The sequence below is a fragment of the Humibacter sp. genome (assembly GCF_035547335.1).
Taxonomy (GTDB): Bacteria; Actinomycetota; Actinomycetes; order Actinomycetales; family Microbacteriaceae; genus Humibacter.
This window is the reverse complement of the sequence record NZ_DASZVF010000055.1, coordinates 55,547-113,217: the sequence shown is the minus strand read 5'-3', so window position 1 is coordinate 113,217 and position 57,671 is coordinate 55,547. Positions and strand designations below refer to the sequence as shown.

Annotated in this window: 51 protein-coding genes (2 of these 51 running past the window's edge); 10 read left to right on the top strand and 41 right to left on the bottom strand. The window is 68.3% G+C overall.

Going from position 1 to position 57,671, the window contains the following annotated elements; translation table 11 throughout:
* The 3 genes from coxB to VHB92_RS12040 form a co-directional block, all read right to left on the bottom strand.
* Positions 1–338 carry the 5' end (the start) of a cytochrome c oxidase subunit II gene (gene coxB / locus VHB92_RS12050; protein ID WP_325454000.1) on the bottom strand. The gene continues 556 nt to the left of window position 1, outside the view, so the window shows 338 of its 894 coding nt (coding positions 1–338); the start codon lies at positions 336–338; its stop codon lies beyond the left edge, outside the window.
* A 187-nt stretch (positions 339–525) separates the two neighbouring features.
* Positions 526–900: an iron-sulfur cluster assembly accessory protein gene (locus VHB92_RS12045; RefSeq protein ID WP_325453999.1), complete on the bottom strand. Its 375-nt coding sequence runs from the start codon at positions 898–900 to the stop codon at positions 526–528.
* Positions 901–981: 81 nt separating this feature from the next.
* Positions 982–2,388 (bottom strand): dipeptidase, encoded by a 1,407-nt coding sequence (locus tag VHB92_RS12040; protein ID WP_325453998.1) that lies wholly within the window; start codon positions 2,386–2,388, stop codon positions 982–984.
* Positions 2,389–2,425: 37 nt separating this feature from the next.
* Here VHB92_RS12040 and VHB92_RS12035 point away from each other — a divergent pair, with 37 nt between their 5' ends.
* Together VHB92_RS12035 and VHB92_RS12030 are read left to right on the top strand one after the other, a co-directional pair.
* Positions 2,426–2,995: a DUF3043 domain-containing protein gene (locus tag VHB92_RS12035; protein ID WP_325453997.1), complete on the top strand. Its 570-nt coding sequence runs from the start codon at positions 2,426–2,428 to the stop codon at positions 2,993–2,995.
* Between the two features lie 10 nt (positions 2,996–3,005).
* Positions 3,006–3,995 (top strand): ribonuclease HI family protein, encoded by a 990-nt coding sequence (locus tag VHB92_RS12030; RefSeq protein ID WP_325453996.1) that lies wholly within the window; start codon positions 3,006–3,008, stop codon positions 3,993–3,995.
* Between the two features lie 58 nt (positions 3,996–4,053).
* Here VHB92_RS12030 and VHB92_RS12025 read toward each other — a convergent pair whose 3' ends face one another.
* A complete protein-coding gene (locus VHB92_RS12025; RefSeq protein WP_325453995.1) occupies positions 4,054–4,722 on the bottom strand; it encodes a FadR/GntR family transcriptional regulator in 669 nt (222 codons plus the stop codon).
* A 184-nt stretch (positions 4,723–4,906) separates the two neighbouring features.
* Here VHB92_RS12025 and VHB92_RS12020 point away from each other — a divergent pair, with 184 nt between their 5' ends.
* Positions 4,907–6,676: a 2-isopropylmalate synthase gene (locus VHB92_RS12020; protein ID WP_325453994.1), complete on the top strand. Its 1,770-nt coding sequence runs from the start codon at positions 4,907–4,909 to the stop codon at positions 6,674–6,676.
* A gap of 108 nt (positions 6,677–6,784) precedes the next feature.
* On the opposite strand, the gene VHB92_RS12015 is transcribed toward VHB92_RS12020, so the two are convergent.
* The 24 genes from VHB92_RS12015 to VHB92_RS11900 form a co-directional block, all read right to left on the bottom strand.
* Positions 6,785–7,819, bottom strand: a complete 1,035-nt coding sequence (locus VHB92_RS12015) for a quinone-dependent dihydroorotate dehydrogenase (RefSeq protein ID WP_325453993.1) — start codon at positions 7,817–7,819, stop codon at positions 6,785–6,787.
* A gap of 150 nt (positions 7,820–7,969) precedes the next feature.
* A complete protein-coding gene (nrdR, locus tag VHB92_RS12010) occupies positions 7,970–8,440 on the bottom strand; it encodes a transcriptional regulator NrdR (protein WP_325453992.1) in 471 nt (156 codons plus the stop codon).
* A gap of 12 nt (positions 8,441–8,452) precedes the next feature.
* Positions 8,453–9,814: a histidinol dehydrogenase gene (hisD, locus tag VHB92_RS12005; protein ID WP_325453991.1), complete on the bottom strand. Its 1,362-nt coding sequence runs from the start codon at positions 9,812–9,814 to the stop codon at positions 8,453–8,455.
* Positions 9,815–9,880: 66 nt separating this feature from the next.
* Positions 9,881–13,363: a DNA polymerase III subunit alpha gene (gene dnaE / locus VHB92_RS12000; protein ID WP_414653108.1), complete on the bottom strand. Its 3,483-nt coding sequence runs from the start codon at positions 13,361–13,363 to the stop codon at positions 9,881–9,883.
* 167 nt (positions 13,364–13,530) lie between these two features.
* Entirely contained in the window at positions 13,531–14,454 is a 924-nt protein-coding gene (locus tag VHB92_RS11995) for an RluA family pseudouridine synthase (RefSeq protein WP_325453989.1), read from the bottom strand.
* 75 nt (positions 14,455–14,529) lie between these two features.
* Positions 14,530–15,339 (bottom strand): signal peptidase II, encoded by an 810-nt coding sequence (gene lspA / locus VHB92_RS11990; RefSeq protein WP_325453988.1) that lies wholly within the window; start codon positions 15,337–15,339, stop codon positions 14,530–14,532.
* Positions 15,329–16,021 carry a DivIVA domain-containing protein gene (locus VHB92_RS11985; RefSeq protein ID WP_325453987.1) on the bottom strand — a complete coding sequence of 231 codons (693 nt, stop codon included), beginning with the start codon at positions 16,019–16,021 and terminating at the stop codon, positions 15,329–15,331. Before VHB92_RS11985 ends, lspA begins: the two co-directional genes overlap by 11 nt.
* A gap of 100 nt (positions 16,022–16,121) precedes the next feature.
* The gene (locus tag VHB92_RS11980; protein WP_325453986.1) at positions 16,122–16,424 is read right to left on the bottom strand and encodes a YggT family protein; all 303 of its coding nucleotides are present in this window, start codon (positions 16,422–16,424) and stop codon (positions 16,122–16,124) included.
* Between the two features lie 44 nt (positions 16,425–16,468).
* Complete coding sequence (locus VHB92_RS11975; RefSeq protein ID WP_325453985.1) at positions 16,469–16,942, bottom strand: cell division protein SepF; 474 nt, start codon at positions 16,940–16,942, stop codon at positions 16,469–16,471.
* Positions 16,943–17,008: 66 nt separating this feature from the next.
* Positions 17,009–17,728: a YggS family pyridoxal phosphate-dependent enzyme gene (locus tag VHB92_RS11970; RefSeq protein ID WP_325453984.1), complete on the bottom strand. Its 720-nt coding sequence runs from the start codon at positions 17,726–17,728 to the stop codon at positions 17,009–17,011.
* Positions 17,725–18,897, bottom strand: coding sequence for a cell division protein FtsZ (gene ftsZ, locus VHB92_RS11965; RefSeq protein WP_325453983.1), 1,173 nt, complete (start codon positions 18,895–18,897; stop codon positions 17,725–17,727). The genes VHB92_RS11970 and ftsZ overlap by 4 nt, the downstream gene beginning before the upstream one ends.
* A gap of 416 nt (positions 18,898–19,313) precedes the next feature.
* Positions 19,314–20,360: an FtsQ-type POTRA domain-containing protein gene (locus VHB92_RS11960; protein ID WP_325453982.1), complete on the bottom strand. Its 1,047-nt coding sequence runs from the start codon at positions 20,358–20,360 to the stop codon at positions 19,314–19,316.
* Between the two features lie 210 nt (positions 20,361–20,570).
* Positions 20,571–21,968: a UDP-N-acetylmuramate--L-alanine ligase gene (murC, locus tag VHB92_RS11955; RefSeq protein ID WP_325453981.1), complete on the bottom strand. Its 1,398-nt coding sequence runs from the start codon at positions 21,966–21,968 to the stop codon at positions 20,571–20,573.
* A gap of 95 nt (positions 21,969–22,063) precedes the next feature.
* Entirely contained in the window at positions 22,064–23,170 is a 1,107-nt protein-coding gene (locus VHB92_RS11950; RefSeq protein ID WP_325453980.1) for a UDP-N-acetylglucosamine--N-acetylmuramyl-(pentapeptide) pyrophosphoryl-undecaprenol N-acetylglucosamine transferase, read from the bottom strand.
* Positions 23,167–24,432: a putative lipid II flippase FtsW gene (gene ftsW / locus VHB92_RS11945; protein ID WP_325453979.1), complete on the bottom strand. Its 1,266-nt coding sequence runs from the start codon at positions 24,430–24,432 to the stop codon at positions 23,167–23,169. The genes VHB92_RS11950 and ftsW overlap by 4 nt, the downstream gene beginning before the upstream one ends.
* A gap of 36 nt (positions 24,433–24,468) precedes the next feature.
* Positions 24,469–25,995 carry a UDP-N-acetylmuramoyl-L-alanine--D-glutamate ligase gene (murD, locus tag VHB92_RS11940; RefSeq protein ID WP_325453978.1) on the bottom strand — a complete coding sequence of 509 codons (1,527 nt, stop codon included), beginning with the start codon at positions 25,993–25,995 and terminating at the stop codon, positions 24,469–24,471.
* Positions 25,992–27,101, bottom strand: a complete 1,110-nt coding sequence (mraY, locus tag VHB92_RS11935; RefSeq protein ID WP_325453977.1) for a phospho-N-acetylmuramoyl-pentapeptide-transferase — start codon at positions 27,099–27,101, stop codon at positions 25,992–25,994. The genes murD and mraY overlap by 4 nt, the downstream gene beginning before the upstream one ends.
* On the bottom strand, positions 27,098–28,513 hold the full coding sequence (locus tag VHB92_RS11930; RefSeq protein ID WP_325454074.1) for a UDP-N-acetylmuramoyl-tripeptide--D-alanyl-D-alanine ligase: 1,416 nt from the start codon (positions 28,511–28,513) through the stop codon (positions 27,098–27,100). The genes mraY and VHB92_RS11930 overlap by 4 nt, the downstream gene beginning before the upstream one ends.
* Positions 28,510–30,057: a UDP-N-acetylmuramoyl-L-alanyl-D-glutamate--2,6-diaminopimelate ligase gene (locus VHB92_RS11925; protein ID WP_325453976.1), complete on the bottom strand. Its 1,548-nt coding sequence runs from the start codon at positions 30,055–30,057 to the stop codon at positions 28,510–28,512. The genes VHB92_RS11930 and VHB92_RS11925 overlap by 4 nt, the downstream gene beginning before the upstream one ends.
* 11 nt (positions 30,058–30,068) lie before the next feature.
* The gene (locus VHB92_RS11920; RefSeq protein ID WP_325453975.1) at positions 30,069–31,850 is read right to left on the bottom strand and encodes a penicillin-binding protein 2; all 1,782 of its coding nucleotides are present in this window, start codon (positions 31,848–31,850) and stop codon (positions 30,069–30,071) included.
* A 21-nt stretch (positions 31,851–31,871) separates the two neighbouring features.
* A complete protein-coding gene (locus tag VHB92_RS11915) occupies positions 31,872–32,513 on the bottom strand; it encodes a hypothetical protein (RefSeq protein ID WP_325453974.1) in 642 nt (213 codons plus the stop codon).
* Positions 32,510–33,475 (bottom strand): 16S rRNA (cytosine(1402)-N(4))-methyltransferase RsmH, encoded by a 966-nt coding sequence (gene rsmH, locus VHB92_RS11910; protein WP_325453973.1) that lies wholly within the window; start codon positions 33,473–33,475, stop codon positions 32,510–32,512. The genes VHB92_RS11915 and rsmH overlap by 4 nt, the downstream gene beginning before the upstream one ends.
* A gap of 105 nt (positions 33,476–33,580) precedes the next feature.
* Positions 33,581–34,012 (bottom strand): division/cell wall cluster transcriptional repressor MraZ, encoded by a 432-nt coding sequence (gene mraZ / locus VHB92_RS11905; protein ID WP_325453972.1) that lies wholly within the window; start codon positions 34,010–34,012, stop codon positions 33,581–33,583.
* A gap of 389 nt (positions 34,013–34,401) precedes the next feature.
* Positions 34,402–34,782: a DUF3040 domain-containing protein gene (locus VHB92_RS11900; RefSeq protein WP_325453971.1), complete on the bottom strand. Its 381-nt coding sequence runs from the start codon at positions 34,780–34,782 to the stop codon at positions 34,402–34,404.
* Positions 34,783–34,864: 82 nt separating this feature from the next.
* Here VHB92_RS11900 and VHB92_RS11895 point away from each other — a divergent pair, with 82 nt between their 5' ends.
* On the top strand, positions 34,865–35,965 hold the full coding sequence (locus VHB92_RS11895) for a polyprenyl synthetase family protein (RefSeq protein WP_325453970.1): 1,101 nt from the start codon (positions 34,865–34,867) through the stop codon (positions 35,963–35,965).
* A 106-nt stretch (positions 35,966–36,071) separates the two neighbouring features.
* On the opposite strand, the gene VHB92_RS11890 is transcribed toward VHB92_RS11895, so the two are convergent.
* The gene (locus VHB92_RS11890) at positions 36,072–36,434 is read right to left on the bottom strand and encodes an Rv2175c family DNA-binding protein (protein WP_325453969.1); all 363 of its coding nucleotides are present in this window, start codon (positions 36,432–36,434) and stop codon (positions 36,072–36,074) included.
* A gap of 105 nt (positions 36,435–36,539) precedes the next feature.
* Here VHB92_RS11890 and pknB point away from each other — a divergent pair, with 105 nt between their 5' ends.
* Positions 36,540–38,465, top strand: coding sequence for a Stk1 family PASTA domain-containing Ser/Thr kinase (gene pknB, locus VHB92_RS11885; protein WP_325453968.1), 1,926 nt, complete (start codon positions 36,540–36,542; stop codon positions 38,463–38,465).
* A gap of 78 nt (positions 38,466–38,543) precedes the next feature.
* On the opposite strand, the gene VHB92_RS11880 is transcribed toward pknB, so the two are convergent.
* The 3 genes from VHB92_RS11880 to VHB92_RS11870 all read right to left on the bottom strand — a co-directional run bounded on the left by VHB92_RS11880 (position 38,544) and on the right by VHB92_RS11870 (position 41,877).
* Positions 38,544–39,872, bottom strand: coding sequence for a class II 3-deoxy-7-phosphoheptulonate synthase (locus VHB92_RS11880; RefSeq protein WP_325454073.1), 1,329 nt, complete (start codon positions 39,870–39,872; stop codon positions 38,544–38,546).
* Between the two features lie 208 nt (positions 39,873–40,080).
* Entirely contained in the window at positions 40,081–40,770 is a 690-nt protein-coding gene (locus VHB92_RS11875; protein WP_325453967.1) for a lysophospholipid acyltransferase family protein, read from the bottom strand.
* Positions 40,771–40,935: 165 nt separating this feature from the next.
* Positions 40,936–41,877 (bottom strand): ROK family glucokinase, encoded by a 942-nt coding sequence (locus VHB92_RS11870; protein ID WP_325453966.1) that lies wholly within the window; start codon positions 41,875–41,877, stop codon positions 40,936–40,938.
* Positions 41,878–41,976: 99 nt separating this feature from the next.
* On the opposite strand from VHB92_RS11870, the gene VHB92_RS11865 reads away from it, so the two are divergent.
* Positions 41,977–43,806 (top strand): AMP-dependent synthetase/ligase, encoded by a 1,830-nt coding sequence (locus VHB92_RS11865; protein ID WP_325453965.1) that lies wholly within the window; start codon positions 41,977–41,979, stop codon positions 43,804–43,806.
* Positions 43,807–43,860: 54 nt separating this feature from the next.
* Here VHB92_RS11865 and VHB92_RS11860 read toward each other — a convergent pair whose 3' ends face one another.
* Both VHB92_RS11860 and VHB92_RS11855 read right to left on the bottom strand, forming a co-directional pair.
* Entirely contained in the window at positions 43,861–44,352 is a 492-nt protein-coding gene (locus tag VHB92_RS11860; protein WP_325453964.1) for a peptide deformylase, read from the bottom strand.
* Between the two features lie 86 nt (positions 44,353–44,438).
* A complete protein-coding gene (locus VHB92_RS11855; RefSeq protein ID WP_325453963.1) occupies positions 44,439–47,843 on the bottom strand; it encodes a pyruvate carboxylase in 3,405 nt (1,134 codons plus the stop codon).
* A gap of 79 nt (positions 47,844–47,922) precedes the next feature.
* Here VHB92_RS11855 and VHB92_RS11850 point away from each other — a divergent pair, with 79 nt between their 5' ends.
* Positions 47,923–48,732, top strand: a complete 810-nt coding sequence (locus tag VHB92_RS11850; RefSeq protein WP_414653107.1) for a ParA family protein — start codon at positions 47,923–47,925, stop codon at positions 48,730–48,732.
* Between the two features lie 173 nt (positions 48,733–48,905).
* Here VHB92_RS11850 and VHB92_RS11845 read toward each other — a convergent pair whose 3' ends face one another.
* The 4 genes from VHB92_RS11845 to VHB92_RS11830 all read right to left on the bottom strand — a co-directional run bounded on the left by VHB92_RS11845 (position 48,906) and on the right by VHB92_RS11830 (position 51,387).
* Positions 48,906–49,454, bottom strand: a complete 549-nt coding sequence (locus tag VHB92_RS11845; RefSeq protein ID WP_325453961.1) for a MerR family transcriptional regulator — start codon at positions 49,452–49,454, stop codon at positions 48,906–48,908.
* 124 nt (positions 49,455–49,578) lie between these two features.
* Complete coding sequence (locus VHB92_RS11840; protein WP_325453960.1) at positions 49,579–50,289, bottom strand: MerR family transcriptional regulator; 711 nt, start codon at positions 50,287–50,289, stop codon at positions 49,579–49,581.
* A complete protein-coding gene (locus tag VHB92_RS11835; protein ID WP_325453959.1) occupies positions 50,289–50,762 on the bottom strand; it encodes an FHA domain-containing protein in 474 nt (157 codons plus the stop codon). Before VHB92_RS11835 ends, VHB92_RS11840 begins: the two co-directional genes overlap by 1 nt.
* Positions 50,755–51,387: a CDP-alcohol phosphatidyltransferase family protein gene (locus VHB92_RS11830; RefSeq protein WP_325453958.1), complete on the bottom strand. Its 633-nt coding sequence runs from the start codon at positions 51,385–51,387 to the stop codon at positions 50,755–50,757. Before VHB92_RS11830 ends, VHB92_RS11835 begins: the two co-directional genes overlap by 8 nt.
* 119 nt (positions 51,388–51,506) lie before the next feature.
* Between VHB92_RS11830 and VHB92_RS11825 the strand changes: the two genes are divergently transcribed.
* Together VHB92_RS11825 and VHB92_RS11820 are read left to right on the top strand one after the other, a co-directional pair.
* The gene (locus tag VHB92_RS11825; protein ID WP_325453957.1) at positions 51,507–52,331 is read left to right on the top strand and encodes a DUF1295 domain-containing protein; all 825 of its coding nucleotides are present in this window, start codon (positions 51,507–51,509) and stop codon (positions 52,329–52,331) included.
* Positions 52,332–52,418: 87 nt separating this feature from the next.
* Positions 52,419–52,874 (top strand): hypothetical protein, encoded by a 456-nt coding sequence (locus tag VHB92_RS11820; RefSeq protein ID WP_325453956.1) that lies wholly within the window; start codon positions 52,419–52,421, stop codon positions 52,872–52,874.
* A 121-nt stretch (positions 52,875–52,995) separates the two neighbouring features.
* Here the strand turns inward: VHB92_RS11820 and VHB92_RS11815 are convergent, their stop codons facing one another.
* The 3 genes from VHB92_RS11815 to VHB92_RS11805 form a co-directional block, all read right to left on the bottom strand.
* A complete protein-coding gene (locus tag VHB92_RS11815) occupies positions 52,996–53,961 on the bottom strand; it encodes an NUDIX domain-containing protein (RefSeq protein WP_325453955.1) in 966 nt (321 codons plus the stop codon).
* Between the two features lie 2 nt (positions 53,962–53,963).
* Positions 53,964–54,296, bottom strand: a complete 333-nt coding sequence (locus VHB92_RS11810) for a hypothetical protein (protein ID WP_325453954.1) — start codon at positions 54,294–54,296, stop codon at positions 53,964–53,966.
* Positions 54,297–54,490: 194 nt separating this feature from the next.
* Positions 54,491–55,396 (bottom strand): Ku protein, encoded by a 906-nt coding sequence (locus VHB92_RS11805; protein ID WP_325453953.1) that lies wholly within the window; start codon positions 55,394–55,396, stop codon positions 54,491–54,493.
* A 162-nt stretch (positions 55,397–55,558) separates the two neighbouring features.
* Here VHB92_RS11805 and VHB92_RS11800 point away from each other — a divergent pair, with 162 nt between their 5' ends.
* On the top strand, positions 55,559–57,671 hold the 5' portion of the coding sequence (locus VHB92_RS11800; protein ID WP_325453952.1) for an ATP-dependent DNA ligase. It continues 431 nt past the right edge of the window; the window shows 2,113 of its 2,544 coding nt (coding positions 1–2,113); the start codon lies at positions 55,559–55,561; its stop codon lies off the right edge, out of view.

Sequence of the window (57,671 nt, the reverse complement as noted above, 5' to 3'; positions counted from 1 at the left end):
AAGCCGATGATGAGAACGAAGGGCACGATCGTGTAGAAGATCTCGATCGGCATGTTGTACCGCAGCTGCACCGGGAGTCCGGTCTGGCCCTTGCGACGGCGGTAGACGATGACGCACCAGATGATCAGTCCCCACACCACGAGACCGACCAGCAGGAGAACGATCCACGACGTGACCCAGAGCCCTGACACGCGCTCCGTGTGGTTCGTGACCGGCGTCTTGCCGTTGAATCCGGGAAGGAATCCGTTCAGCTGAGCCTGCGAGCAACCGGCCAGGACCAGCGCAACCATTGCTGCGACCGGAACTGCAGCCCATCGGAAACGGCGATTGTGACGCACCGGTGACCTTTCGAGTGAATCTGGGCGCAGCGGCATTCGCTGCTGCGATGACCGCTCCTAGCCTACTGCCATCCGCGGACCCTTCGCGTGCCGAACGCGCCTTCGGACGGCACAGGAAGCTGTGCCGGAGATGCGAAAAGGACCGGCTGATCGGCCGGTCCTTTTCGTCTATCCCTGTGCGGGGATGTCAGTGGAAGCTGTCTCCGCACGCGCAACTCCCCGTCGCATTGGGGTTGTCGATCGTGAAGCCCTGCTTCTGGATGGTGTCCTCGAAGTCGATCGTCGCGCCGTCGAGATAGGGCGCGCTCATCTTGTCGACGATGACCTCAACGCCGCCGAAGTCTACGGTGGCGTCGCCGTCCATGAACCGCTCGTCGAAGTAGAGCTGGTAGATCAGGCCGGAGCATCCACCCGGCTGCACGGCAAGACGCAGCCGCAGGTCGTCGCGGCCCTCCTGGTTCAGGAGGCTGCGTACCTTGTCGGCGGCGGCATCCGTCAGGAGCACGCCATGCGCCTTGGGCTCGGCGACCGTGCCGGCGCTGGTGAGAGTCGTCTCACTCATCGAGTGCCTCATTCCTTCGCTGAAGTCGTGACGAGCGCCAGTCTAAATCAGCGGCCTGAACGATGGGCGACAGCGGACAGGCTATTCGTGTCGCGTGTTCAGCCGCGCAAGAAGGAGCGCCTCCGTGAGGATGGCGCGCCGGAACACCCCGAGGTGCAGCGACTCGTTCGGGCTGTGCGCCCTCGTGTCCGGGTCTTCGACGCCTGTCACGAGGATCTGCGCCTGCGGGAACTCGCGAACGAGATCCGCGATGAACGGGATGCTGCCGCCGATGCCGGCCTCGACGGGCTCGTTGCCCCAGGCATCCCTCATCGCCTTCTTTGCCTCGATCGCGGCCCACCCGCTGGTGTCGACGAGGAACGGGTCGCCGAGGTCCACGTCGTCGATGTCGAGGTGGGCTCCGAACGGCACGTTGGCACGCAGGTGCGCCTCGATCGCCTCGAACGCCTCCTGCGCTCGCTGTCCCGGCGCCACCCTCGCGCTGATACGCGCGGCGGCGGACGGCAGGAGCGTGTTGGATGCGTTCGCCACGCTCGGGGCGTCGATGCCGGTCACCGTGATGGTCGGCTGGTTCCACAGCCGGGACAGGATCGGACCCTTGCCGATGAGCGACACCCCGTCGAGCACTGCTGCGTCTTCGCGCAGTTGCTCCTCGGAGAACTCCGGCACGTCGGCGTCGTGGCTCGTCATGCCCTCGACGGCGACGGACCCCGCGTCGTCATGAAGTGTGGCGAGCAGCTTGACCAGCGGGATCATCGCATCCGGCACTCCCCCGCCGTACATCCCCGAGTGCGATGCGTGCTCGAGCGTCGACACGGTGAGACGGAACGTCACATTGCCCCGCAGTCCGACGGTCAGCGACGGCACGTCGGTGCTCCAGTTGTCGGAATCGGCGACGACGATGGCATCCGCCGCGAGGGAGTCCTTGTTCTCCGCCAGGAAGTTCGCGAACGAACGGGAGCCGAACTCCTCTTCGCCCTCGATGAAGACGGCGATGCCCAGGTCGAACTCGGGGCCGACCGCTTCGACGAGCGCCCGGATGGCGGCGACGTGGGTCACGACACCCGCTTTGTCGTCCGCGGCACCGCGCGCGTACACGCGGTCTCCGCGCACCGTGGGCTCGAACGGCGGCGTCTGCCAGTCCTCGTCCTTGCCCGGCGGCTGCACGTCGTGGTGCGCATACAGCAGCACGGTAGGAGCTCCACCGCGTGCGGCACGACGGGCGATCACGGCCGGCTGGCCCTGGTCGGGCCCCGAACCGATGGGAGCGCGGGCGACCTCGACGGTCTCGAACACGCGCAGGTCGCGCAGCAGGGTTGCAACGGCATCCGCGCTGCGTTCCACGTTGCGCGGGTCGAACGCAGACCACGAGACGGACGGGATGCGCACCAGGTCGGTGAGGTCGGCGACAGCATGCGGCATGCCGGCCAGCACGGCCTCATCGAGTGCTGTCGTCAGATCGTCCCGTTGCGGATCGGCTTCGCTCATGCGGGTAATCTTAACCGGACGACAATCGAGGACTTCCGTGGCCAGACGAGCAGAATCCGCCGCCCCAGCGGCTCCCGAGACCGACGAGCACCTTCCTGCCGGGAAGGGGCGTGCGACGCCCAGCCGCGCCGAGCGCGAAGCCGCGCGCAAGCGACCGCTGGTTCCGGCCGACCGCAAGGCCGCCGCGAAGGATGCCAGAGCGAAGAACGCCGAGGCGCGCGAGCGTGCCCGGCTCGGCATGGCGGCGGGCGACGAGCGCTACCTCACGCAGCGCGACCGCGGCCCGCAACGGCGGTTCGTGCGGGAGTACGTCGACGCCCGGTTCACGGTCGCCGAGTTTCTGATGCCCGTGATGCTCGTGATCATCGTGTTCACCTTCGTGCCGGTCCCTGCGCTGCAGTACTACGGCATCATCGTGCTCTGGGCCTTCTTCGCCCTGGCGATCATCGACTCCGCGATCATGGTCTTCACCATGAAGCGACGTCTGCGCGCCAAATTCGGAGAGCTGGAGCGCGGCCTCACCTGGTACGCGGTCATGCGCGCCCTGCAGTTCAGGATGATCCGCATTCCGAAGCCGCAGAACAAGCGCGGCCAGTATCCCGCGTAGCCGGACCGCGATGACGATCACGGCAGCCGCCGACGGCTCCGCCCTGGGCAACCCGGGCCCCGCCGGCTGGGCATGGTACGTCGACGACGACACGTGGGCAGCAGGCGGATGGCCGCACGGCACCAACAACCAGGGCGAGCTGATGGCCGTCATCGACCTGCTCGAGTCGACGGCCGGCGAACCCGACGATCTGCGCATCCTGTGCGACAGCCAGTACGTGATCAACGCGGTCACGAAGTGGATGCCGGGCTGGAAACGCAAAGGCTGGCGCAAGGCCGACGGCTCCCCCGTGCAGAACCTCGACCTGCTGAAGCGACTGGATGCGGCGCTGACGGGTCGCAGCTACGCCTTCGAATGGGTGCGCGGCCACGCGGGCCACGAGCTCAACGAGGCCGCAGACACCAGAGCTCGCGCCGTCGCGACGGCGTTCCAGAATCACGCTCCCGTCGACAACGGTCCAGGCTGGCGAGGGCTCGCGTCCGCGGCGGCTCCGGCTGCCGAGCCGGCTACTCGTCTCACCGGGAGTCCGTCGAGCGCGGCTTCGTCCGCGCCCCTTTCATCCGCGTCCGCTCCGTCCGGCCCCGGCTCGTCCGCCGCCCCTGCTTCCGGCGCGGCGCCTTCCAGCGAGCCGCAGCTGGCGCTGTTCGACGAGCTCGCCATGGACGAGTCCGACGAGGAGATCGTCCTCCGACAGGAACGTGCGCTGCTGACCGATGCCGTGCGCGCGGATGTGGCCGAGCTCGGCGTGCTCCTCCACCCCGATTTCCTCGAGATCGGGCGCTCTGGCCGGGTGTGGAGCAGGGACGACACGGCGTTGTCCCCCTCCGGCGACCGATCGGCGATGGTCGAGCTCGTGTCGCTCGACCGGCTCTCGGCCGATGCGATGCTGCTCGTGTTCCGCGCGACGGATGCGCGTGGCAGCACGATCCGCAGCTCGCTCTGGCTGCGCGACGGCGGGCGCTGGCGGCTGCGGTTCCACCAGGGAACCCCGGCGGAATGAGGCACACGGTCACCCCTCCGACCGCAGCCTCGTGGCGGGGCGCGGCCATCGGCGACCGCTAGCCGAGCATGCTTCTGAGGGCGGTCAGGTGCGCCCTGGCGAGCGTGACCGCAGCCTGGGAGTCGCCCGAAGCGATGGCGTCGTAGATACGTTCGTGAACGGCCTGGTCGGCGTCGTCGCCGTGCTGCTCCCTCCCCCGCAGCATCTCGGTCATGGCCTGACGACTCCGGGGTTCGAACCCGTCGAAAAGCTCCAGCAGGATCGGGCTGTGCGCGGCGACGACGACGCTGCGATGGAACGCCGCGTCGGTCGCGACGTGCTCGTCGACGTCGGCCCGATGGCGTCCACGCTCGGCCAGCGCGTCCCGCATGCGGCTCAGCTCCGCCGACGTCCGGCGGTCGGCGGCGAGGGCAGCGGCCTCGACTTCGATCGCCGTGCGTGCCTCGATGACGGCCGCGATGTCGGCGCGCCGCAGGACGGATCCCCACGCCTCGGGTACATCCGTCGCCGTGACGAAGACTCCCGCTCCCTGTCGCGTGGAGAGCACGTCGCGTCCGGCGAGCAGACGGATCGCCTCGCGCATCGTCGACCTGCCGACACCGAGCTGAGACGCCAGCGTCGTCTCCCCCGGCAGCCTGCCTCCGATCTCCCATTCGCCGGCCCTGATGCGCGCGAGGAGGAGCCCAGCGGCCTGCTCGGCAAGGGACTCCCGGTGCACCGTCGTCATGCGGTCATTCTCGCATTCGGATACTTGTCTGCTTGTCTGATATGTCGTAGTGTTCCCTGCATGCCGGCATCCGGATTCCTTGTTCTTCGCCGCCACGGCGGGGCCTAGCCTGACCGGCTCCCCGACGTGGAGCCGCACTCGCGCCGGTCGATCGCATTCGAACGATCCGGACAGGAACCAGAACATGACCAGCGACGCTTTCCCCACCCTCTCGACGCCGGCAGGCCCGATCCCCGACCATGCGCCGGCATGGAACCGGCAACGACCGTCGCGGATGCCATCGCATCGCTACCGCGACGTCTACAGCCGTGTCGCCGTACCCCTCAGCACTCGTGACTGGCCCGGCAACGCGCTGACCCGGGCACCGCTGTGGGTGCCGGTCGATCTGCGCGATGGCAACCAGGCGCTGGCGGAACCGATGAGTCCCTCGCGCAAAAAGCGGTTCTTCCAGCTGCTCGTCGCCATGGGCTACAAGGAGATCGAGGTCGGCTATCCGTCCGCATCCCAGACCGACTACGACTTCGTCCGCCTCATCGCCGAGTCCGACCTCGCCCCCGAGGAGGTCACGATCGTGGTGTTCACGCCCGCGCGACGCGAGCTCATCCGTCGCACGGTCGAGTCGATCCGCGGAATCCGCAACCAGGTGGTCATCCACATGTACACCGCGACCGCTCCCACGTGGCGCGACGTCGTGCTCGGTCAGGACCGCTCCGGGGTCGAAGATCTCATCCTCACCGGCGGCAGGGACGTGCTCGAGTTCGCCGGGCACCTGGAGAATGTCAGGTTCGAGTTCTCACCCGAGGTGTTCAACCTCACCGAGCCCGACTACGCGCTCGAGGTCTGCAACGCGATGACCTCGCTCTGGGATGCCACGGCCGAGCGGCCCGTCATCCTGAACCTGCCGGCGACCGTGGAGATCGCGACGCCGAACGTCTATGCGGACCAGATCGAGTACATGCACAAGAACCTCGATCGCCGCGACGCCGTGATCCTCTCCGTGCATCCGCACAACGATCGCGGCACCGGGGTTGCCTGCGCGGAGCTGGCCGTTCTCGCCGGAGCGCAACGGGTCGAGGGCTGCCTCTTCGGCAACGGGGAGCGCACGGGGAACGTGGACCTCGTCACGCTTGCGCTGAACCTGCACGCTCAGGGCATCGATCCGATGATCGACTTCTCCGACATCGATGAGATCCGGCGCACGGTCGAGCACTGCAACGGCATCGAGGTGCATGCGCGGCACCCCTACGTCGGGGATCTCGTGCACACGGCGTTCAGCGGAACGCACCAGGATGCCATCAAAAAGGGCTTCGCGGAGCATCGCGCCCGCGCCATCGCAGAAGGGCGAGCCGAGCGCGACGTCGAGTGGAGGGTGCCGTACCTCCCCATCGATCCGGGGGACATCGGACGCAGCTATGACGCCGTCATCCGGGTGAACTCGCAGTCGGGCAAGGGCGGCATCGCTTACCTGCTCGAGAACGGCTACGACATCGAGCTGCCCCGGCGCCTCCAGATTGACTTCTCCCGCCATGTGCAGCGCCACGCGGACGAGACCGGCAGCGAGGTCACGGCGGAACAGCTCTGGGATCTCTTCCAGGATGCGTACGTCGCGACGGAGCACGCCGACATCGAGTTGCTCGACTTCGAGACGACGGAACGGGGCACGACGATCACCCTTCGTGCAGGCGGGACGGCGGAGACGACCAGCCACAGCGGTCTCGGCCCCGTCGACGCTCTCCGCGAGGCGCTCCGCGAGCGGGGATTCGGGATCGAGATCCTGAGCCTTCACGAGACCCGCGTGCGACAAGGCCGCGAACACCAGGCGCTGGCCTTGGTCGAATGCCGTGAGGGCGAGGTCGTCCGGTGGGCCGCCGGTAAGGACCGATCGGCGCTGAGGGCCACCATGCAGGCGGTGATGAACGCCGCAGCAGCGCCCGCGGCCATAGCCGCGCGGTGAGGAGTCGATCGCACACCCTGGAGAGCCGTTCGCCTCCGCGGTGAAGGGTGTCGTCGAGCTCGCATACCGTGCGCACCGACGACGCGTGCGCACCTCCGGCACCCCGGCCTAGACGAGAGGCGACATCCGGTCCAGGCCGCGATTGATGGATCTGGCCCACAGCGGCCCTCGGTAGATGAAGGCCGAGTAGCCCTGCACGAGCGTGGCTCCGGCGGCGAGCCTGGTGCGGACATCCGCTGCGGTCTCGACTCCGCCGACGGAGACGATGCACATGGTGCCGGGGACGTGCTCCCGCAGCAGTCGCAAGACCTCCAGTGACCGGTGCGCGAGCGGTGCGCCGGAGAGTCCCCCGGCACCGGCCGCCGCGACCACCTTCTCGTCGGTCACCAGTCCGTCCCGGGAGATGGTGGTGTTCGTGGCGATGATGCCGTCGAGTCCCAGCTCGACGGCGAGCCCGGCGACGGCCACGATGTCGTCGTCCGCCAGGTCGGGAGCGATCTTGACCAGCAGCGGCGTCGCCCCCGCCTCCTCCTTCACCGCGGCGAGCAGAGGACGGAGGGACTCGATCGCCTGCAGATCGCGCAGGCCGGGCGTGTTCGGAGAGCTGACGTTCACCGCCAGGTAGTCGGCGACGGATGCCGCCGCGCGGGCGGACACGCGGTAGTCGGCGACGGCATCCGCCACGTCGACCACCCGGGACTTGCCGATGTTGAGCCCGATCACCGGCCGGCGTCGCGCCGAGCGCGCGGCCTCGACACGGGTGGCGACGGACGCCGCGCCCTCGTTGTTGAACCCCATGCGGTTGACGATCGCGCGATCCGGAATGAGGCGGAACAGCCGGGGTCTGGGATTGCCCGGCTGGGCGATCGCGGTGACGGTTCCGACCTCGACGTGGCCGAAGCCCAGCGCGCCGAGCCCGAGGATGGCCGTCCCGTTCTTGTCGAAACCGGCGGCGACGCCGAACGGGCTGGGGAACGTGAGCCCGAGCGCCTTCACGTGGAGATCCGTCCTGGGCATCGTGAACCGCGACACGAGCCGGGAAAGCCCCAGCCTGGGCAGGATGCGGATGACGGCGAACGCGAGGTGGTGCGCCCGCTCCGGGTCCATGTGCCGGAAGACGAGCGAGAACAGGATGCGATACATGCCGCTGCAACCCTATAGTGCGGCGGGTCCTCGTGCGGCGGGTCCGCATCCTGACGGCCGGTCCGCTTGTCGACGTCGGCATGCGGACCGCTCGGCACGAACGGGACCCGTGAGCGGATGGAGCGGGCGGCGCGCCGGTGGACAGGGGGCTCAGTCGACGGGAGCCGGCCGGCTGCCGTGTTCTTCGCGGAGTGCCCCGATGGCGTCTTCGAAGTCGTCGAGGGAGTCGAACGCCTGATACACGCTCGCGAACCGCAGGTACGCCACCTCGTCGAGTTCGCGCAGCGGTGGGAGCACCGCGAGCCCGATCTCGTTCGCGTCGATCTGCGATACACCCGTGGCCCGCACGGACTCCTCGACCTTCTGCGCGAGCATCGCCAGATCGGAATCGGTGACGGGACGCCCCTGGCACGCCTTGCGCACGCCGGCCATGATCTTCTCTCGGCTGAACGGCTCGACGACGCCGCTCCGCTTGATCACGTTGAGGCTGGCGGTCTCGATCGTGGAGAATCGGCGCCCGCACTCCGGGCACTGGCGCCGTCGTCGGATGGACAGCCCGTCGTCCGAGGTACGGGAGTCGACGACGCGGGAGTCCGGATGGCGGCAGAACGGGCAGAACATGGTTGCTCCAGGCTAATGCGCGGTGCCGGTCGACGCTGAGCCGGCGGACGCGGTGCCGGCAGACGCTGTGCCGGTCGACTGGCGAGCGGCGACGGCCGCCCCGTGGGCAGGCAGCCGCTCGGCCTCCGCCAGTGCGATCACATCCTGCGCCACCGCGCCGAGCCCGGTCTCGTCGTACCGGATCACCTGCTGAGGACGCAGGAACGTGTAGGCGCCCAGGCCGGAGGAGTACCGTGCCGACCCTCCCGTGGGCAGCACGTGGTTGGAACCTGCCAGGTAGTCGCCGAGGCTCACCGGGGAGTGGCTGCCGAGGAAGATCGCTCCGGCGTGGGTGAGCTGCCGCAGCGTCGCATCCGGATCGGCGGTGTGCACCTCGAGGTGCTCCGGCGCGTAGGCGTCGCTGAAGCGCACGGCGGTGAGCTCGTCGTCCACGAGCACGATCGCCGACTGCTGCCCCTCGAGCGCGACGGATGCGCGGTCGCGGTTCGGAGTCTCGGCCAGAAGCTCGCCGAGCTCCTTCTGCACGGCCTTCGCCAGCTCCTCGGAGTCCGTGACGAGCAACGACGCCGCGGCCTCGTCGTGCTCGGCCTGGCTGAGCAGGTCTGCCGCGACGAGGCGGGGATCGGCCGAGGCATCCGCGACGACGAGGATCTCGGTGGTGCCAGCTTCCGCGTCGATGCCGACCACGCCGCGCACCAGGCGCTTGGCGGCGGCGACATAGATGTTGCCTGGACCGGTCACGATGTCCACGGCCCGAAGCGGGATGTCGGGAACGCCGTATGCGAGCGCGCCGATCGCGCCCGCGCCGCCCAGCGTGTACACCTCGTCGATGCCCACGAGCCCGGCGGCGCCGAGGATGAGCGGATGCACTGACCCGCCGAACTCACGCTGCGCCGGGCTCGCCAGTGCGACGGAGTCGACGCCCGCGACCTGCGCCGGCACCGCGTTCATGACCACGCTGGACGGATAGACCGCCTTGCCGCCCGGCACGTAGAGACCGGCACGGGCGACCGGCTGCCACCGCTGTTGCACGACGGCCCCGTCGCCCAGCGTGGTGGAGGCGGCGGGAGGGACCTGAGCGGCGCTGACCTCGCGCACGCGGGCGATGGCGTGTTCCAGCGCCGTGCGCACCCGAGGCGGCAGCGCACGGACGGCCGCATCGATGTCGCGCACCGGAACCCGCAACGATGTCGGCCTGACGTGATCGAACCGCTCGGCCTGGTCGAGGAGCGCCCGTGAACCGCGTTCCCGCACGTCGGCGATGAGTGCTGCGGCAGAGGTCGACGCGGCGCTGATGTCGAGCTCGGCGCGCGGCACGACGCGGCGCAGATCGTCTGCACCGAGCCTTTGTCGTCTCAGGTCGAGTGTTCGCACCCGGCAAGCCTACCGAGCACGGGGATCGCCCGGCTCTGTTCGCATCCGCGCTCCTCCGCTACCCGCTCAGACCAGGCAGGCGGGCCCGAGCAGGCCCTTCAGCTCGCCGTAGAGGTCGGCGGACACCGACACCCGGTACGGCAGCTCGAACACCCTGGCCGTCGAGCCCTTCACGAGGCGCAGCCGCACCTCGCCGTCGCCCGAGTGCCGGATGAGCATGTCGCCCAGGCTCTGCACGACGTCCGTCGTCGCCCGCTGGTCGGGCATGGTGATGACGAGCGGCCCGGCAGGCCCTGCCGCCGCGGCCCCGAGATCGGGCGCGTACAGGTTGTAGGCGTGCAGGTTCATGCCGTCGTCGCGCATGCTCACCCTGCCGCGGACCACGACTATCGAGTCGGGCGTGAGTGCCGGTCCGAACTCCTGGTAGGCCTTGCCCATGAACATCACGGTGATCTCGCCGCCGAAGTCCTCGACCGTGATCATGCCGTACTGGTTGCCCGAAGCCTTCGCCACTCTGTGCTGCACACCGGTCACGAGGCCCGCGATCGTCACCGTGTCGCCGTCCTGCGTCGACTCGGATGCCGTCAGGTCGGCGATGGACGTGCTCGCCTGCTTCGCCAGCTCCAGCTCGAGACCGGCGAGCGGATGGTCGGACACGTACAGCCCGAGCATCTCCCGCTCGAATGCGAGCTTCTGCCGTTTGTCCCACTCCGGCTTGTCCGGCACGAGGGAGATCGGCGCGGTGTCTGGTGCGTCGGCCAGCAGCATGTCGAAGTCGAAGCCCGCCTGCCCGGTCGCCTCGACGCGCTTGTCGTTCACCACGGACTCCACAGCGGCCTCGTGCACCTCGAGCAGGGCTCGTCTGGCGTTGCCGAACGAGTCGAACGCACCGGCCTTGATCAGTGACTCGATGGTGCGCTTGTTCGCGACGTGCAGCGGCACCTTCTTCAGGAAGTCGTGGAACGACTCGAACCGGCCCTTCTGCTCCCTGGCCTGGCGGATGCCGTCCACGACGTTGGCGCCCACGTTGCGCACGGCACCGAGCCCGAACCGCACGTCGTCGCCGACGGCCGCGAAGAATCCGATGGACTCGTTCACGTCGGGCGGGAGCACCTTGATGCCCATGCGCCGGCACTCGTTCAGGTAGACCGCCATCTTGTCCTTGGAGTCGCCGACACTCGTGAGCAGCGCCGCCATGTACTCGGCCGGATAGTGCTCCTTCAGGTACGCGGTCCAGTACGACACCACTCCGTACGCTGCCGAGTGCGCCTTGTTGAACGCGTAGTCCGAGAACGGCAGCAGGATGGCCCACAGGGTGTCGATCGCCTCCTGCGAGTAGCCGCGCTCGCGCATCCCGTTGAAGAAGCCCTCCTGCTGCTTGTCGAGCTCGGACTTCTTCTTCTTGCCCATCGCGCGCCGCAGGATGTCTGCCTGCCCGAGCGAGAACCCGGCCACCTTCTGCGCGATCGCCATCACCTGCTCCTGATAGATGATCAGGCCGTAGGTGGTGTCGAGGATGTCCGCGAGCGGCTCGGCCAGCTCGGGATGGATCGGGGTGATGGGCTGCAGCCCGTTCTTGCGCAGTGCGTAGTTGATGTGGGAGTTCGCGCCCATCGGGCCCGGCCGGTACAGCGCGATCAGAGCCGAGATGTCCTCGAAGTTGTCCGGCTTCATCTGGCGCAGGAGAGCGCGCATCGGCCCGCCGTCGAGCTGGAAGACGCCGAGCGTGTCGCCACGCGTCAGCAGGTCGTACGCCGCGCGGTCATCCAGCGGCAGGGCTTCGAGGTCGAGCTCGAAGCCCTTGTTCGCCTTGATGTTGTCGAGCGCGTCGCTGATGATCGTCAGGTTGCGCAGCCCGAGGAAGTCCATCTTGATCAGCCCGAGCGACTCCGCGGCCGGATAGTCGAACTGGGTGACGATCTGCCCGTCCTGCTCGCGCTTCATGATCGGGATGACGTCGATGATCGGGTCGGACGACATGATTACGCCCGCGGCGTGCACGCCCCACTGCCGCTTCAGACCCTCGAGGCCGAGCGCCGTGTCGAACACGGTCTTGGCATCCGGGTCGCTCTCCACGACCGCTCTGAGGTCGACTGCCTCCTTGTAGCGTGGGCTGTCCCTGTCGAAGATCTGGTAGAGCGGGATGTCCTTGCCCATGACGGCGGGCGGCATCGCCTTCGTGAGCTTCTCGCCCATGGAGAACGGGAAGCCCAGCACGCGGCCGGCATCCTTCAGCGCCTGCTTGGCCTTGATGGTGCCGTACGTGACGATCTGCGCGACGCGCTCGGCCCCGTACTTCTCGGTCACGTACTTCACGGCCTCGAGCCGGCGGCGGTCGTCGAAGTCCACGTCGAAGTCGGGCATCGAGACGCGATCCGGGTTGAGGAACCGCTCGAAGATGAGCCCGTGCTCCAGGGGGTCGAGGTCGGTGATCCGCATCGCGTACGCCGCCATGGATCCGGCGCCGGAGCCGCGGCCGGGACCCACCCGGATCCCGTTGTTCTTCGACCAGTTGATGAAGTCCGCGACGACGAGGAAGTATCCGGGGAATCCCATCTGCAGGATGATGCCGGTCTCGTACTCCGCCCGCGCACGCACCTCGTCGGACACGCCGTCCGGGTACCGCTTCGCCAGGCCGGCTTCGACCTCCTTGACGAACCAGCTCTCCTCCGTCTCTCCCTCGGGAACGGGGAACTTCGGCATGTACTTGCCCGTGCTGAGCTCGAACTCCACCTCGCAGCGCTCGGCGATGTCCAGGGTCGTGTCGCACGCCTCAGGCAGCTCGCGGAACAGGTCCCGCATCTGCTGCGGCGACTTGAGGTAGTACTCGCCCTCGGGCTCGAGCTGGAACCGCTTCGGGTCGTTCAGTGTTGACCCGGACTGCACGCACAGCAGCGCCGCGTGCGATTTGGCGTCCTCGGCGTGCGTGTAGTGCAGGTCGTTGGTGGCAACGGTGCGCAGGCCGAGGTCCTTCGCGAGCCGGAGCAGGTCCTGACGGACCCGCTTCTCCAGCCCCAGCCCGTGCTCCATCAGCTCGACGAAGTAGTTGTCCTTGCCGAAGATGTCGCGATACTCCGCCGCCGCCCTGACGGCTTCGTCGTACTGGCCGAGCCGGAGCCGGGTCTGCACCTCTCCGCTCGGGCATCCGGTGGTGGCGATGATGCCCTTCGAGTAGCGCTCGAGGAGCTCGCGGTCCATGCGCGGCTTGAAGTAGTACCCCTCGATCGACGCGAGCGACGACATCCGGAACAGGTTGTGCATGCCCTCCGTCGTCTCGGCGAGCATCGTCATGTGCGTGTAGGCACCGCCGCCCGACACGTCGTCTTCCCCGCCGTTGCCCCAGCGCACCCTCGTTCTGTCGCTGCGGTGCGTTCCCGGCGTGATGTACGCCTCGGTGCCGATGATGGGCTTGATCCCCGCCGCATTCGCCGCTCGCCAGAACTCGAACGCCGCGAACATGTTGCCGTGGTCCGTGACGGCGATGGCCGGCATGCCGTTCGCGACGGCGGCGTCCATGAGCGGTCCGATCTTCGCCGCGCCGTCGAGCATCGAGTACTCGCTGTGAACGTGCAGGTGGACGAAGGAATCAGTCGACACGCGTGGTCACCCTCCCGGCCGGTTTCGAGAGCACCAGCCTAATTCGACGGCCAACGTCGCCGTCGCCTTGGAGAGGGGAATGTCGCCACCACCGGGGACGAACGAGGTGACCGTTACGCTCAGCTGGACTCGAGCACGTCCAGCGCGTGCCGCAGGTCGTCAGGATAGTCCGAGACGAACGTCACCCACTCCCCCGTCGCCGGGTGGTCGAATGCGAGCTGCCGCGCGTGCAGCCACTGCCTGGTCAGCCCGAGACGAGCGGACAGCGTGGGGTCGGCGCCGTACATGGCATCCCCTACGCACGGATGCCGCTGCGCCGCCATGTGCACCCTGATCTGGTGCGTGCGACCCGTCTCCAGGTGGATCTCGAGCAGGCTCGCGGCGGCGAACGCCTCGACCGTCTCGTAGTGCGTCACCGACGGCTTGCCCGACGCCGTGACCGCGAACTTCCAGTCCGCGCGGGGATGCCGGCCGATGGGCGCGTCGATCGTGCCCGCGAGCGGATCGGGGTGGCCCTGCACGACGGCGTGGTAGATCTTCTCCACTGTGCGGTCGTGGAACGCGCGCTTGAGCGCCGTGTAGGCGCGCTCGCTCTTGGCGACCACCATCAGACCGCTCGTGCCGGCATCCAGCCGGTGCACGATCCCCGCGCGCTCCGGAGCCCCCGACGTGGAGATGCGATAGCCGGCGCCGGCAAGAGCACCCAGCACCGTCGGACCTTCCCAGCCGATCGACGGATGCGCCGCGACGCCGGCCGGCTTGTCGACGACCACGATGTCGTCGTCGTCGTGCACGACCGCCAGGTCGGGGACCGTCACGGGTACGACCTCGACCGCTGCCTTCGGCTTCCAGCTGATCTCGATCCAGCCGCCGGAATTCAGCCGGTCCGACTTCTCCAGCACCTTGCCGTCCAGCACGACGCCGCCCGCTTCCGCGATCTCTGCCGCGAAGCTGCGCGAGAACCCGAGCAGTTTGGCCACCCCGGCATCCACCCGGGCGCCGTCCAGCCCGTCGGGCACGGGAAGACTCCGCTGCTCAGGCATCAGCCCACCGTCCAGTCGCAGGATGCCGCCGCGCGAAATGCCGCCGCGCAGGATGCCGACGCGCGCTGCTCCACGTCAGGCACGTCCGTCGGCCGGAAGCCCCGTGTCACCGACCCGGGCGACACGCGACTGAGCGCGCTCGTCCGTCTCCCCGCCCGTTCCGGTGCCACCGCCGTTCTCGGTCGATCGCGAGGTCGCATCGCCCTCGGCATCCGCTTCCGTGCGTGCGCCAGGTGCACCGGGGACATCCGCGTCGAGCCGAATGTCTCCGTCCGACACGCCCGCTCCACTCGAGGCCGCAGATCCACCTTCATGGCTGCCGTCATCGACGACGCTGTCCGCCGCGACGGTGCCGCCTGCGGTTGCCACCGCCTTCGAGGCACGACGACCGTCGAGCCCCACTCCCAGGATCGTGAGGATGAGGAAGAGGATCATCGCCGCGACGATCGCGGAGTCCGCGAGATTGAAGATCGCCGGCAGCAACGGGATGCGCAGGAAGTCGACGACCTCTCCCACGCCGAACCCCGGCGGCCGGAACAGCCGATCGGAGAGGTTCCCCATCAGACCGCCGAGCACGAGGCCGAAGACCAGGGCCCAGACCATCGAGCGGATGCGACGCGCGTACCAGATCACGAAGATGAGCACGGCGACGCCGACGATCGAGAAGATCCACGTCGAGCCGGTTCCGATCGAGAAGGCCGCGCCGGGGTTCCTGTCGTACTCGAAGATCAGGAGGCTGCCCACGACGTCACGGGGTACTCGATAGGGGAGGTTGGCGACGACCCACCATTTGGCGAGCTGGTCGATGACGAGAACGACGACCGCGATGGCGACGAGCAGGACGATCGCGCGAACGCTGACCCTCCCGGTGTTCTCAGCCTCCAAAGCTCTGGAACGTCGGCGGGGTCTGCCGGTCGGCTTCGCCCGACGAGGAGACCGCGGCGAACTGACCAGAGGCGGCGGCAGCACCGGCGGGCTTGAATGCGCCCGTGCCGACACCCGTGGTGTCGAGGTCGCGCAACTGGCCTTCGATGTAGCTCTTCAGCTTCGCGCGGTAGTCGCGCTCGAAGTTGCGGAGCTCATCGATCTGGCGCTCGATGGAGGAACGCTCCGACTCGAGCGCGGTGATCTGGGCACGCTGCTTGGCCTCGGCCTCCGCCACGACGCGCGCGGCGGTCGCGTGGCCCTCGGCGATGAGGGCATCGCGCTTCTCGACGCCTTCGCGCACGTGCTCCTCGTGCAGTCGACGAGCGAGCTGCAGCAGGTTGTTCGTGCTCTCGGTGTCATCCACGCTCGACGGCGCCGGCTGAGGTGCGACGGGCGCCGCGACAGGGGCCGGCGTCACGATGGCCTGCGTCTGCTCGGACGAGGCGTTCCGCTGCAGTTCGCCGATGCGGGACTCGGATGCCAAGAGCCGCTGCTTCAGCTCCTCGTTCTCCTGGTTCAGGCGGCGGAGCTCCACGACGACCTCGTCGAGGAAGTCGTCGACCTCGTCCTGGTCGTAGCCCTCACGGAATTTGGTCGGCTGGAACCGCTTGTTGACGACATCTTCCGGAGTTAGCGCCATGGCTTACCACCCTTAGAGCTTGAGATTCGAACAGTGGATAACGTTCAGCTAACGCTAGCAAAGTCGCCTGTGACCCTGCCATCGCGGAGCGCGTCGCGAGTCATCGGATGAACGACGACGCGATGTACATGCCGATGATGCACGCGAACATCGTCAGCGTCCAGCCGAAGTCGAGTGCGACCGGGCCGAGCGACAGCGGAGGAAGCAGCCGCCGGAAGAACTTGATGGGCGGATCGGTGACCGTGAACGCCGCCTCGGCGAGCAGCAGCCCGAAGCCGCGGGGGCGCCAGCTGCGGGCGAACGTGCGCACGAGATCCAGGACGAAGCGCACCCAGAGCACCACGAAGAACAGCAGGAAGACGTAGTACGCGACGGTCGCGATGATCGAGACGGCGAGGGGCACAGATCAAGTATGCGTGAAGGAAGAACGTGCCTCTGTCCCGCAGGTCAGGCGCCGGCGAAGAACGACGCCTCGACGTCGCTGCCTGCCGTCGTCGACGAGCCGGACACCATGACGTGCTCGGGCGAGAGCAGGAAGACCTTGCTGGTCACCTTCTCGATCTTGCCGCGCAGACCCTGCGTGAGACCGCTCGAGAAGTCGATCATGCGCTGCGCTTCGGATTCGCTCATCTGCGACAGGTTCAGGATGACGGGGATGCCTTCGCGGAAGGACTCCGCGATCATCTTCGCGTCGCTGTACTGCCGGGGATGAACCGTCAGGATCTCATTCACTTCTTGCACCGTCACATTCCTGGCCGGGGTCGGCTTGCGCAGCGGCGTGACAGGCGCCTTGGCCGGAGCAGGGTGCTGGACCGGCGCGACAGGTGCCGGATGCGCAGTGGCGACCGGTTCTTCGTCGTACTCGAGCTCGTCTTCGACAAGGCCCAGGTAGGCCATCGTCTTCTTGAGCGGGTTAGCCATGGGATCCTCCGTGTGCTGCTTGAGGTCGTGTGGAGCGGCCGGTCGCCGGCGCATTCCACAGTCAGGCTAAGCACGCTCGGGTCGCTTTCCCGTGATTGCCGTGCCGATGCGAAGGTGTGTCGCCCCTTCTGCGATCGCCTCGGCGTAGTCGCCGGACATTCCCGCCGAGATGGCGGTCGCATCCGGTGCCAGGGAGCGCAGTCGCTCGGATGCCTCGCGCACCTTCGCGAACGCCGCCCGGGCATCCTCTCCCAGCGGCGCCACCGCCATGACGCCGCGCAGCCGCAGGCCGGGGGCATTCAGCACGGCTTCGGCGAGCGGGAGCATCCGCCCGGGCGTCACTCCTCCCCTACCGGGGTCGTCGGACAGGGCGAGCTGGAGGAAGCAGTCGAGGTCGTGGCGCTCGGCGGAAGCACGACTCAGCGTCTCCACGAGCGACTCCCGGTCGACGGAGTGCACGGCCGCGGCGAACCGCCGCACCAGCGCCGCCTTGTTCGTCTGCAGCTGCCCGATGAAGTGCCAGCGCAGCGTGGGTGACACGCCGTTCAGCTCCAACGCCTTCGACGCGGCCTCCTGCGCCCTGTTCTCGCCCACGTCGTGCACACCGAGCTCGACGAGGTCGCGCACCAGGGATGCCGGGTGGAACTTGGTCACGACGATCGTCGTGATCGTGTCCGGATCCCTGCCTGCAGCAGCCGCGGCATCCGCGATGCCGCGACGCACCCGCGCGAGACGCTCGGCGAGGCCACGACGAGCCTCGCCTGCGCCATCGAACGGATCGCTCACTTGAGGAAGTCGGGCACGTCCAGCACGTCGTCGTCGTCGAACGAGGGATCGTTGACGGCGGCCTCGACCAGCTTCGAGTCGGCGTCGGACCACGTGCCCTGGGTGGGCACGTCCTCTTCCTCGAGCGCCTGGGTGTCGACGAGCTCGGAGCCGGAGCCGGAGGACTGCGGAGGGCCCGCGACGAACGTCGAGCGACGTACGTCGGCTGCCTTGGGCTGCGGCTCTCCGCCGTCGAACCCGGCCGCGATCACCGTCACACGCACCTCGTCGCCGAGCGTGTCGTCGATGACGGCGCCGAAGATGATGTTGGCCTCGGGGTGCACAGCCTCCTGCACGAGCCTGGCGGCGTCGTTGATCTCGAAGATGCCGAGGTTCGACCCGCCCTGGATCGACAGCAGCACTCCCCTGGCTCCCTCGATGCTCGCCTCGAGCAGCGGAGAGGCCACGGCGAGCTCCGCGGCCTTGATGGCGCGATCGGCTCCTCGCGAGGAGCCGATCCCCATCAGCGCGGAGCCTGCGCCGTGCATGACCGACTTCACGTCGGCGAAGTCGAGGTTGATCAGGCCGGGGGTCGTGATGAGGTCGGTTATGCCCTGAACACCGGCGAGGAGCACCTGGTCGGCCGTGGCGAAGGCCTCGAGCATGCTGATGCCGCGGTCGCTGATCTCCAGCAGGCGGTCGTTCGGCACGACGATGAGGGTGTCGACCTCTTCTTTCAGTCGCGCGACACCGGCCTCCGCCTGGTCGGCGCGACGCTTGCCCTCGAAGCCGAACGGCTTCGTGACGACACCGATGGTAAGAGCGCCGATGGACTTGGCGATCCTGGCGACGACGGGTGCGCCGCCGGTTCCGGTGCCGCCGCCCTCGCCCGCGGTGACGAAGACCATGTCGGCGCCGGTGAGCGCCTCCTCGATCTCCTCCGCGTGATCCTCGGCGGCTCGCCTGCCCACCTCGGGGTCGGCTCCTGCACCGAGACCCCTCGTGATCTCGCGACCGACGTCGAGCTTGACGTCTGCGTCGCTCATCAACAGTGCCTGGGCATCCGTGTTGATGGCGATGAACTCGACGCCGCGAAGCCCGAGTTCGATCATGCGGTTGACGGCGTTCACGCCGCCACCGCCGATGCCGACGACCTTGATCACGGCAAGATAGTTCTGGTTCATACTCACGACGGGCCTCCGCTGGCAACCTTCAACTTCAAGTCGAGGCTTAAAGTTATGCTCGGTATGCATTTACTACGCCTGACGCTAAGCGGCGTGCGCTTCCCGGCCGTGCAGATCCACCGCGTGTCGTCCTACCCGTGACGTCATCCGGCTTTCGGGAGGGCGTTCACTGCGCGTCGGCGAGCTCATGCCGTGTCCACGTGCGCCACTACACAGTGGCAGGCGAGCGAACGGCCGGCGTGCGAGAACGCCCGATCGCCGGGTGTTACTGCAGCCGGCGCGCGGCCGACGGATGCCCGTGTCCGGTGTCACCCGCCACCCGATCACCACGTCACGCGCACTCGCGTCCGGCCCGTGGCGGCGCAGCGTCACCCACCACGTGGCGGGGCAGCGTCACTCAGCGCGTGACGGGGCAGCGTCGCTCACCGGGTGACGGGACTGTTCGGCGCCGAGACGTCGTAGACGGAGGCACCGGGTGCCGCCTTGAGCAACGACGAGAGCACCGACGACTTGAGCGCGGAGTCCGCCGGGCCTCCCCAGACGACGGTGACGCCGGATGTGAGCTTGAGCGTGACATCCTGGGCGCCGGTCGCGCTGACACTGTCCACCTGGCCCAGCATCCCTGCGGGAAGCGCGGCGAGCACTCCGGCGCTCGCGGAGAACTCCTTGTGAGCCGACTCCTGCGACGCGTCTTCTGGGATGTCGATCACCGGATACCCGCCAGGGCGATCGGCGGTCGTCTGCATCGCCACGCCCGCCTGATCCACGAGCTGATACCCGGACGGCACCTTGAGGAGCCCGATCGGCACGCGTTCGACGATGCGCACCACGAGGGTGCCGGGCGGCTCCGCCTCGGTGCTGTAGCTGCGGATGAGCGGAAACTCCGTGAGCGCCTTGCGCACCTTCGAGTAGTCGATGAGCGGCAGCGGCGTGCCCAGCTGGGAGTCGAGCGCGCGTCGGACCGAGCCTGCGTCGACGCGCTGCGCCCCGACCACGTCGATCGAGCGCAGAGCCATGGCGGGTGAGATCGACACGAGCACGGCGCCGAGCAGCACGATCACCACAGATCCCACGCCGATCAGCCACGCGAGCCTGCGGCGTCTCGAGGCGCGCGTGAAGCGCTTGATCTCGGCGCGCTCGTACCTGCGTCGCCTGCGGGCAGCGGCCCGCACGCTCGGAGTGTCGGCGGTCGCGGCCTCGTCCGCCGTAGCGGAGGCGTCGCGCTGCTCGGACTTCGAGCGCGCATCGGGGTGCGCGGTGGTGGGCCGCCTGCCGCGGTCGGACGCCCCGGCCGAGGACTCCTCGGAGTCGCGACGCGATCGTAGCTTGCGTGACGCCGACCGCGAGGCGCTGCTGCCGCGGTCGGCGCTCCTCCCACGCCCAGCGGCCGAGCTCGACGCCGGTGTGCCGGGAATCACCGGGATCGGGGCGGTGTCGGCGTCGGGCTCCACGGCTCGCGTTGGATCCATCACCACGGTGGTGTCGGTCCTCGACGGCCGACGTGATCGCTGTGCCGCCGCCCCTGACGCGCGCCGTCCCTCCGAAGACTGCGATGCCTGCCGCTGGGATGCCGTCACGTCTTCCGGCTGCGCTGCCGACTCTTCGCGCGGCGGACGCGGCGACCGGCGCGCGGCGATGCGCGCCGCGGCGTTGTCGTAGGCCTGAGGACGCTTCACGCGTCAGCCGTTCGACCGTCGCAGCGATTCGAGCAGCTGCGGAACGATGAGGTTCACGTTCCCGCAGCCCAGAGTGATGACGAAGTCGCCTTCGCGGGCGAACTCCGCGGTGAAGTCGGCCGCCTGCTGCCAGTCGGGGATGTAGGCGACCTTCGAGCGGTCGCGGAACCGTTCGGCGACCAGCTCACCCGTCACTCCGGGAACGGGGTCTTCGCGTGCGCCGAACACGTCGAGCACGACCGTCTCGTCCGCATACCGCTCGAGTGTGTCGGCGAACTCCTGTGCGAGCCGCTGCGTCCTGCTGTACGTGTGCGGCTGGTGCACCGCGATGATCCGCCCGGAGCCCACGACGGTGCGCGCCGCTTCGAGCACGGCTCGCACCTCGGCCGGATGGTGCGCGTAGTCGTCGTAGACGCTGATCCCGCCGATCGTGTCGTGCAGCTCGAACCGGCGGTGCGTGCCGCCGAAGGTTTGCAGGGCCGTCGCCGCGGCATCCGGTGCGACTCCGAGGTGGGTGAGGACGGCGAACGCGCCGGCCGCGTTGTGCGCGAGGTGCCTGCCCGGAACGGTGAGCTGGACGCGATACTCCTCGCCTCGCCAGCCGAGGGTGAAGGCGACGGGGCCGTCTGTCGTGATCCCGGTGACGCGCACGTCGGCCTGGGCGGACTCGCCGAACGTGACGACGTGATCGTGCGCGATCCTCGGTGTGATGGAACGCGCGCCGTCGTCGTCCGCCGAGATGACGACGATCTCGCGCGCCGTGTTCGCGAAGGTCACGAAGGCATCCTCGACGGCGTCATACGAGCCGTAATGGTCGAGGTGGTCGTCGTCGATGTTGAGGATGAGAGCGATGGCCGTGTCGTAGAGCAGGAACGATCCATCCGACTCGTCGGCCTCGATGACGAAGACGTCGGAGTCGCCGTGCCGAGCACTCGTCTCCAAGCCCTCGATCACCGCTCCGTTCACAAAGGACGGATCGGCGCCGACCTCGACGAGAGCCGTCGCGATCATGCCGGTGGTTCCCGACTTGCCATGTGCGCCCGCGACGGCAACGAGGCGGCTCCCGCGGGCGAGCCAGGCCAGCGCCTGCGAGCGGTGCAGCACCGGGATGCCGTGCGCCAGCGCGTACTGGTATTCGGGATTGTCCTGCCACAGCGCTCCCGTGACGACCAGGGTGTCCGCGTCGCCCACGTTCGCCGCGTCGTGCCCGATGTGCACGTCGACGCCCAGCTCGCGCAGGGCCCGCGTGTAGTCGCTCTCGGCGCGGTCGGAGCCCGACACCGGGATCCCGGCCTCGAGGAACAGGCGCGCGATCCCGTTCATGCCCGATCCACCGATCCCGACGAAATGCGCCCGGGAGATCGTCTCCGGCAGCGTCATGGTGAGGTCGGGTTTGATCACGGTGTCTGACGTGTCCTGTCTCTCGTGCTCGGGTGGCGCTCCGCGTCGCGGGCACCTGCGACGGTGCGTCCCTGGTGGCTCATCCCAGTATGCCGTCAGCGGCCTGAGCGACCGCCACGACCCGCTCGGAAGGCGCTCTGCTGCGCCTCTCTGATCAGCGCCACCATTCGCTGGGCGCCGTCACGGACGCCGACCCGGGCTGCGGCCTGCGACATGCTTCGCAGCCTCGCGCCGTCCGACAACAGCGGGACCACGGATGTCAGCACCCATCCCGGCGTGAACTCCGCGTCGTCGACGAGCACCGCTCCCCCGGCCTCGACGACGCCTGCTGCATTGAACCGCTGCTCGCCGTTGCCGACCGGGTACGGCACGTAGACGGCGGGGATGCCGAGGGCGGACAGCTCGCTCACGGTCGCCGCTCCCGCCCGCGAGATGGCGACGTCCGCGAGTGCGAGCGCGAGATCCATGCGGTCGCAGTAGTCGACGAGGTGATAGCCGGGCACTCCTGGATCCGCGAACTCGGCGGCACCGCCCTGGATGTGCAGCACCTGATATCCCGTGCTGGTGAGCGCCGCCGCCGCTGCCGTGACCGTGGCGTTCACGCTCCGCGCGCCGAGCGACCCTCCCGTGACGAGTACGGTCTTGCGGTCGTCGAGGCCGAAATAGGCCAGCGCCTCCTGCCTCGCGGCGGCCCTGTCGAGGTCTTCGATCTCTCGTCGCAGCGGCATGCCGACGAAGCGCGCATGCGCGATCGGCGTGCCCTGGAACGCCACGCCGACCTGCTGCGTGTAGCGGGCGCCGAGCCTGTTCGCCAGTCCCGGCTTGGCGTTCGCCTCGTGGAGTGCGAGGGCGACGCCCTCCCGGTGTGCGGCGCTGTAGGCGGGCGCCGCAGCGTATCCGCCGAAGCCGGCGACGACATCCACTCCGCGCTCCCGGATGACCGCGCGCACCTGCGCGACGCTCGCACGGAACCGTGCGGGGAAGCGCAGGGCCGCGGCATCGGGACGCCTGGGGAACGGCAGCTTCGGGATCGTCACCAGCTCGTATCCCCGTGCGGGGACGAGGCGCGACTCCAGTCCTTCTGCCGTGCCGAGCACGATCACCTCCGCGTCCGGCTCGAGACGACGCAGCGCATCCGAGACGGCGAGCAGCGGGTTCACATGGCCGGCGGTCCCTCCGCCGGCCATCAGGTACGTGGTCACCGCATCGCGCCCTTGCGGGGCACGCCGGTGAGCGACGTCGACGGCGCGCGCGTGAACGAGAGCACGACGCCGATGGCGAACAGCGAGCTGATCAGGGCCGTGCCTCCCGCGGATATCAGGGGCAACGGCACGCCGAGCACGGGCAGCAGCCCGAGCACCACGCCGATGTTGACCAGGCCCTGCCCGACCAGCCAGACCATGACAGCACCGGTCACCACCCTGGCGAACGGATCGGTCGTGGCGTTCATGATTCGGATGAAGCAGATCGCCAGCAGGATGAACAGCAGCAGAACGACGATCCCGCCGAGAAGCCCGAGCTCCTCGCCGATGATCGAGAAGATGAAGTCGGTGCTCGCTGCGGGCAGCCAGTTCCACTTCGACTCGGAGTTGCCCAGGCCGACGCCGATCAGGCTGCCGTGCGCGAGGGCGAAGTTGCTCTGCTCGATCTGCCATCCGGTGCTCATCGGGTCGGCCGCCGACGGATGCAGGAACCCGAGGATGCGCTCCATCCTGTTGGCGCGGGTGACGGCGAACAGCAGTGCGGCTCCCACGGCGATGACGCCGGTCGTAAGCAGCTGCCGCAACGGGATCCCGGCGAAGAACAGCGCGCCGAGCACGATGGCCACCATGATCGACGTGGTTCCGAGGTCTCCACCGGCGAGCACCAGCCCGATCGCCACGGTCATGACGAGCACGACGGGAAGCAGCCCGTACTTCCACTGGGCGAGGCGATCCTGCTTGCGTGCGATGAACATGCCCATCCACAGGATCATCGCGATCTTGATCGCCTCAGACGGTTGGAAGACGACGGGACCGATCTTGAGCCAGTTCTGGTTGTAGCCCGTTCCGTTGTCCGACCCGAGAGGCGTGGCGATGACGAGAAGCTGCAGCGCCGAGGCGCCGAGAAGGGCGGGCCAGGCCGCCCACTTCCAGAACGATGCAGGGATGCGCGAGGCCAGCAGCATGATCGGAACGCCGATCAGCGCGTACAGGCCCTGATTGAGGAACCGGGCGAAGAAGCTGTCGCCATTGGAGTGCGAGTCGACGGACGACGACGAGAGCACCATGACGAGGCCGAACACGACCATGAACAGCGTGACGCCGGTGAGCAGGAAGTAGTTCGCCGACTCCCCCGCGAACACCCTGCCGAGCGAGATGCGCGCGCTGATCAGCGAGGCGCGCGTCGGAGCTTGCTGTGCGGCATCCGTCGGAGCGGAGAGACGACCTGACGCGCGAGACGCGGCGTGAGTGGGAACTGTCACCTGATGCCCCTGCCTTCGCCCGTCATCCCTGCCGTGTCACGGAAGCTCCGTGCCGTCCCGCCCCGATGGGCCGTCCTCCGGAAGCTCGTGCACCGCCCTCGCGAACCGATCGCCTCGATCCGTGAAGTCGGCGAACTGGTCGAACGACGCCGCCGCCGGAGCGAGGAGCACCGTGTCGCCTTCGCGCGCCAGCCGCGCCGCCAACCGGACCGCCTCCGGCATGACCTCAGTCTCACCGGGGTCGACGGACAGCACGGGAAGCTCCGGCGCGTGTCGGCGGAATGCCGCCAGCACCGGTTCCTGGTCGACGCCGATCACCACGGCGCCCGTCAAGCGCGACGCGTGCCGCTCGACGAGATCGTCCAGTTCGACGCCCTTCAACTGACCGCCGAGCATCCACACGATGCGGTCGAAGGCACGGAGCGAGGCGTCGGCAGCGTGCGGGTTGGTGGCTTTGGAATCGTCGATCCACAGCACCCCTGCGCGTTCCGCCACGAGCTGGATGCGATGCGGGTCGAGCCGGAAGCCGGTCAACGCGTCGTGGATGACGCCGGCCGGAGCGCCGTAGGAGCGGGCCAGTGCCGCCGCGGCGAGGATGTTCGCCACCACGTGGGGCGCCGCGAGTCCGGCATCCCGCAGCTCGTCCAGCGTCGTCAGCTCGAGCGCCGTCGTGGCGCGGTCCTCGAGGAAGGCGCGGTCGCACAGGATGCCGTCCACGATCCCGAAGTCGCTCGGACCGGGTGAGTCGAGCCCGAACCCGATGGCGCGCGCGCCCTCGACCACGTCGGCGTCCTCCACCATGCGCAGCGTCGCGATGTCCGCGCGGTTGTACACGCACGCGACCTTGGTGTTGTCGTACACCTTCCCCTTGGCGGCGCCGTACTCCTCGAGCGTCCCGTGGAAGTCCAGGTGGTCTTCGGCGAGGTTGAGGCACACGCTGGAGAACGGCCGGATCTCGCCGCCCGGGTTCCGGTTCAGCCAGTGCAGCTGATAGCTGGAGAGCTCGACCACGAGCAGGTCGAACCCCTGGGGATCCCTCACGGCGTCGAGCACCGGGATGCCGATGTTGCCGCACGGAGCGGCCCGCACGCCGGATGCGACGAGGAACGTCGCGGTGAGCTCCACGGTCGTGGTCTTGCCGTTCGTGCCCGTGACGCAGATCCACTCCGCCGCCGGCTCGACCTTGTCGCGGACGCGCCACCCGAGCTCCACGTCGCTCCACACCGCGACCGACCGCGAGGCGGCCCAGACGAGCAGCGGATGATCGGGGTGGTATCGGCCGGAGGAGACGACGACGACCTCGGGATCGAACTCCACGACGGCATCCGGCACCGCGGTCAGGTCACCGACGTGCAGGCGGACGCCGATGACGTCGAGCAGCCTCGCGCGTTCCTCGTACGGCGCATCCGCCACGACGAGCACGTCGGCCCCGAGCTCCGCGAGCGTGTCGGCGCTGGAGAACGCGGCGACGCCCAGGCCGAGCACGGCCACCCGCAGCCCGGTCCAGTCGGACCGCCAGCTGGTCAGGGCCGCCAGTCGCTCGGGCAGGCCAGGCGCGGTCACGACGTCCTCGACAACCACTCGAGGTAGAACGAGCCGACGCCGGCGGCCACGAGCAGGCCGGCGATGATCCAGAAGCGCACGACGACCGTCACCTCGGCCCAGCCCTTGAGCTCGAAGTGGTGATGGATCGGGCTCATGCGGAAGATGCGTTTGCCCCGCGTCGCCTTGAAGTAGGCGCGCTGCAGGATGACCGACCCGGCTTCGATGACGAACAGGCCGCCGATGAGCACGAGCAGCAGCTCGGTGTGGCTGAGGATGGCGAACGCGGCGAGGGCGCCGCCCAGCGCCAGGGACCCCGTGTCGCCCAGGAAGATCTGGGCGGGCGACGTGTTCCACCACAGGAAGCCGACGAGGGCGCCGACGATCGCGGCCGCCACGACGGCGAGATCCAGCGGATCGCGCACCGTGTAGCACTTGAACAGGTTGTCGGTGTCGATGGTGTCGCTGAAGCAGGACTGGTTGAACTGCCAGAACCCGATGATGATGTAGGAGCCGATGGCGAGGATCGAGGCGCCCGTCGCGAGCCCGTCGAGCCCGTCCGTCACGTTGACGCCGTTGGACGTCGCCGTCGTGATCAGGTTGATCCAGATCAGGTAGAGGATGATGCCGATCACCGGGATGCCGCCGACGACCATGAGGTCGAGCGGCAGATCTCTGATGAACGAGATCTCGGTGGAGGCGGGCGTGACGCCTTCGTTGCTCGGGAAGTTGATGGCGAGGATGCCGAACACCGTCGCCACGATGACCTGCCCCGCCACCTTCGACCAGCCGCCGAGCCCCAGACTGCGCTGCTTGCGCGTCTTGAGGAAGTCGTCGACGAAGCCCACGAGGCCAAGGCCCACCATCATCAGCAGCACGAGCAACGGTGATGCGGACAGGCCGTCGCCGCCGTTGAGCAGGACGGCCACGAAGTAGCCGACGAGCGTGGCGAGGATGATCACGATGCCGCCCATCGTGGCCGTGCCGCGTTTGGCGTGGTGCGATTGCGGTCCATCGTCGCGGATGAACTGTCCCCAGTTCAGCCGGTGGAACAGCTTGACGAACACCGGGGTCAGGAAGAGCGAGAAGGCGAGGGACAGCGCTCCCGCGGTCAGTAGGGCTCTCACGAGTACGACTCTCCCAACCGGTCACCCAGGTGTCGTAGACCTGCGGAGTTGGACGACTTGACGAGAACGATGTCGTTCTCGCGCAGCATCGAGGTCAGCAGCTCGAACGCCTCGTCCTGCGTCTCGACGAACACCGACTCGCCGTCCCACGATCCCTCGTTGATCGTGGAGATGTGCATGCGCCGCGCTCCTGCGCCGACCACGACGACCTGGTCGACGCCGAGACGTACTGCGAGCAGCCCGATCCGGTCGTGCTCGTCGCCTGCGGCGTCGCCCAGCTCGCTCATCTCGCCCAGCACGGCGATCGCGCGTCCCCCTGGCTCGCGCAACTGCACGAGGGTCTTCAACGCGGCGGCCATCGAATCGGGGCTGGCGTTGTACGCATCGTTGATCACCGTGACGCCGTGGGCGCCGCCCATGACCTCCATGCGCCAGCGCTCGGCCCTCGTCACGGCCTGCAGTCCTTCGGCGATGTCGTCGATCGAGACACCGAGGGCGTGCGCGGCGGAAGCGGCGGCCAGGGCGTTCGCGACGTGGTGCTCCCCCAGCACGCGGAACACGATCGGCCTGCTCGTGCCGTCGGGCAGATGCAGGGTGAACGACGTGCCCGCGCGACTGGAACGGACATCCGTCGCCCGCACTCGGTCGGGACCGGCCTCGCCGTCAATACCGAACCACAGCACGCCAGCCTTCGTGAGCCGGGCCATGGTGGCCACGCGTGGGTCGTCGGCGTTCAGGACGGCGGTGTCGCCGGCATCCAGGTCGGTCACCATCTCGGACTTCGCCCGCTGGGTGTGCTCGATGCCGCCGAACTCGCCCGCGTGCGCGAGGCCCACCTTGAGCACGACGCCGACGTCGGGCTTCGCCATGCGGATGAGCCTGGCGATGTCTCCCTCGCGGCTGGCACCCATCTCGGCGACCAGGAATCTGGTGTCGTCGCCGACCTCGAGCATGGTCAGCGGAGCGCCGACCTCGTTGTTGAAGGATGCGCGCGGTGCGACCGTCTCGCCGACCCGCCGCAGGATCTCGCCGAGCAGGTTCTTCGTGGTCGTCTTGCCGTTCGAGCCCGTGATGCCGACGATGCGCAGGACGCCTGCCGCACGCACGCGATGGATGACGGCGCGCGCGAGGTCCCCGAGCGCCTCGACCACGTCGGCGACGACGATCTGCGGCACCTCCAGTCCCAGCTCGTGATCGACGATCACCAGAGCGGCGCCGCGCTCGACGGCCTGCGGAGCGAACAGGTGCCCGTCGGTGAACTCGCCCGGCTTCGCGAAGAAGATGCCGCCCGGCTCCACTTCGCGGGAGTCCGTGTAGGAGAGGCCGTCGATCATCCGGGACGCGGCGTCCGCGTCGCCGACCAGTCGGCCCTTCACGGCCTCGGCGATCTCGCCGAGGCTCATGGCGATCACGAGAGCCATCCCGCCTCGCGAAGCGCGAGCTTCGCGTCTTCGCGGGCAGAATAGGGCAGCTGCACTCCTGCGACCTCCTGATAGTCCTCGTGACCGGGACCGGCGTAGAACACGACGTCCCCTTCTCCGGCGTGGGCGATGGCTGTGCGGATCGCTGCGCGCTGATCCGGCACCTCTTCCACGTGCGCATCGGGGACGGCATCCAGTGCGCCCTTGATCAGCGAAGCGCGGATGGCCGCCGGATCTTCGAACCGCGGATGGAAGTCCGTGATGATCACCTCGTCGGCTCCGCGCGCAGCTATCGCGCCCATGTCCGCCCGCTTCGTGGTGTCGCGGTCGCCGTCGGCGCCGAAGACCATGATGATGCGGCCGGGCGTGACGGTGCGCAGCGACGAGAGGATGCGCGCGAAAGCGTCGGGCGTATGACCATAGTCCACGAACACGACGGGGCCGTGCTCCGCCGAGACGCGCTCGGTGCGGCCTGGGATGTACGCGAGGATGCCTCCGTCGCGCTCCAGCACCTGCCCGATCGCCTCCAGGTCGAAGCCGGACTCGACGAGCATGACGATGGCCAGGGCCGCATTGCCCGCCATGAAGGATCCGAGCAGCGGGACCCGCGTGGTGACGGAGCGCCCGTCCGGCCCCGAGAGCGTGAAGGCGGTGCTGTCGATGGACTGCTCGCCCAGCTCGACCGTCCAGTCGGCGTCCACGCCGGGAGCCGTGGCGAGCGTGGTGACGGGGATCCGCGACTCGTCCGCGACCCGGCGTCCCCACTCCGTGTCGACCGTCACGACGCCCCGTCTCGCCCGATCGGGCGAGAACAGCGCGAGCTTGGCCTCGTAGTATTCGTCCATCGAGGAGTAGTCGTCGAGGTGGTCGTGACTCAGGTTCGTGAAGCCCGCTACGTCGAACACGATGCCGTCCACCCGATGCCTGGTGAGTGCCTGCGCCGAGACCTCAACGGCCGCTGCCCGCACCTCGGCCTCTCGCATGCGCGCCAGGAGTCCGTGCAGCTCGCTGGCCTCCGGTGTGGTCAGGGAGCTCGTCACGGCGACCTCGCCGATGCGGCGCTCCGCTGTCGAGCTGAGACCCGACCGCACGCCGATCTGCGTGAGCACGGCAGCGATCAGGTACACCACGCTGGTCTTGCCGTTGGTTCCCGTCACAGCGAAGAGCGTGGCGGGGTTCTCCTCCGTGCGGTAGACCCAGGCCGCGACGTCGCCGAGGACGGCGCGCGGGTCGTCCGTGACGAGCACGGGGATGCCGGCCTCCGCGGCCAGCTGAGCGCCCGTGGCATCCGTGAGTACGGCGCTCGCCCCTGCGGCTGCTGCTGCGGCAGCGTACGAGGCGCCGTGCGCCCGCCGCCCGGGCAGGCCCACGTAGAGATCGCCGGGCTCGACCGCGCCGGAGACGACGGTGACACCGCTCACCTCGGCCGTGTCGACGCGCTCCCGCGCCTCGAACCCGAAGTCGGCCACGAGCTGGGACAGTGACCGGGAGACGGGGTGCTCGGGGCGCAGCATCGCGGTGCCCGTTCCGGTCACGTGGCTCACTTTCAATAGGTGTCGGGGTAGTTGGCGGGCGGTGCCGTCGACGGCTGAACCCTGAGCGACTTGAGCACCTGGCTCATCATCGTCTTGAACAGCGGTCCTGCCGCCAGAGACGATGTAATCGTAGTCGGGAAGCCGATGTTGACCGAAACCAGATACTGGGGGTTGTCCACCGGCGCCACGCCCATCACCGAGACGTAGTAGCTCCTCTTGTAGCCGCCGTTGCCGTCCGGTTCCTGCGCCGTTCCGGTCTTCGCGGCCACCAGGTAGCCGGGGATCTCGGTGTCCGGCAGCGTCGAGATGGGACCGCCCTTGAGCACGTTCTCGAGCATCCCGAGAATCTCCTGCGAGGTCTGCTGCGAGACGACGCGCGTGCCCTTCTTCGACGGCACGTCGGTCATGGTTCCGTCCGGCTGCTTGCAGCCGTCCACGATCGACAGCGGCAGCTTGACGCCGCCGTTCGCGATCGCCTGGTACGCGCCGAGCATCTGTGCCTGGGTGATCGAGAGGCCCTGCCCGAAGGTGGTGGCGTATCGCGTCTGCTCGTCCCAGTTCGACGGCTGCGTGAAGGTGCCGGACAGCTCCCCCGGGAAGTCGACGGCGGTCTTCGAGCCGATGCCGAACTTCTTCATGAAGTCGTAGCGCTCCTGGTCGTCCATGCTCGTGCCGAGCTCGGACATGCCCACGTTGGACGATTCGGTCAGCACGCCGGTCAGGGTCAGGTGCTGAACGGGATGCGACTCGTTGTCGGAGACGAACACGTCCTTCTGCGGTCTCAGCGTGTCCGGCACCACGAGCTGGCTCGTGGGCGACGCCTTTCCGGTGTCGATGAGAGCGGCGGCCGTGAGCGGCTTGAAGATCGAGCCCGGTTCGTACTGGTCCTGGAACATCATGGCCTTCCAGTACTCCAGGGGCGTCGCATCCAGGTCGTTGGGATCGGCGGACGGGTACTGCGCTGCGACTCTGATCTTCGCGTCCTTGACGCTCACCACGCTCACCATGCCGAACTGGGCTCCGAGTTCCGGCACGACCTTGGCCAGCTGGTCCTGGGCGAACCACTGCAGGTCGGGATCGATCGTGGTGACGAGGTCGCCACCCTCCTTCGCCGGCTTCTGCACCTTCGTGCTGCCGGGGATCGTGACACCGTCGGCCCCGACCTGGTACGTCTCCTCACCGTCGTGGCCCGCGAGGCACGCGTTGTCGCCCTCTTCGAGTCCGGCCTGCGGTGTCCCGTCGCCGTTCAAGAAGCCCAGGATGTTTCCGGCGACAGCTCCGTTCGGGTACACCCGCACCTGGTGGCTCGTCGAATCCAGCCATGGGATCTGCAGCGCCTTCAGCTTCTGGTAGGTCGGGACATCCACGTCGGTGACGATGGGCGCGTACATCGAGTTCTTGTTCTTCGCGAGGGCCGCCTGGATCGGACCCGTGATGTCGCTCGGCTTCTGACCGGTGATCTTGGCGATCTCGGATGCCGCCTCCTCCAGCGTCACCGATTCCGTCTTGCCGTCGACGGTGCGGTCGAACGGCTTGGTGGTGAACTTCGGCGTCGCGATGAAGTCGTAGCGCAGCACGCTGCGCGCCAGCACGGTTCCGTCGGAGGCGAGGATCGACCCGCGCGTCCCCTCGATCGTGGAGACGTTGCCGCGCCGCTCAGCAGCCTGCCTGTCGAGAGCCTCCGCCTGCACCACCTGCACGTCGACGAGTCGCACGACGAAGACGATGACGATGGCGATGACCGCGGCGATCGCCACGGCGGCGCGCCTGCGATGTGTTTTGACGGTCGTCATCGGGATCCCTCGAACGGCGGGTCAGTGGGTCGAAGGCGCCGGAAGTGCCCCTGTCCACGGTACGGGCGAGCCGGCGGTCTCCTGCTGATTCGCGCTCGGTGTGCCCGATCCGTCACGGGCTGCCGACGTCTGCCCCTGTCCGCCCGACGCTCCGGCCGCGTCTTTCGAGCCTTGCGAGGAGTGCTTCGGGGTCGTGGTCTTGGGTGCCGTCACCAGCGGCAGGTTCTGGGTCAGGGCGTTCCCCACGAGCTGGCCGGTCGATCCGGCCGCTGCGGATGCCGGTGCCGGTGAGCCGATCACGGCGGAGTCGGAAAGGCGCAGGTAGACGGGCGTGCTGTTGTCGACCATGCCGAGGGCGACGGCGTTCGCAGCCAGGTTCTGCGGCGACGAGAGCGTCTGCACCTTCTCGGACGCCGCCTGGTACGACCGCGAGAGCTGCGCCTTCTGCGCCTGCAGCGACTCGATGCGGTAGGCGCCCTGGGAGACGCCGATCGAGAGGATCAGCTGTGCCATGACGATCACCATCACGGTCGCCACGGCGATCGCCGCGTAGAACAGCTTCGGCCGGGCGCGACGCTGCGCCAGCGGGAGCGCCTCGAGGTGAGGAAGACGGCGCGGCGCGGCGCTTCCGATCGATGGGAGCGATGCTGTCGCCTGGCTCATGAGTTCCCCCTGATACGTTCCGCCGCGCGAAGCCGCACGGGGATCGAGCGCGGGTTGCGCGCCCTCTCCTCGTCGTCGGCCAGCTCGGCCCCCCTGGTCAGCAGCTTCAGTTCCGGTCGATGTTCGGGAAGTTCGACCGGAAGCCCGCGCGGTGCGGTGGAGGTCGCCCTCGCCTGCAGTGCCCGCTTCACGATCCGGTCTTCCAGCGACTGGAACGACATGACGGCGATGCGTCCCCCGACCCGGAGCAGATCCACGGCGAGAGGGATCGCGCGCTCGAGCACGTCCAGCTCGTGGTTCACCTCGATGCGCAGCGCCTGGAAGACTCGTTTGGCTGGATGCCCGGCGCGCTGGAGGACCGCGGGAGTCGCGTCCTGGAGCACGGAGACCAGCTGGCCCGACCGGGTGATCGGCGACTGGGCCCGCGCCCGCACGATCGCTCGCGCGTACCGCGCTGCGAGCTTCTCCTCGCCGTAGTCCAGGAAGATCCGCCGGAGCTCGTCCTCGTCGTATCCGGCGATCACGGCCTCCGCGGTCAGCTCGGATGTCGCGTCCATGCGCATGTCGAGCGGCGCATCCTTCGAGTACGAGAACCCGCGCTCCACCCGATCGAGCTGGAGCGAGGAGACGCCGAGATCGAACAGCACGGCGTCGACGGTGCGGTGGCCGAGCGAGTCGGCGGCATCCGCGATGCCGTCGTAGACGGTGTGAACGACACGCAGCCGGTCGCCGAAGGGCGCAAGCCGTCGCGTCGCGAGCTCGATCGCCTCGTCATCGCGATCGAGCGCGACGACGGTGAGCCGCGGGAAGCGCTGCAGGAACGCCTCGGTGTGCCCGCCGAGGCCGAGCGTCGCATCCACCATGACGGGCGCGTCCCCCTGGAGCGCCGGCGACAGGAGCTCGATGCAGCGCTCCAGCATGACCGGGGTGTGGATGTCGCGGGGATCGGTGGAATCGACCATGAGAGTTCGGGGCCGCCCCTGGCGCCGGATCCCCATCCACACGCCACCTGACACCGGGGAAGTGCGTCAGGGTGCGTTGTGTGGCTGGGAGTCCGGCGCCAGGCGCTAGAAGAGCCCCGGGATCACCTCCTCGGCCGTCTCGGCGAACGACGCCTCGTTCGAGGTGAGGTAGGCGTCCCATGCCGCGGAGTCCCAGATCTCCGCCCGGTTGCCTGCGCCGATCACGGTGAGGTCCCGCTCCAGCCCCGCGTACGACCGCAGAAGCGGTGGGATCGTCACGCGGTGCTGCTTGTCGGGTACCTCGTCGCTGGCTCCGGAGAGGAAGACGCGCAGGTAGTCACGAGCCTGCTTGCTCGTGACCGGTGCCTGCCGGATCTTCTCGTTCAGCGACTCGAACTCGCGGCGGGGAAAGACGTAGATGCAGCGTTCCTGCCCGCGCGTCATGACGAGTCCGGACTCGAACTCGTCACGGAACTTGGCGGGGAGGATGATGCGCCCTTTCTCGTCGAGCTTCGGGGCGTAGGTGCCAAGGAACATCGGCCCTCCCCCGTCGATCTGCGCCGCGAGCCTGCGACATCCTCCACTTTACTCCACACTCATCCACAAACCGGGAAGAAGTGACGGATTCACAGCATACGGCGCGCCCACACTCGCGAAAAGACGCGGAACTCCGCCGGTGGAGGGTGGTGGAGGGAAATGCGCCGGTTCAGGTCGTCATGAAGCCGCAGAGGAAGAGGACGGCCGAGGACGCCCGTGAGAGAGGGCGCGATGAAGGCCGGCGGAAGAGAACGAGGATGGCGCAAGACGCCAACGAAAAAAGACAGCGAAAGACGACAGCGCAGCATCGAGCTGGCCGTTAAACACGAATCGCGCGCCCTTCGGCGCGCGATACTCTCCCTGTCGCTAGGCGGCGACCGGCGACAGACTCAGCGGTCGCCCTCCTGGCGCTTGTCCCAACGGTCGTTCAGCTTGTCCATGAACCCGGGCTGCGCCGACTTGGGCGCCGTCGTCTTCGCCTGCTCATCGGCGAAAGCTGCGGCTCGCTTGGCCCGACCGGGCGTGATCGCCACGAGAACGCCCACCAGCATCAGGACGAAGCCGAGGATGCCGACCACGATGACCTGGACGAACACACCAGTCAGAAGAACGGCGATGCCGACGACCGCGAGAAGGATGCCGAGCACGACGGAGCGATAGCTCGGCCGGACCCGGGAACCTCCGACCTTCGCGACGAAGTCGGCGTCATTCTGATAGAGGCTGCGCTCCATCTCATCGAGGAGGCGCTGCTCGTGCTCCGAAAGCGGCATCCTTGTCCCCCTCAGGCTAACGAGAATGACGGTCTTGTGTTCTCTAGATTCTAGTCTCGCTGCCGCAGCTAGGCTAGAACGCGTGCCCGAAAGCAACCGACTGATCGATCTCGTCGACGACCGGATCGGACGCTTCCTTCACGCGCGCGAATCCATTTTGTTGTCGATCGCCCCGGACATGGGTCCGCTCGCGTCGTTCTCCCGGCAGTTTCTCAGTGGCGGCAAGAGGTTCAGGGCTCTGTTCTGCTACTGGGGCTATCGCGCCGTCGCCGACGCCCGGCAGCCGCGGGAGGCCGAGCGGATCAATCCGGTGGTCGGCACGGCAGCGGCCCTCGAGCTGTTCCACGCGGCGGCGCTCATCCACGATGACATCATCGACCGCTCCGACAGCAGACGGGGCGCGCCCTCCGCGCATCGCCGCTTCGAGAACCTGCACAGGGAGAACGGCTGGGAGGGCTCGCCCGAGTCCTTCGGCGACGCAGCCGCCGTGCTGCTCGGCGATCTCCTCCTCGGCTTCAGCGACGACCTGCTCGCCGAGGCGCTGGGCGACGGCGTCGCGCCGGAGAACGCTGCAGCCGTGCGCCGTGAGTTCGGACGGATGCGAGCCGAGGTCATCGCCGGCCAGTACTTGGACATCCTCGAGGAGCGCTCCTGGCGGTCGGGTGACGAGCAGGAGCTGCTGCCGCGAGCAGAGCGCGTGATCGTCTACAAGTCGGCTAAGTACAGCGTGCAGGCCCCCCTGCTGCTGGGCGCGATGCTGGCGGGCGGCACGCTCGGGCAGCTGGATGCGCTCGGAGACTTCGGTCTGCCGCTCGGCATCGCCTTCCAGCTGCGCGACGATCTGCTCGGCGTCTTCGGCGACGCCGAGATGACAGGCAAGCCCAGCGGCGACGACCTGCGGGAGGGCAAGCGCACGGTGCTCGTGGCCCTCACACGCAAGGCGCTGCCCGTCTCGGCCAGGAACGTGCTCGACGAGCTGCTCGGCGATCCGCGTCTGGAAGACGAGCAGATCCGGATGCTGCAGAGCACGATCCGCTCGTCGGGTGCCGTCGCCGAGGTGGAGAACATGATCACGACCAACGTCGAACGGGCGACGAGGGCGCTCGACGACGCACTGCTGGCGGAGGACGCCGTCGAGCGGCTCCGCGAGCTGACCCGTTCCGTCAGCGATCGGGTCGCGTAGGCACCCGAAAGCCAGGCGACTCAGATAGCCGGGCTGGTCAGGTGGTCAGGCCGGTCGGCTAGCCAGGCAGGGCAGACAGCCATAAAGGTCAGCCGGCCCGGACAGGTCAGGCCAGCGCCTGCGCCACACGACGCACCTCGGCCTTGCGCCCGGCTCGGAGCGCGTCGATCGGCGCGACGCCCAGGCTGTCCTCGCGTTCCAGCAGCCACGACATCGCCTCGTCGTCGCTGAATCCGGCGTCGGCCAGCACGATGAGCGTTCCGCGGAGCTCGCCGAGCGGCTCGCCGTCGACGATGAAGTCGGAGGGCACCTTGAGCACACCGTCGACACGGGCGGCAAGAAGGTGCTTGTCTTCGAACAGCCTGTGGACGCGGCCCACTCCGACGCCGAGCACCTCGACGAGGTCGGGGACGGTGAGCCAGGTTCTCTCCTCGTGGGAGGTTTCGGATGCGGGACTGGGTTTCGCCACCCGACTAGCGTGCCATGCGAGCGCGGTTCTGTGCACACCCTGCGTGCCGGATTCGTTACCGTGTTCTACCCGGTCGCTCAAGCGGGTCGTCCGTAGACTCGACGGGTGACCGCGAGCCAGCCCGATCCGATGCTCGGCCGTCTCATCGACGGCCGGTATCAGGTGCGCTCGCGGATCGCGCGGGGCGGTATGGCCACGGTCTATCTCGCCACCGATCTGCGCCTGGAACGCCGCGTGGCGATCAAGGTCATGCACGGTCACCTCGCCGACGACGCGCAGTTCAAGAACCGGTTCGTGCAGGAGGCGCGTTCGGCCGCGAGGCTCGCGCATCCGAACGTGGTGAGCGTCTTCGACCAGGGCCAGGACGCCGACATGGCGTACCTGGTGATGGAGTACCTGCCAGGCATCACGCTGCGCGATCTGCTGCGCGACTACGGCAGGCTCACGCCGGAGCAGACCATCGACATCACCGATGCCGTGCTCTCGGGCCTCGCCGCAGCGCACCGGGCAGGCATCGTGCACCGCGACCTGAAACCCGAGAACGTGCTGCTGGCCGACGACGGACGCATCAAGATCGGCGACTTCGGCCTCGCGCGCGCCGTGACGAACAGCACGGGCACCGGGCAGGCGCTGCTCGGCACGATCGCGTACCTCTCCCCCGAGCTCGTCACGAGGGGCGTGGCCGACACCCGCAGCGACATCTACGCCCTCGGCATCATGATGTTCGAGATGCTCACGGGCGAGCAGCCGTTCAAGGGCGAGCAGCCCATGCAGGTGGCGTATCAGCACGCGAATGACGCCGTGCCGCGACCGAGCAGGCTCAACCGCGACGTGCCTCCGCAGCTCGACGACCTCGTGCTCTGGGCGACCGCGAAGGATCCTTCCGCGCGTCCCGCCGACGCCGGCGTCATGCTCGACCGGCTTCTCCAGGTGGAGCGGGAGCTGCGCTCACCCGACGCGGACACGGGTGCGCAGCCGACGCTCGTGCTGGCAGGCGGCGGGTTCGAGGCATCCGACTCCGACACCCAGCTCATCGGACCTGCCGCTCAGGTGCGACCGGAAGCATCGGCGACGGATGCCGTGGCCGCCCTGGCCAAGACGGCGCACGGCCGCCGGGCGCGAGGCTGGTGGCTGCTCGCACTCGTCCTTCTGCTCGCCGCGGTCGCTGGGGGAACCGGCTGGTACTTCGGCGGCGGCCCTGGCTCGCAGGTGACGGTTCCGACCGTGAACGGCACGAGCGAGGATGCCGCGAAGAAGGCGCTGACCAGCGCCGGCTTCACGGCGGCATCCGACCAGGTCTACTCGTCGACCGTGCCGACGGGAACGGTCGTCTCCTCCACGCCCGGACAGGGGACGAAGGCGGCGAAGGGCTCGAAGGTCGAGTTGCACGTCTCCCAGGGACCCCAGCCCATCACCATCCCGGCGCTGGCCGGACTGAGCAAGGCGCAAGCCGAGAAGGCCATCACGGACGCGGGCGCCGTGCTCGGCACCGTCGATGAGCAGTTCGTCTCCGACGTGCAGAAGGGCGTCGTCGTGTCCGCTGCGCAAGCCGACGGCGCCAAGGCCGATCTGTCCAAAGGCGGCGGATACTTCAAGGGCCAGAAGGTCAACCTCGTCGTCTCGCTCGGAGCAGTTCCCGATGTGACGGGCAAGACGGAATCCGCCGCTCAGTCTGCTCTCGCGGCCGTCGGCCTGAAGTCCGCTGAGGGCACGACGGACTACAGCGACGACGTGCCGCAGGGCTCCGTCATCTCCCAGGCGCCGCAGAACGAGGGCCCTGTACGCAAAGGCGACACGATCGTGCTCGACATCTCCAAGGGTCCGCAGCTGTTCCCGGTGCCCAATGTCGTGGGGATGAGCAGAGACCAGGCCAAGAAGGCGCTGAGCGATGCGGGCTTCGTCCCGGTCTACTCGGCGTTCTGGGATGCGGTGCCCGATGGGCTCACCAAGGTGCAGTCCCAGTCGCCGGATTCGTCCAGCCAGCAGCCCAAGGGAACCAAGGTCAACCTCGGCATCGTCGCCGCGGGCTGACCACAGACGTTGCCATCAACGGGTGCCGATCGCAGACGGGCCCCGGCGACGACCGCCTCCGAGTCAGCGAGCTCCGAGTCAGCGAGCTCCGAGCTCCTCGGCCACGAGGAACGCCAGTTCGAGCGACTGCATGTGGTTCAGGCGAGGATCGCACAGCGACTCGTACCGGGTCGCGAGAGTCGCCTCGTCGATGTGCTCGGAACCGCCCAGGCACTCGGTGACCTCATCGCCCGTGAGCTCGACATGGATGCCGCCCGGGATCGTGCCGGCGTCGCGGTGCGCCTCGAAGAATCCCTTCACCTCGTCGACGACGTCGTCGAACCGCCTCGTCTTGTACCCGTTCGGCGTCGTGAGACCGTTGCCGTGCATCGGGTCGCTCACCCACAGCGGCGTGGCACCGTGCCCCTTGATCGCCTCCAGCAGCGGAGGAAGGGCATCACGGATCTTGCCCGCGCCCATCCGCGTGATGAACGTGAGCCGGCCAGGCTCTCGCGTCGGGTCGAGCTTGTCGATCAGACGGAACATGTCGTCCGCCGACGTGGTGGGGCCCAGCTTGACGCCGATCGGGTTGCGAACGCGGCTGAGGAAGTCCACGTGCGCGCCGTCGATCTGCCTGGTGCGCTCTCCGATCCAGATGAAGTGGGCCGACGTGTTGTACGGGGTGCCGGTGCGCGAGTCGATCCTCGTCATGGCGCGCTCGTAGTCCATCAGCAGGCCCTCGTGGCTGGAGTAGAACTCCACGCGCTTCAGCTCGTCGAAGTCGGCGCCTGCCGCCTGCATGAACTTGATGGCCCTGTCGATCTCGCGCGCCAGGCGCTCGTACCGTTGGTTGGCCGGGTTCTGCGCGAATCCGCGGTTCCAGCTGTGCACCTCCCGCAGGTCGGCGAACCCGCCCTGCGTGAACGCGCGGATGAGATTCAGCGTGGATGCCGCCGTGTGATACCCCTGCACGAGGCGTCGCGGGTCCGCTCTGCGCGACTCCGGCGTGAAGTCGTATCCGTTGACCATGTCGCCCCGGTAGGCGGGCAGGCTCACGTCTCCGCGGGTCTCCGTGTCGCTGGAACGCGGCTTCGCGAACTGACCGGCCATGCGGCCCATCTTGATGACGGGCACCGACGCTCCGTACGTGAGCACGACGGCCATCTGCAGCACGGTCTTCACCCGGTTGCGGATCTGGTCCGCCGTCGCACCGGCGAAGGTCTCAGCGCAGTCGCCGCCCTGCAGCAGGAACGCCCTGCCCCGGGCGGCAGCCGCCATGCGGGCCCTGAGCTGATCGACCTCGCCGGCGAAGACGAGAGGCGGCAGCGTCGCGAGTTCCTCGGCCGCGACTCGCGCGGCATCCGCGTCCGGCCAGGCCGGCTGCTGCTTCGCCTCGAGAGTGCGCCAGTGGTCGAGACCCGCGATCACGGAGTCATCGGCGGTAACGACGGGATCGGAGTGATCGAGCAGCACGGGCGGAGTTCCAGTTCTCATGGGTTGGCGCGTCGGTGACGCGATCGTCGGGGCGTCTGGCGGCGGACCGTGCGGCCGATCTCGTCAGGGACGGCCAGGGCTTCCGACGGAAGCCGGCCGACCGCGAGCGGCGATCCGCACCGCGCATCAGACGTCGTTCAGCCTACCTGGCCACGCTCGGGCGCCGCTCCTTCACGGTCGAGGCGTAGACATCCTCGTACTCCTGCCCGCCCAGACCGTGCAGCGCGTACACGATCTCGTCCGTGATGGACCTCAGGATGAATCGGTCGCCCTCGAGGCCCTCGAATCGGGAGAAGTCGAGAGCCTCGCCGAAGACGACGCCGACGCGACGGATGCGAGGCAGCCTCGAGCCGATCGGCATGATGGCCTGGGTGCCCATCATCACCACGGGAACCACGGGCACATGGCCCTCGAGGATCATCCTCGCGACGCCGGTGCGTCCGCGGTAGAGACGGCCGTCGGGACTGCGTGTGCCCTCCGGATAGATGCCGAGGATCTCACCCCCGGCGAGAACGCCCAGCCCGGTGTTGAGCGAGGCCTCCGAAGCGGGACCGCCGCCTCGGTCGATCGGAAGCTGACCGGTCGCCATCATGAACGTCTTCATGAGCCAGCCGACGAGACCGCGCTTCGTGAAGTAGTCGCTTTTCGCGAGGAACGAGACGTGCCTGTTCACCACGAGCGGCAGGAAGATCGAGTCGATGAACGACAGATGGTTGCTGGCGAGGATGACGGCGCCGTCCTTCGGCACGTTCTCGAGCCCGATGACCCACGGCCGGAAGATGGCACGGAGCGCAGGTCCTGCCACGACGAACTTCAGCAGCCAGTAGAACACTCTCGCGCAACCCTTTCGTAGCGTGCACGTGAAGCCTAGTGGCGATTGAGGCCTGGTCGAGGGAGCTCGCTCACTCGACCAGGCCCATTGAGCCATTGAGCGGACTCGCGATAGTGGCGATTGAGGCCTGGTCGAGGGAGCTTGCTCACTCGACCGGCGGTTCGCTCACCTGGTGGCGTGCACCCTTGCCAGGTCTGCCGCGCCGACGACTCCCGCGTCGTTGACCAGTTCGGCGATGCGGAACTCCGGCTCCGGGTGGTAGCCGCGAGCCGGCAGGTTCTCGAGATAGGCGGCGCGGATCGGCTCGAGCAGCAGATCTCCGGCCTGCGCCACTCCTCCGCCGAACACGAACATCTGCGGGTCGAGCACCGCACCCAGGCTGGCGCTCGCCTGGCCCAGCCAGTCGCCGAGCTGCCGCAGAGCGGCAAGCGCTCCCGGGTCACCGCTCTGGATGAGGTCGCTGATGTCGGAACCGGACAGCGTGCCCGTCCTGGTCCGCACATCCGCGAGAGCCTGGCCGATGCCTCCCTGGTCGGCGAGCTCATTGGCGTAGCGCTGCAGCGCACGCCCGGAGCCGTACTGCTCGATGCAGCCCCTGGCACCGCATCCGCACAGAAGGCCGCCCGGCACCACGCGCATGTGCCCGACCTCGGCGCCCGCACCGAAGCCGCCGCGGAAGAGGTGGTCCTCGCTCACGATCGCGCCGCCCACTCCGGTGCCGATCGTGAGGATCACCATGTCGCTCACCAGGCGTCCAGCGCCGAAGCGGAACTCCGCCCAGCCTGCGGCGTTCGCGTCGTTCTCGATGATGACCGGAACGTCGACGCGAGCCTCGATCTTCTGGCGCAGCGGCTCGTTGCGCCAGGCGATGTTCGGGGCGTAGTAGACGGTGGAGTGTGCGGCGTCGATGAATCCTGCGGCCGCCACTCCGGCCCCGACCGGCTCGGCGCCCTCACCGAGCACCCCGATCATGTCGACGACGGCGTCTTCGATGCCCTTCGCGTCTTTCGGCGTCGGCACCCGGTGCTCACGGATGATCGCGCCCAGCTCGTCGACGAGAGCTCCGGCGATCTTCGTGCCGCCGATGTCGATTCCGATCGAGTGCACGCTTCACGTCGCCTTTCGTCGGAGGAGGACCGGCCGTCGGAGCTGTCGGCCGGTGCAGCATAGAGTGTAGTGGTTGGATCGGTGCCGAAGGAGCTACCAGTGAACCATGCCGAAACGCCTGCCGCCGTGCCCGCTGATCCCCATGCGAACACTGCAGACCTGCTGGTCGAGCGGGTGGCGGAATCCCCCGACAAGGTGATCTTCGCCAAGCCGGCGGGAAACGGCTGGGTGGATGTCACCGCCGCCCAGTTCGAGGCCGAGGTGATCGCCCTGGCGAAGGGCCTGGTCGCCGCGGGCGTGCAGCCGGCCGACAAGATCGGCATCATGTGCCGCACGCGCTACGAGTGGTCGCTCATCGATTTCGCCACCTGGTACGCGGGAGCGGTGCTCGTTCCGATCTACGACACCAGCTCGCCGCAGCAGGTGCAGTGGAACCTCAGCGATTCCGGCGCCTCAGCCCTCTTCCTGGAGACCGCCGACCACTTCGCCCGCTTCGACGAGGTCGCGGCCGACCTGCCCCAGATCAGGAACGTGTGGCAGATCGAGCTCGGCGACCTCGAGAAGCTGGTGCAGACCGGGAGGGACGTTCCCGACGAGGAGATCATCCGTCGTCGCGGTCTCGCCGAGGCCGACGACCTCGCGACCATCATCTACACGTCCGGCTCCATGGGCAGGCCGAAGGGATGCGTCATCACGCACTCGAATTTCGTCGAGCTCTCGCGCAACTCGGCCGTAGCCCTGTCCGACGTCGTCGACGACAGGGGCGGTGCATCCACGCTGCTGTTCATTCCGCTCGCGCACGTCTTCGCCCGTTTCATCTCGGTTCTCTCCGTGCACGGGGGCGTGCGGGTCGGACACCAGCCCGACACCCGCAACCTGCTCCCCTCGCTCGGGACCTTCAAGCCCAGCTTCCTGCTGGCGGTGCCCCGCGTGTTCGAGAAGGTCTACAACTCGGCGGAGCAGAACGCGGAGTCGAGCGGTAGGGGCGCCATCTTCCGCAGGGCCGCGAACGTCGCCATCGAGTACTCGAAGGCGCAGGAGGGCGGCGCATCCGTTCCCCTCGGCCTCCGTATGCAGTACGCGCTCTTCAATCGCCTGGTGTTCTCCAAGCTACGCGCCGCCATGGGAGGCAACGTGCGGTTCGCCGTCTCCGGGTCCGCGCCGCTGGGAGCCCGGCTGGGCCACTTCTTCCACAGCATGGGCATCAAGGTGCTCGAGGGCTACGGGCTGACCGAGACCACGGCACCTGCGACCGTGAACCTGCCGCAGGCGACGAAGATCGGCACAGTCGGACTGCCGCTTCCGGGAGTCGCCATCCGCATCGCGGACGACGGCGAGATCTTCGTCAAGGGCGTCGACGTGTTCAAGGAGTACTGGAAGAACCCCGAGCAGACGGCATCGTCGTTCGAGGACGGCTGGTTCAAGACCGGCGACCTCGGCAGTCTCGACGACGACGGCTTCCTCACCATCACGGGACGCAAGAAGGAGATCATCGTCACGGCGGGCGGCAAGAACGTGGCCCCGGCAGTGCTCGAGGATCCCATCCGCGCCAACCCCCTGGTCGGTCAGGTCGTGGTCGTCGGCGACCAGAAGCCGTTCATCGCATGTCTCATCACCCTGGACACCGAGATGCTCCCGGTGTGGCTGCACAACAACGGGGAGGATGCCGCGATGCCGCTCGAGGTCGCGGCGAAGCATCCTGCCGTGCTCGCCGAGCTTCAGAAGGCCGTGGATGCCGCGAACGCGCAGGTCTCGCGCGCGGAGTCGATCCGCAAGTTCGTCGTGCTGCCCACCGAGTTCACGGAGCGGAGCGGCCACCTGACACCGAAGCTCAGCATCAAGCGCGGCGAGATCCTGAAGGACTTCGCCCCGCAGATCGAAGCGCTGTACTCGAACGCTCCGGCGACCGAGGGCTTCTCGCTGCGCTGAGCGGACCGCTCGCTGCTGCCGCGGCGTGCCGGGAAGGCACGACGGGCAGGACGGCTAGAACCAGTCCGACTCGCGAACCTTGCGCATGGCTTCGCGGCGGCGCTCGGGCTTCAGCCGCTTGAGATAGACGATGCCATCGAGGTGGTCGGTCTCGTGCTGCAACGCCTGCGCGAGAACCCCCGTTCCCTCCACGGTGACCTCGTTGCCGTCCAGATCGGTGCCGCGGGCCTTGGCGTACGTGTGCCGCGGCGTCGGGAACCAGAGACCGGGGACGGAGAGGCATCCCTCGTCGATCTCCTCCACGTCGTCGCCGAGCTCGACGATCTCGGGATTGAGCAGGTAGCCGACCTCGCCGTCCACGTTGTAGCTGAACGCGCGAAGGCCCACGCCGATCTGGCACGCCGCGACTCCTGCACGTCCCTCGACCTTGACGCTGTCCACGAGATCGGCGACGAGCGCCCGCACGCCGTCGTCCACCGTGGTGATCGGGTCGGACACGGTGGAGAGCACGGGGTCGCCGTAGAGGCGGATCGGACGATCGGGCATCCCCTCATTTTATAGGGGCGGATGCTCTCCCCCGTCCGCGTGCACCCGCACGTGGACAAGCCACGCGGTCGTGACTCCGGCGTGGGTCAGTCCGGGCTCACCACCACGAGCAGATCGCCGGCATCCACCTGCTGCGTCTTGGGGACGGCGAGCCGTGCCACGGTTCCGGAGATCGGCGAGGCGATCGCCGCCTCCATCTTCATGGCCTCGATGGAGGCCACAGGTGTGCCTGCGACGACGCGATCGCCCACCTGCACCTGCATCGTGATGACGCCGGAGAACGGAGCGGCGACGTGGCCGGGGATGGAGGCATCCGCCTTCTCCGCGGACTTCGCCTCCACGGTGATCGAGCGGTCGCGCACGAAGACCGGACGAAGCTGACCGTTCAGCGTGGTCATCACCGTGCGGATCCCCTTGTCGTCGGCCTCGCCGATCGCCTCCAGTCCGGCGTAGAGACGCACCCCGGGCGCCAGGCGGATGACGTGCTCCCGGCCGGGCGTCAGCCCGTACAGGTAGTCGGCCGTGTCGAGAACCGAGACGTCGCCGAACAGTTCGCGCACCTGCTCGAAATGCCTGGCGGGCGCCGGGAACAGCAGTCGGTTGAGGGTGGTGCGACGCAACGCAGAGTCGCCGTCGAGCGCCGCCCGATCGTCGGCGGAGAGGTCTGCCACCGCGACCCGCACGTTCTTGCCCTCGAGCACCTTGCTGCGGAACGGCTCTGGCCATCCACCCGGCAGGTCGCCGAGCTCGCCTGCCATGAATCCGACGACCGAGTCCGGAACGTCGTACTTCTGCGGGTTCTGCTCGAAGTCGTCGGGGTCGGCGTGCACGGCGGCCAGATGCAAGGCGAGGTCGCCTACCACTTTCGACGAGGGCGTCACCTTGGGGATGCGGCCGAGGATGCGATCCGCGGCCGCGTACATGTCCTCGATCAGCTCGAAGTCCTCGGCCAGCCCGAGGGCTTTCGCCTGCTGCCTCAGATTCGACAGCTGTCCTCCGGGGATCTCGTGCGTGTAGACGCGCCCAGTCGGTCCTGGCAGTCCCGACTCGAACGGCGAGTACATGCCGCGAACCGCCGCCCAGTACGGCTCGAGGTCCGTCACGTTGCGCAGCGGAATGCCCGTATCCCGGTCGGTGTGGGCGAGGGCCGCGACCAGAGCGGATGCCGATGGCTGGCTCGTCGTTCCCGCCATGGGCGCGCTGGCGACATCGACCGCGTCGGCACCCGCAGCGCTGGCCGCCAGCAGAGTCGCCAGCTGTCCGCCGGCGGTGTCGTGCGTGTGCACGTGCACCGGGAGGTCGAACCGCTCCCGGAACGAGCGCACGAGGAGTTCGGCGGCACCCGGCCGGAGCAGGCCGGCCATGTCCTTGATGGCCAGAACGTGCGCTCCGGCCTTGACGATGTTCTCCGCGAGCCTCAGGTAGTAGTCGAGCGTGTACAGCTCCTCTGCGGGATCGAGCACGTCGCCCGTGTAGCAGACCGCCACCTCGGCCACGGCGGTGCCGCTGGCCAGCACGGCGTCGATGGCCGGGCGCATCTGGCCGACGTCGTTGAGCGCGTCGAAGATGCGGAAGATGTCCACACCGGTCGAGACCGCTTCACGAACGAACGCATCCGTGACCTCCGTGGGATACGGCGTGTACCCGACGGTGTTCCTGCCACGTAGCAGCATCTGGATGTTGATGTTCGGGAGGGCATCGCGCAGGGCGGCGAGCCGCTCCCACGGATCCTCGCCGAGAAAGCGGAGGGCCACGTCGTACGTGGCGCCGCCCCATGCCTCGACCGAGAGCAGCTGAGGGGTGAGCCTCGCCACGTAGGGCGCGACGGCAAGCAGGTCCCTGGTGCGCACTCGGGTGGCCAGCAGCGACTGGTGGGCGTCGCGGAAAGTGGTCTCGGTCACTGCGAGGGCGGTCTGAGCGCGCAGTTCGGCGGCGAATGCGGCAGGACCGAGCGCGAGAAGACGCTGCCGCGATCCATCGGGCGCAGGCGCTTTCAGATCGATAGCGGGCAGCTTCGCGACCGGGTCGGCCACCGACGGCCGAGGGCCGTTCGGCTGGTTCACCGTGACGTCGACCAACCAGTTCAGGAGCTTCGTTCCGCGATCCTTCGACACCCGCCCGCGCAGCAGCTGCGGACGTTCCTCGATGAACGACGTGCTCAGATCGCCGGCCACGAACGACGGGTCGTCCAGCACCGCCTGGAGGAACGGGATGTTCGTGGCGACACCGCGGATGCGGAATTCGGCCAGCGCGCGCCTGGCGCGGAGCACAGCTGCGCCGAAATCACGGCCGCGGCAGGTGAGCTTGGCCAGCATCGAGTCGAAATGGGGGCTGATCTGCGCACCCGCGGCGACCGTGCCGCCATCGAGCCGGATGCCGCCGCCACCGGGTGAACGGTAGGTGGTGATGGTTCCGGTGTCCGGCCGGAAGCCCTGAGTCGGATCCTCCGTAGTGATGCGGCACTGAATGGCAGCGCCGTGCAGCTGGATGCTCTCCTGATGCAACCCCAGGTCGGCGAGCGTCTCCCCCGCCGCGATGCGCATCTGCGACTGCACCAGGTCGACGTCCGTCACCTCTTCCGTGACCGTGTGCTCCACCTGGATGCGGGGGTTCATCTCGATGAAGACGTGCTGCCCGGCACGCTCCCCCACCGTGTCGAGCAAGAACTCGACGGTTCCCGCGTTGACGTAGCCGATGGACTCGGCGAACGCCACGGCGTCGCGGTAGAGCGACTGCCGGATGTCGTCGGGCAGGCTGGGCGCGGGCGCGATCTCGAGCACCTTCTGGTGTCGGCGCTGCACGGAGCAGTCCCGCTCGAACAGGTGCACGGTGTGGCCGGAGGCATCCGCCAGCACCTGGACCTCGATGTGCCGCGGTCTCAGCACGGCTTGCTCGAGGAACATGGTGGGGTCGCCGAACGCGCTGTCGGCCTCCCGCATCGCCTCTTCGAGCGCCGGTCTCAGGTCGGCCAGACTGTTCACCCGCCGCATGCCGCGGCCGCCGCCTCCCGCGACGGCCTTCGCGAAGACGGGGAACCCGATCGCCTCGGCACCCGCCAGGAGCTCCTCGATGTCTCGCGACGGCGGTGTCGAGGCCAGAACGGGAACGCCTGCGGCAATCGCGTGCTCCTTCGCCGTCACCTTGTTGCCCGCCATCCGCAGCACATCCGCGTTCGGGCCGATGAACGTGATGCCCGCGCGCGCGGCCGCCTCGGCGAGCTCCGGGTTCTCGGACAGGAAGCCGTAGCCGGGGTAGATGGCGTCGGCGCCGGACTGCTTCGCGACCCTGATGATCTCGTCGACATCGAGGTAGGCGCGCACCGGATGCCCCGGCTCGCCGATCTCGTACGCCTCGTCCGCCTTGAGCCGATGCATCGAATTGCGGTCTTCGTACGGGAACACCGCGACGGTCTGCGCGCCGAGTTCGTAGGCCGCGCGGAACGCCCTGATGGCGATCTCCCCGCGGTTGGCAACCAGGATCTTCGTGAACATCAGAGCCTCTCTGGCGGGGCACGCGCCGCTCAGCGAACGGTTAGGTTCTCTAAGACTACTGACGGTAACGTTGCCTCTTGTGCATGTGCTCAGCGTCAGTTCCCTCAAAGGCGGTGTCGGCAAGACGACCGTGACGTTGGGCCTCGCCTCAGCCGCTTTCGCCAAGGGCCTGCGCACGCTCGTCGTCGACCTCGACCCGCAGTCCGACGTCTCGACCGGCATGGACATCACGATCGCCGGCCACCTCAACGTGGCCGACGTGCTCGCCTCTCCGAAGGAGAAGGTGGTGCGTGCGGCGATCGCGCCGAGCGGGTGGACGCGCGGGCGGCCGGGCAAGGTCGACGTCATGATCGGCAGTCCGTCCGCCATCAACTTCGACGGTCCGCACCCCTCGATCCGCGACATCTGGAAGCTCGAAGAGGCGCTCGCCAACGTGGAGCACGACTACGACCTCGTGCTCATCGACTGCGCGCCATCACTCAACGCCCTGACCCGCACTGCGTGGGCCGCGAGCGACCGGGTGTCTGTCGTGACGGAACCCGGCCTGTTCTCCGTGGCCGCTGCCGACCGCGCGCTGCGCGCCATCGAGGAGATCAGGCGCGGCCTGTCTCCCCGGCTTCAGCCGCTCGGGATCATCGTGAACCGGGCCAGGGTGCAGTCCCTGGAGCACCAGTTCCGCATCAAGGAGCTGCGCGACATGTTCGGGCCGCTCGTGCTCTCGCCTCAGCTCCCTGAGCGCACCTCGCTGCAGCAGGCGCAGGGCGCTGCCAAGCCGCTGCACGTTTGGCCGGGTGAGAGCGCGCAGGAGATGGCGCACAACTTCGACATGCTGCTCGAGCGCGTGCTCAGGACGGCGCGCATGGGCGAATACGCCGAGAGCAGCAACTGAGGATTCGGCGCGGCCCCGATCGAGGACGGCCTCGGCTGATTGGCCGACGCACGTTCGTCGACGCCGCTGATCGATGCCGCCGATCGACAGCCGTCGGTTGCGTGCGGGTCGCCTGAGCGCGGTCGGCGCAGCGTCGCTCGACTGAGTGCTTCAGCTGATCTTGCCGGCGGCGTTCAGCTGATCTTGCGGGCCGCGCGACGAGCCGCGAGCTCGTCCATCGGGTCCGACGCCTGCACGTTCAGCTCGACCAGGCTGGTCTCGACCTCACGGAGCACCTTGCCCACCGCGATGCCGAACACGCCCTGACCACGGCCCACGAGGTCGATCACCTCGTCGTCCGACGTGCACAGGTAGACGCTGGCACCGTCGCTCATGAGTGTGGTCTGCGCAAGGTCGTTGACACCCTCTTTGCGCAGCTGCTCCACCGCGGTGCGGATCTGCTGGAGCGAGATGCCGGTGTCGAGCAGGCGTTTGACGAGCTTGAGCACCAGGATGTCGCGGAAGCCGTACAGCCGCTGCGACCCACTCCCCGCCGCTCCTCTGACGGTCGGCTCGACGAGACCCGTCCGCGCCCAGTAGTCCAGTTGCCGGTAGCTGATGCCGGCCGCACGGGCCGCGACGGCGCCGCGATAGCCCGAGACGTCATCCATCTCCGGAAGACCGTCGGTGAACAGGAAGCCGAGGTCGTAGCGAGCGTCGTCATTCCGACGAACTTCCGTCATGCGCGTTCCCTCTCACCCCAGGCACCCCGCTGACGCGCGGCGTACCCTCCACGGTAACCGTGCCGACGGAAGCGATCAATGACATCCGCCCCAACCGGTCGGCGTGTCGCCGGCTCCCGCACGCTCACGGCGCCAGGCGCGCGAGAGCGGCACGCACGATGCCTGAGCGCACCGTCTCGAGATCGTCCGCGAGCTCGCGACCGAGCTCCCCCGCGCGGGCTCGCGCACTCGCATCCGCCCGGCGCAGCACGGGTGCGAGGGCCGTCTCGATGAGACCGATGTCACGCTCCGCCGATGCCCGGAGCCCGCGCAGATGCCGCGGCTCGATTCCCGAGCGGTGCAGTTCGACGAGGGCCTTGAGCACGGTCAGCTGATCGTCGCCGTACACCTCGGCCGGGGCGATCAAGGATGCCGCGATCGCTTCCTGAAGCAGTGCGGGCGAGGCATCCGCCTCGTTCAGCAGCTCGTCGCGGCTGAAGCGCCGACCGGTCGACAGGATGGTCGGGCGGGACGGTCCCGTGGTGCCGGGCAGGATGGGTGCCCGGCCGGCATCCTGGTCGGCGAGGTACGACCGGATCACCTTGAGGGGAAGGTAGTGCTCGCGCTGCAGTGTGAGGATCGTGCGCAGCCGCTCGACGTCCTCGGCACAGAACTTGCGATAGCCGGACGCCGTGCGAGCGGGCGTGACGAGCCCCTGCTCCTCGAGGAATCGCAGCTTCGACGGGGCGAGGTCCGGGAACTCAGGGGTCAGCTGGGCGAGCACCTGGCCGATGCTCAGCAGCGCGGGTCCACGGGCGACCGCGGAACCGCGCGCCTGTGAGGACTCGCGGGCCATCAGGCCGTCGCCGACGCGTCCAGGTCGGGGCGGGCGGCATAGAACGTGAGGCGGAACTTTCCGACCTGCACCTCGGCGCCGTCTGTCAGCATGGCGCTCTCGACGCGCACTCCGTCGAAGTACGTGCCGTTGAGGGAGCCCAGGTCTTTCACCTCGAAGGCCGTTCCGTGCCGGATGAACTCGGCATGCCGGCGCGAGACCGTCACGTCGTCGAGGAAGATGTCGGCGTCCGGATGCCTGCCGGCCGTCGTGACGTCCGCGTCCAGCAGGAAGCGTGCTCCCGTATTGGGACCGCGCCGCACGATCAGCAGCGCCGAGCCGCTCGGCAGCGCGCTGATCGCCTCGCGCTCCTCCGGCGAGACGCCGGCGGCCTGCGCGTTCATCGCCGCGGCGAACTCCTCGCCGAATCCGGCGGTCGTGTCCTCCCCCGAGGCGGAGCGTGCTTCGCGGTTCGGGTTGTTCTGCTCAGCCACCGTCGACCTCCTCTGCAGAAAGCGTATCGGATGCCGCACCGGCTATGACAGGCGCACCGCGAACCACACGCCGCGTTTCACGGATGTAGAGGATGCCGGCCCACCAGTAGAGGAAGGCGCCCCAGATCGCGATCGCCCAGCCGACCGGCTGGGACGCCCACGCGATGACCGGGAACGCCTCGCCCAGCATGAGGACCGGCAGCGCGACGAGCAGCGCGAATGTGGCGATCTTGCCCAGATGATGCACGGGCAGAGGGCCGTGGCCGTGGTTGGCCAGCACGATGCCGAGGACGAGCAGCATCACGTCGCGCGCGACGATGGCCGCCACGAGCCACCACGGAAGCAGCTCGCGCCATGCGAGCCCGATGAGCGCAGCGAAGATGTAGAGCCGGTCGGCCGCCGGGTCGAGCAGCTGACCGAGACGCGAGACCTGATGGAGACGTCGCGCCAGGAACCCGTCGAAGAAGTCGGTGACGCTGGCGACGACGAGCACGAGCAGGGCCGAGGCATCCCAGCCCGCTATCACGAACAAGAGGAAGACCGGAACGAGCGCGAGGCGGAAGAAGCTGAGCAGATTGGGGATGGTGAACACCCGAGAGGAGACCGCTCCGGATGCTTGTGCCACGGCTGGCAATCTTAGGCCGACCGGGTGCGTGCCGCTTGTCGCCTCCCCGAGGAGTGCCGTCCGCTGCGGCCTCCGGCCGACGATGGCCCGGGTTCAGCTGCACCCCTAGAATTCGGTACATGTCCCCCGTGATCGTGTGCCTATGGATACTCGCGGCGGTCTGCGTCGTGACCTGGGTGCTGTCGCTTCTCACCAAGGAGTACTCGTGGGTCGACCGCATCTGGTCGATCATCCCCGTCGTCTACGTCTGGGTGTACGCGATCGCCGCGGGCCTCACCGACCCGCGCCTGGACGTGATGGCCGCGCTGGTCACGCTGTGGGGAGCCAGACTCACGTTCAACTTCGCGAGGAAGGGCGGCTACGCGGCAGGCGGCGAGGACTACCGCTGGGCGCTGCTGCGATCGAGGATCGCCGGCTGGAAGTGGTTCCTGTTCAACCTGCTCTTCATCGTGATCTACCAGAACGTTCTGATCTTCCTGTTCACGCTGCCCGCCTGGACGGCATACGAGCACCCGAGCCCGTTCACCGTTCTCGATGTCGTCGCGGCCGTGGTCTTCCTCGTGTTCCTGATCGGTGAGTCGGTCGCCGACCAGCAGCAGTGGGACTTCCACGCCTGGAAGGCGGCGGAGGTGGCTGCGGGTCGTCAGCCGAACCCCCGCTTCCTGCAGTCCGGGCTCTTCCGCTTCTCGCGGCATCCGAACTTCTTCTTCGAGCAGGCCCAATGGTGGGTGTTCTTCTTCTTCGGAGCGATCGCTGCCCGCTCCGTGCTGCAGTGGACCGTTCTGGGCGCGCTTCTGCTGACCGTGCTCTTCATCGGATCCACGATCTTCACCGAGAGCATCACGCGCAGCCGCTACCCGGAGTACGCCGAATACCAGGCGACCACCTCCGCCGTGGTGCCGTGGCTGCCGAAGCGCCGTCGGCTCGCCGCGACGGCACGCTGAGCGACGCGCAGAAGCGCGTCGGCGCACGACCGGCTGACGCGCGTGCTGATGCGACCGGATGACGCACACCGTCGCTAGCCTGGAGGCATGTCGTGCATCCGCTTCAACACACCAGCCCAGCGCGAAGCCATGCGCCGCGCGGCACCGGCGATGCTGAGTGCTGAGGAGGCGGCGGCTCTGCACCCCATGCCCGCGATCACGGAGAGCAAGATCCGGCGGTTGCGGCTCCTCGCCGAGAGCGAGAACCCCAAGATCCGCGAGAGCGTCGCGAGCAGCTACAACACGCCGCCGGACCTCTTCGAGACGCTTGCGCGGGACCCCGACGATGGCGTGCGGGCCTGCGTCGCTCGCAACGAAGCGACGCCGTGCGACGTGCTGAGAGAACTGGCCGGAGACCGGTCGGAGCTCGTGCGCGGCTGGGTCGCGGTCAACTACTTCGTGCCTGCGGACGTGATGGACGTTCTCGCCGAGGATCCGAGCTCGACGGTGCGCGCCCTCGTGAAGTGGAAGGGCTCGCTCGCCGAGCAAGCGACACCGGCCTGAGCCTCGATCCCAGAGGTCCGCGCGTACCAGGCGTCCGCGTGACCCCGCGGCCCGCGCGTTCCAGAGGGCCCGGCGTGCAGGGCTGTGCGTCCCGGAGATCCGGTATCCCCTGGGAGCCCGCTCAGCCCAGCGCGTGCGCTCCTCTCCAGAGCGCGGCGGGGGATGCGACGGCCGCTCCCAGCTCGGCAACGCGGTGCGCCAGCCCTCTGTCCGCCGTCACCACGATCGCCTGAGCAGGATCGGGAAGCGACCGCGTTCGCTCGATGATGGCCGAGTCGCCGTCGGCGTCCGCTCGCACGATGGTGAGCCCGTGCAGGTGCTCGGGCTGCGGCATCCGCTTCGCCTCACCTTCCAGCACGACGACCACGTTCGGCCACCACGCGTCGTGCGGCAGGCCCAGCATCGCGGCCGGCCAGCCGGTGTCGCCCAGCGCGCCGAGATGCTCGACGAGCCGCGCTGCCGCCCCTGGCCGGTCCCGCCACCAGCCATCCGGCCGTGAGCCGACGACATTCGCAGCGTCGACGATGACGACGGGCCGGCGGAACAGGTCGGGGCGGAGCTGAGGCCAACGCTCCGCGAACGATGGGTGGAGTGGCAGGATCTCGACGTCGTCGAGGGGAACCCAACGCACCTCGATGCTCTCCGCGTCGCCGATGACCGGCACGAACGGAGACGACGTCGCTGCGACGACGGTCGAGTACGACCACCAGCCGAGGTCGAGCCGGGAGAGGAAGAGGGGCTGCACCGACTCGGGAGGCACCCCCGCTTCCTCGGCAGCCTCCCGCACGGCGCCGTCCCTGGCGCTCTCGTCACGATGGCGAGCGCCTCCCGGCAGTCCCCACGTGCCGCCGAAGTGGCTCCATTCCGCGCGATGCTGCAAGAGGATGCCGGAGTCCTCACTGACGACGAGGAGTCCGGCCGCCCCGTACGTTCCCCAGAACCGCCGGCCGTCGGGGCCGTCCACCCACGCGTCTCCGCTGCCGAGTGGCCGGCGCTGCAGATGCGCAGGGCCACCGCTTCCCGTCGACGGCGCTGTGCGCTCGTCGTCGTGTGCGCGGCCGCCTGCCGGCCCCGTCGCCTCCGACACGCCTACCCTGCGCTCGGCGCAGAAGCCACGAAACCCTCCGCGTCCGACTCCGGCATCACGACCATGCCCCGCGTCCCGTGCGACGAGAGCGCGAGCGCCTCGAGCCAGACGCGGTTGAGCTCCGGCGGCCTGCTGCCCGAGAACCGGAACTGCAGAGGTATCGCGGGCGAGACCCACAGGCTCACACGTCCCGAGCCTTCTTCGGCGGGGACGGTCCAGTTGATCAGGAAGCTCTCCTGCAACCGAAGCTTGACCACGATCGCGATCTTGAGATGAGCCAGGGTGCGGTCGTCGATCTCGTACTCAGCACCGGAACCGTAGATGAGGTATCCCATCTGCCCATCATCGCAGCACGGATGCCCGCTCACGGCATATCGGAATCCAGGAAGCCTGGAATGGCGCTCACGCCCGCCTGACCGGGCGACCGGAGGAGTCACTGCAGCGAGCGAATCGGCGGTGCCCCCAGAGCAGGGGGTTGACGCGGCACTCGTCGACGAGGACGCCGCGCGGTTCATCCACCCGCTCGGGTTCAGCCCGCCTTCTTGCGCGTGCGGCTTCCTGTGCTCCCCGTGTCCGCCTTCGGCGCTCGCGGCTTCGTGGTGCGAGGCTTCGAGGAGCGAGTCTTCGAGCCCGTGGACGTGCCCTTCTTCGCTCCCCTGTTCTTCTCCACGCTCCGGCGCAGGGCCTCCATGAGGTCGAGGACCTCGCCCTTCTCGCCTTCGCCCTCTTCGCCGAAGGTGGCCCCCGTGTCGATGCTCTCGCCCTGCTCGAGCTTGGCGTCGATGAGCTTCTTCAACTGGATCTGATAGTCGTCTTCGAACTTCTCCGGCGAGAAGTCGCTCTCGTAGCTGGCGACGAGTCGCGCGGACATGTCCAGTTCCTTGTCGGTGACCTTGACGTTCTCCGAGAGGCTCTGGAACTCGGGCTTGCGCACCTCGTCGGCCCACAGCAGGCCCTGGAGCACGAGCACGCCGTCGCGCACACGAAGGGCGCCAAGCCGGGTCTTCTGGCGCAGCGCGAACTTGACGATCGCGGTGCGGTTGGTCGCTTCGAGGGTCTGACGGAGCAGCACGTACGCCTTGGCCGACTTGGAGTCCGGTTCCAGGAAGTAGCTGCGCTCGAACATGATCGGATCCACCTGGTCGTCGGGGACGAACTCGACCACCTCGATCTCGTTGCTGCGCTCCTCCGGAAGCGAGGAGAGATCCTCGTCGGTGAGGACGACCGTCTGGTCTCCCGAGTCGTAGGCCTTGACGATGTGCTCATAGGGGACGACGCTGCCGTCGATCTCGCACGTGCGCTTGTAGCGGATGCGACCGCCGTCCTTGTCGTGCACCTGGTGCAGCGACACGTCGTGGTCCTCCGTGGCGCTGTAGATCTTCACGGGCACGTTGACCAGGCCGAAGGCGATCACGCGCTTACCGATGGCTCGCATACCGTCTATTGCACAGCCCTCCGCGACGAACGACAACCCTCCTGCCCGATGCGCTGCCCACCAGGGATGCGCGGACAGACCGAGAGCGGAGCGTCACGAGCCGCTCTCTGACGGCCGTCAAGCCGTCGCGACCGCTGCTCGGGCGAGCGTAACGTCTGTCACATGGCGGCCAACAACGCATCCCGCGCCTCCGGCGGCACATCCGGCTCGCGGCGGTCGGGCGGTTCTCAGCTGGTGGAGATCGACGGGCACCGGCTCAAACTGACCAACCTCGACAAGGTGCTGTACCCCGAGACCGGCACGACCAAGGGCGACGTGGTCGCCTACTACGCCCAGATCGCCCCGTTTCTCATCGAACACGCGCAGGGTCGGCCCGCCACGCGCAAACGGTGGCCGAACGGCGTCGGCACCGGCGAGCATCCGGAGGCGCCGTTCTTCCACAAGAACCTCGACGAGGGCACGCCGGACTGGGTTCCGCGCGTCACCATCGAGCACAAGGATCACGCGAACACGTATCCGCTCGTGAACGAGCCTGCCGTGCTCGCCTGGCTCGGCCAGATCGCGGCGCTGGAGATCCACGTTTCGCAGTGGAAGGCGGGCCCCCGCGGAGCCAGGAAGAACCCCGACCGCCTCGTGCTCGACCTCGACCCCGGAGAGGGTGTGGGACTGATCGAGTGCGCCGAGGTGGCTGGCTGGGCGAGGGACATCCTCACCGACGTGGGGCTGGATCCCGTTCCGGTGACGAGCGGCAGCAAGGGCATCCATCTCTATGCGGGGCTCGACGGAGGCCAGACGTCGGATCAGATCTCGCAGGTCGCGCACGAGCTCGCGCGCGCTCTGGAGGCGGATCACAAAGACGAGGTCATCAGCACGATGAAACGTGCCGATCGCGCGGGCAAGGTGTTCATCGACTGGAGTCAGAACAACGCGAACAAGACCACGATCGCACCCTATTCCCTGCGCGGCCGGGCTCACCCGACGGTCGCCGTGCCTCGCACCTGGCGCGAGCTCGCGTCGCCCAAGCTGCGCCATCTGGGATACGAGGAGGTGCTGAAACGCGTAGCGACGAAGGGCGATCCACTCGCGGAGGCCTCGCAGGGGTCCGCGAGCGACGCCAAGGCGGCAGCCCGAAGCGGGCGCGGCGGCAGATCGGCCAAGACGGATGCCGGCCGGGACTCGTCCGAAGCAGCGGAAAGCGCCGACGAGCAGGCCCGGGCCGGGTCCTCGCGCGACCGGCTCACGGTGTACCGGAGCAAACGCGACGCCGCGAAGACCCCGGAACCCGTGCCGCGCGGGAAGCCGAAGACCACCAATGGGCGTTCGTTCGTGATCCAGAAGCACGCCGCGCGCCGGCTGCACTACGACTTCAGGATCGAGCGAGACGGCGTGCTCGTGAGCTGGGCGCTTCCGAAGGGCGTGCCGACAGACACCAAGGAGAACCACCTCGCGGTGCAGACCGAAGACCACCCCCTGGACTACGGGGGCTTCGCAGGAGACATTCCGCGCGGGGAATACGGCGCAGGACACGTGGACATCTGGGACTCAGGCGTGTACGACCTCGAGAAGTGGCGAGAGGGCGAGGAGGTCATCGTCACGCTGCATCCGTCGGAGGGAGGCGGCCTCGGCGGACAGCCGGTGAAGGTGGCGCTCATCCACACCGGGCATTCGACCAGGCGCGGCTCCTCGGATTCCTCCGCTGATGAGAAGAACTGGCTCATCCACCGGATGGACCTCCAGCCGCACCGCAAGGACTACTCCCCCATGCTCGCGACGCTCGGCAGCGCGGCGCAGCTCGGCCACGACGAGGACCGCTGGGTCTTCGAGAACAAGTGGGACGGCATCCGCGCGATCGCCTACGTGCAGGACGGCGCCGTGCGGCTCGTGACCCGCAACGGACACGACGTCACGGCGCAGTATCCGGAGCTGACGGCGATCGCGGACGGCGTGCGCTCGCCCGCCGTGCTCGACGGCGAGATCGTCGCGCTGAACGACGGGCATCCGGACTTCGGGCTTCTGCAGCAGCGGATGAACCTGCAGAACGAGACCGAGATCTCGCGCACCGCGGCGCGTGTCCCCGTGCGCTACTACGCGTTCGACATCCTCGAGCTCGACGGCCACGACGTCACAAGCGAGGAGTACGAGGTGCGCCGCGCGGCCCTGGAGCACGTCGTCACCGACCGCCATCGCGGCATTCTCCAGGTTCCGGATGCCGTCGACCTGCCGATCGAGGAGGCCATGGCCCGCAGCAAGAAGGCCGGGCTCGAGGGCATCGTGG

Coding starts and splice junctions, on each gene's coding strand:
- VHB92_RS12015 (WP_325453993.1), bottom strand. CDS start 7,819: ATGTATCGCATCCTGTTCTCGCTCGTCTTCCGGCACATGGACCCGGAG.
- VHB92_RS11805 (WP_325453953.1), bottom strand. CDS start 55,396: ATGCGAGCCATCGGTAAGCGCGTGATCGCCTTCGGCCTGGTCAACGTG.
- VHB92_RS11920 (WP_325453975.1), bottom strand. CDS start 31,850: ATGACGACCGTCAAAACACATCGCAGGCGCGCCGCCGTGGCGATCGCC.
- VHB92_RS11810 (WP_325453954.1), bottom strand. CDS start 54,296: ATGGGATACCTCATCTACGGTTCCGGTGCTGAGTACGAGATCGACGAC.
- VHB92_RS11915 (WP_325453974.1), bottom strand. CDS start 32,513: ATGAGCCAGGCGACAGCATCGCTCCCATCGATCGGAAGCGCCGCGCCG.
- nrdR (WP_325453992.1), bottom strand. CDS start 8,440: ATGTTCTGCCCGTTCTGCCGCCATCCGGACTCCCGCGTCGTCGACTCC.
- VHB92_RS12020 (WP_325453994.1), top strand. CDS start 4,907: ATGACCAGCGACGCTTTCCCCACCCTCTCGACGCCGGCAGGCCCGATC.
- dnaE (WP_414653108.1), bottom strand. CDS start 13,363: ATGCTCGACGGCGCGGCGAAGATCGGACCGCTCATGGACGCCGCCGTC.
- VHB92_RS11825 (WP_325453957.1), top strand. CDS start 51,507: ATGTCCCCCGTGATCGTGTGCCTATGGATACTCGCGGCGGTCTGCGTC.
- VHB92_RS12030 (WP_325453996.1), top strand. CDS start 3,006: ATGACGATCACGGCAGCCGCCGACGGCTCCGCCCTGGGCAACCCGGGC.
- VHB92_RS11860 (WP_325453964.1), bottom strand. CDS start 44,352: ATGCCCGATCGTCCGATCCGCCTCTACGGCGACCCCGTGCTCTCCACC.
- VHB92_RS11995 (WP_325453989.1), bottom strand. CDS start 14,454: ATGCCTGAGCAGCGGAGTCTTCCCGTGCCCGACGGGCTGGACGGCGCC.
- VHB92_RS12045 (WP_325453999.1), bottom strand. CDS start 900: ATGAGTGAGACGACTCTCACCAGCGCCGGCACGGTCGCCGAGCCCAAG.
- VHB92_RS11900 (WP_325453971.1), bottom strand. CDS start 34,782: ATGCCGCTTTCGGAGCACGAGCAGCGCCTCCTCGATGAGATGGAGCGC.
- rsmH (WP_325453973.1), bottom strand. CDS start 33,475: ATGGTCGATTCCACCGATCCCCGCGACATCCACACCCCGGTCATGCTG.
- VHB92_RS11985 (WP_325453987.1), bottom strand. CDS start 16,021: ATGGCGCTAACTCCGGAAGATGTCGTCAACAAGCGGTTCCAGCCGACC.
- VHB92_RS11855 (WP_325453963.1), bottom strand. CDS start 47,843: ATGTTCACGAAGATCCTGGTTGCCAACCGCGGGGAGATCGCCATCAGG.
- VHB92_RS11820 (WP_325453956.1), top strand. CDS start 52,419: ATGTCGTGCATCCGCTTCAACACACCAGCCCAGCGCGAAGCCATGCGC.
- VHB92_RS12040 (WP_325453998.1), bottom strand. CDS start 2,388: ATGAGCGAAGCCGATCCGCAACGGGACGATCTGACGACAGCACTCGAT.
- VHB92_RS11840 (WP_325453960.1), bottom strand. CDS start 50,289: ATGGCCCGCGAGTCCTCACAGGCGCGCGGTTCCGCGGTCGCCCGTGGA.
- VHB92_RS11960 (WP_325453982.1), bottom strand. CDS start 20,360: ATGGATCCAACGCGAGCCGTGGAGCCCGACGCCGACACCGCCCCGATC.
- VHB92_RS11845 (WP_325453961.1), bottom strand. CDS start 49,454: ATGACGGAAGTTCGTCGGAATGACGACGCTCGCTACGACCTCGGCTTC.
- mraZ (WP_325453972.1), bottom strand. CDS start 34,012: ATGTTCCTTGGCACCTACGCCCCGAAGCTCGACGAGAAAGGGCGCATC.
- VHB92_RS12025 (WP_325453995.1), bottom strand. CDS start 4,722: ATGACGACGGTGCACCGGGAGTCCCTTGCCGAGCAGGCCGCTGGGCTC.
- VHB92_RS11975 (WP_325453985.1), bottom strand. CDS start 16,942: ATGGCTAACCCGCTCAAGAAGACGATGGCCTACCTGGGCCTTGTCGAA.